The organism is Brevundimonas sp., assembly GCF_032055285.1.
Lineage (GTDB): Bacteria > Pseudomonadota > Alphaproteobacteria > Caulobacterales > Caulobacteraceae > Brevundimonas.
This window is the reverse complement of record NZ_DAMBRE010000013.1, coordinates 1-55762: the sequence shown is the minus strand read 5'-3', so window position 1 is coordinate 55762 and position 55762 is coordinate 1. Positions and strand designations below refer to the sequence as shown.

Annotated in this window: 42 protein-coding genes; 34 read left to right on the top strand and 8 right to left on the bottom strand. The window is 68.3% G+C overall.

Annotated features, from left to right (window positions below; genetic code table 11):
• From RTY13_RS17225 to leuB, 10 genes are all read left to right on the top strand, one after another.
• Positions 1-215: hypothetical protein (locus RTY13_RS17225; protein ID WP_312785357.1), on the top strand; the 215-nt coding region annotated here is incomplete at its 5' end.
• Positions 216-907: 692 nt separating this feature from the next.
• Positions 908-2662: a dihydroxy-acid dehydratase gene (locus RTY13_RS17220; RefSeq protein WP_312785355.1), complete on the top strand. Its 1755-nt coding sequence runs from the start codon at positions 908-910 to the stop codon at positions 2660-2662.
• Between the two features lie 3 nt (positions 2663-2665).
• Complete coding sequence (gene ilvC / locus RTY13_RS17215) at positions 2666-3679, top strand: ketol-acid reductoisomerase (protein ID WP_312785353.1); 1014 nt, start codon at positions 2666-2668, stop codon at positions 3677-3679.
• A 30-nt stretch (positions 3680-3709) separates the two neighbouring features.
• Positions 3710-5428 (top strand): acetolactate synthase 2 catalytic subunit, encoded by a 1719-nt coding sequence (gene ilvG, locus RTY13_RS17210; RefSeq protein WP_312785351.1) that lies wholly within the window; start codon positions 3710-3712, stop codon positions 5426-5428.
• Positions 5429-5430: 2 nt separating this feature from the next.
• Complete coding sequence (locus RTY13_RS17205) at positions 5431-5685, top strand: ACT domain-containing protein (RefSeq protein ID WP_312785350.1); 255 nt, start codon at positions 5431-5433, stop codon at positions 5683-5685.
• Positions 5685-6941, top strand: coding sequence for a 2-isopropylmalate synthase (locus RTY13_RS17200; protein WP_312785349.1), 1257 nt, complete (start codon positions 5685-5687; stop codon positions 6939-6941). Before RTY13_RS17205 ends, RTY13_RS17200 begins: the two co-directional genes overlap by 1 nt.
• On the top strand, positions 6925-7893 hold the full coding sequence (locus RTY13_RS17195) for a branched-chain amino acid transaminase (RefSeq protein WP_312785348.1): 969 nt from the start codon (positions 6925-6927) through the stop codon (positions 7891-7893). The genes RTY13_RS17200 and RTY13_RS17195 overlap by 17 nt, the downstream gene beginning before the upstream one ends.
• Complete coding sequence (gene leuC / locus RTY13_RS17190) at positions 7880-9289, top strand: 3-isopropylmalate dehydratase large subunit (RefSeq protein ID WP_312785347.1); 1410 nt, start codon at positions 7880-7882, stop codon at positions 9287-9289. Before RTY13_RS17195 ends, leuC begins: the two co-directional genes overlap by 14 nt.
• Positions 9282-9875, top strand: coding sequence for a 3-isopropylmalate dehydratase small subunit (gene leuD, locus RTY13_RS17185; RefSeq protein WP_312785346.1), 594 nt, complete (start codon positions 9282-9284; stop codon positions 9873-9875). Before leuC ends, leuD begins: the two co-directional genes overlap by 8 nt.
• The gene (gene leuB / locus RTY13_RS17180) at positions 9872-10972 is read left to right on the top strand and encodes a 3-isopropylmalate dehydrogenase (RefSeq protein WP_312785344.1); all 1101 of its coding nucleotides are present in this window, start codon (positions 9872-9874) and stop codon (positions 10970-10972) included. The genes leuD and leuB overlap by 4 nt, the downstream gene beginning before the upstream one ends.
• Positions 10973-11029: 57 nt before the next feature.
• Here leuB and RTY13_RS17175 read toward each other — a convergent pair whose 3' ends face one another.
• Positions 11030-11623 (bottom strand): TetR/AcrR family transcriptional regulator, encoded by a 594-nt coding sequence (locus RTY13_RS17175; protein ID WP_312785342.1) that lies wholly within the window; start codon positions 11621-11623, stop codon positions 11030-11032.
• A gap of 171 nt (positions 11624-11794) precedes the next feature.
• On the opposite strand from RTY13_RS17175, the gene RTY13_RS17170 reads away from it, so the two are divergent.
• The 5 genes from RTY13_RS17170 (at position 11795) to RTY13_RS17150 (ending at position 20286) form a co-directional block, all read left to right on the top strand.
• Positions 11795-12988 (top strand): efflux RND transporter periplasmic adaptor subunit, encoded by a 1194-nt coding sequence (locus tag RTY13_RS17170; protein WP_312785341.1) that lies wholly within the window; start codon positions 11795-11797, stop codon positions 12986-12988.
• A gap of 6 nt (positions 12989-12994) precedes the next feature.
• Positions 12995-16267: a multidrug efflux RND transporter permease subunit gene (locus RTY13_RS17165; RefSeq protein WP_312785340.1), complete on the top strand. Its 3273-nt coding sequence runs from the start codon at positions 12995-12997 to the stop codon at positions 16265-16267.
• Entirely contained in the window at positions 16267-17706 is a 1440-nt protein-coding gene (locus RTY13_RS17160; protein WP_312785338.1) for a TolC family protein, read from the top strand. Before RTY13_RS17165 ends, RTY13_RS17160 begins: the two co-directional genes overlap by 1 nt.
• A 133-nt stretch (positions 17707-17839) precedes the next feature.
• On the top strand, positions 17840-19015 hold the full coding sequence (proB, locus tag RTY13_RS17155; protein WP_312785336.1) for a glutamate 5-kinase: 1176 nt from the start codon (positions 17840-17842) through the stop codon (positions 19013-19015).
• Positions 19012-20286 (top strand): glutamate-5-semialdehyde dehydrogenase, encoded by a 1275-nt coding sequence (locus tag RTY13_RS17150; RefSeq protein ID WP_312785334.1) that lies wholly within the window; start codon positions 19012-19014, stop codon positions 20284-20286. The genes proB and RTY13_RS17150 overlap by 4 nt, the downstream gene beginning before the upstream one ends.
• A 103-nt stretch (positions 20287-20389) precedes the next feature.
• Here the strand turns inward: RTY13_RS17150 and RTY13_RS17145 are convergent, their stop codons facing one another.
• Together RTY13_RS17145 and RTY13_RS17140 are read right to left on the bottom strand one after the other, a co-directional pair.
• On the bottom strand, positions 20390-22840 hold the full coding sequence (locus tag RTY13_RS17145) for a membrane-bound PQQ-dependent dehydrogenase, glucose/quinate/shikimate family (protein ID WP_312785332.1): 2451 nt from the start codon (positions 22838-22840) through the stop codon (positions 20390-20392).
• A 142-nt stretch (positions 22841-22982) separates the two neighbouring features.
• Positions 22983-25793: a pitrilysin family protein gene (locus RTY13_RS17140; protein ID WP_312785330.1), complete on the bottom strand. Its 2811-nt coding sequence runs from the start codon at positions 25791-25793 to the stop codon at positions 22983-22985.
• Positions 25794-26055: 262 nt separating this feature from the next.
• Here RTY13_RS17140 and RTY13_RS17135 point away from each other — a divergent pair, with 262 nt between their 5' ends.
• Genes RTY13_RS17135 through RTY13_RS17110 form a run of 6 tightly spaced genes read left to right on the top strand, consistent with a single transcriptional unit; the run spans position 26056 to position 36705 of the window.
• A complete protein-coding gene (locus RTY13_RS17135; RefSeq protein ID WP_312785328.1) occupies positions 26056-27501 on the top strand; it encodes an NAD(P)-dependent oxidoreductase in 1446 nt (481 codons plus the stop codon).
• The gene (gltB, locus tag RTY13_RS17130; protein ID WP_312785326.1) at positions 27498-32024 is read left to right on the top strand and encodes a glutamate synthase large subunit; all 4527 of its coding nucleotides are present in this window, start codon (positions 27498-27500) and stop codon (positions 32022-32024) included. The genes RTY13_RS17135 and gltB overlap by 4 nt, the downstream gene beginning before the upstream one ends.
• A gap of 44 nt (positions 32025-32068) precedes the next feature.
• Entirely contained in the window at positions 32069-33397 is a 1329-nt protein-coding gene (locus tag RTY13_RS17125) for an ammonium transporter (RefSeq protein WP_312785324.1), read from the top strand.
• A gap of 58 nt (positions 33398-33455) precedes the next feature.
• On the top strand, positions 33456-36008 hold the full coding sequence (gene ligD / locus RTY13_RS17120) for a DNA ligase D (RefSeq protein ID WP_312785322.1): 2553 nt from the start codon (positions 33456-33458) through the stop codon (positions 36006-36008).
• 50 nt (positions 36009-36058) lie between these two features.
• Entirely contained in the window at positions 36059-36241 is a 183-nt protein-coding gene (locus RTY13_RS17115; RefSeq protein WP_087120133.1) for a DUF3606 domain-containing protein, read from the top strand.
• Positions 36242-36243: 2 nt separating this feature from the next.
• Positions 36244-36705: a cysteine hydrolase family protein gene (locus RTY13_RS17110; protein WP_312785318.1), complete on the top strand. Its 462-nt coding sequence runs from the start codon at positions 36244-36246 to the stop codon at positions 36703-36705.
• Here the strand turns inward: RTY13_RS17110 and RTY13_RS17105 are convergent.
• Positions 36702-37532, bottom strand: coding sequence for a Ku protein (locus RTY13_RS17105; protein WP_312785316.1), 831 nt, complete (start codon positions 37530-37532; stop codon positions 36702-36704). The genes RTY13_RS17110 and RTY13_RS17105 overlap by 4 nt on opposite strands.
• 90 nt (positions 37533-37622) lie before the next feature.
• Between RTY13_RS17105 and RTY13_RS17100 the strand changes: the two genes are divergently transcribed.
• Together RTY13_RS17100 and RTY13_RS17095 are read left to right on the top strand one after the other, a co-directional pair.
• Complete coding sequence (locus RTY13_RS17100; RefSeq protein WP_312785314.1) at positions 37623-38270, top strand: DUF1345 domain-containing protein; 648 nt, start codon at positions 37623-37625, stop codon at positions 38268-38270.
• Between the two features lie 338 nt (positions 38271-38608).
• The gene (locus RTY13_RS17095) at positions 38609-40078 is read left to right on the top strand and encodes a DEAD/DEAH box helicase (RefSeq protein ID WP_312785359.1); all 1470 of its coding nucleotides are present in this window, start codon (positions 38609-38611) and stop codon (positions 40076-40078) included.
• Between the two features lie 74 nt (positions 40079-40152).
• On the opposite strand, the gene RTY13_RS17090 is transcribed toward RTY13_RS17095, so the two are convergent.
• Positions 40153-41445, bottom strand: coding sequence for an outer membrane protein transport protein (locus RTY13_RS17090; protein ID WP_312785312.1), 1293 nt, complete (start codon positions 41443-41445; stop codon positions 40153-40155).
• A gap of 181 nt (positions 41446-41626) precedes the next feature.
• Positions 41627-42385, bottom strand: coding sequence for a molybdopterin-binding protein (locus RTY13_RS17085; RefSeq protein WP_312785311.1), 759 nt, complete (start codon positions 42383-42385; stop codon positions 41627-41629).
• A 141-nt stretch (positions 42386-42526) separates the two neighbouring features.
• Here RTY13_RS17085 and map point away from each other — a divergent pair, with 141 nt between their 5' ends.
• The 5 genes from map (at position 42527) to RTY13_RS17060 (ending at position 45856) form a co-directional block, all read left to right on the top strand.
• Complete coding sequence (gene map / locus RTY13_RS17080; protein ID WP_312785310.1) at positions 42527-43348, top strand: type I methionyl aminopeptidase; 822 nt, start codon at positions 42527-42529, stop codon at positions 43346-43348.
• Between the two features lie 26 nt (positions 43349-43374).
• Positions 43375-44106 carry a RadC family protein gene (gene radC, locus RTY13_RS17075; RefSeq protein WP_105564145.1) on the top strand — a complete coding sequence of 244 codons (732 nt, stop codon included), beginning with the start codon at positions 43375-43377 and terminating at the stop codon, positions 44104-44106.
• Entirely contained in the window at positions 44103-44627 is a 525-nt protein-coding gene (locus RTY13_RS17070; RefSeq protein WP_312785308.1) for a GNAT family N-acetyltransferase, read from the top strand. The genes radC and RTY13_RS17070 overlap by 4 nt, the downstream gene beginning before the upstream one ends.
• 66 nt (positions 44628-44693) lie before the next feature.
• On the top strand, positions 44694-44936 hold the full coding sequence (locus RTY13_RS17065) for a BolA family transcriptional regulator (RefSeq protein ID WP_312785305.1): 243 nt from the start codon (positions 44694-44696) through the stop codon (positions 44934-44936).
• A gap of 2 nt (positions 44937-44938) precedes the next feature.
• A complete protein-coding gene (locus tag RTY13_RS17060; RefSeq protein WP_312785303.1) occupies positions 44939-45856 on the top strand; it encodes an oxidoreductase in 918 nt (305 codons plus the stop codon).
• 6 nt (positions 45857-45862) lie between these two features.
• Here RTY13_RS17060 and cysQ read toward each other — a convergent pair whose 3' ends face one another.
• Positions 45863-46648, bottom strand: a complete 786-nt coding sequence (gene cysQ, locus RTY13_RS17055; protein ID WP_312785302.1) for a 3'(2'),5'-bisphosphate nucleotidase CysQ — start codon at positions 46646-46648, stop codon at positions 45863-45865.
• An 89-nt stretch (positions 46649-46737) separates the two neighbouring features.
• Here cysQ and chpT point away from each other — a divergent pair, with 89 nt between their 5' ends.
• The 3 genes from chpT (at position 46738) to RTY13_RS17040 (ending at position 48713) form a co-directional block, all read left to right on the top strand.
• On the top strand, positions 46738-47424 hold the full coding sequence (chpT, locus tag RTY13_RS17050) for a histidine phosphotransferase ChpT (protein ID WP_312785301.1): 687 nt from the start codon (positions 46738-46740) through the stop codon (positions 47422-47424).
• Positions 47425-47517: 93 nt separating this feature from the next.
• Entirely contained in the window at positions 47518-47901 is a 384-nt protein-coding gene (locus RTY13_RS17045) for a response regulator (protein WP_105564150.1), read from the top strand.
• A complete protein-coding gene (locus tag RTY13_RS17040) occupies positions 47898-48713 on the top strand; it encodes a protein-glutamate O-methyltransferase CheR (protein WP_312785299.1) in 816 nt (271 codons plus the stop codon). Before RTY13_RS17045 ends, RTY13_RS17040 begins: the two co-directional genes overlap by 4 nt.
• Here the strand turns inward: RTY13_RS17040 and RTY13_RS17035 are convergent.
• Positions 48696-50069 (bottom strand): metallophosphoesterase, encoded by a 1374-nt coding sequence (locus RTY13_RS17035; RefSeq protein WP_312785297.1) that lies wholly within the window; start codon positions 50067-50069, stop codon positions 48696-48698. The genes RTY13_RS17040 and RTY13_RS17035 overlap by 18 nt on opposite strands.
• A 251-nt stretch (positions 50070-50320) precedes the next feature.
• Between RTY13_RS17035 and RTY13_RS17030 the strand changes: the two genes are divergently transcribed.
• The 3 genes from RTY13_RS17030 to RTY13_RS17020 all read left to right on the top strand — a co-directional run bounded on the left by RTY13_RS17030 (position 50321) and on the right by RTY13_RS17020 (position 55659).
• Positions 50321-52567: a TonB-dependent receptor domain-containing protein gene (locus RTY13_RS17030; protein WP_312785296.1), complete on the top strand. Its 2247-nt coding sequence runs from the start codon at positions 50321-50323 to the stop codon at positions 52565-52567.
• A gap of 113 nt (positions 52568-52680) precedes the next feature.
• The gene (locus RTY13_RS17025; protein WP_312785294.1) at positions 52681-54579 is read left to right on the top strand and encodes a M20/M25/M40 family metallo-hydrolase; all 1899 of its coding nucleotides are present in this window, start codon (positions 52681-52683) and stop codon (positions 54577-54579) included.
• Between the two features lie 57 nt (positions 54580-54636).
• On the top strand, positions 54637-55659 hold the full coding sequence (locus RTY13_RS17020) for an NAD-dependent epimerase (protein WP_312785292.1): 1023 nt from the start codon (positions 54637-54639) through the stop codon (positions 55657-55659).
• The last annotated feature ends 103 nt before the right edge of the window (positions 55660-55762 follow it).

Here is a 55762-nt window from a genome sequence, read left to right as displayed (position 1 = left end):
CTTTCTCAACACTCCCGGAACCCGAAGACCCCAGCGGAGGCGGCCTTCTAAGGAAGGCACTCCTCCATGTCAACCAACCGTCTGAAGTTTCTGAAGTTCCGAAACCGAAGCTCAAGAACCGCAAAAAAAACCCAACCCAAGAAGCGAAAAGCTTCTCTGGCCAGCCAAATCAGCGATTTGATCGAAGCGCGGTAGATACTCGAACCAACCCATGAAGGCAAGAGGATTTTTCAACCCCCGCCTTCAAGAACTCCGAAAACAAGTCTCAGAAACCCTTAGGGCCAGCCCGTCTCCGAGCGAGCGGCGGATATAGGGATACGCCTTCGACTCTACAAGCCCCAATCGCCCGCACACGGAACTATCTGAACGAACCAGAATCGGGGAGCCAGCCCCGCACCGCGAGCCGAGGCGCCTGCCGCGCCTACACGACCACGCCCGACACCACACCAGCCGATCCATCCACGACCCGCCCGAAACCCCAACAAACCAAACCCGCCTGCAGTCAGGGTGAAATATTGCGCAGCAGCCGCAGCAAAGAAGAATGAACGCGCAAGAAGGCGCACACGCCTCACGATCATGCATTTTTATTCCACATTCAGACTTCGGCGGGTTGCATTGCAGCATGAAGGGCGGCATAAGAGCGCCCAGTTGAAAGGTTCTCCTGTGTCCCACCGCGCCGCCATTGCTGCGATCCTGAGCCCCGCGAAAGCGGCGGCCGATCTGCGCGTGCTGTCGCTGGGCGTACTCCTTCTTTCGGTAATTCTTATTCCGCTTAGCCGAGCGGTGTGGATGCCTGCGACCTGACCTAACCCAGTCAAAATCGCCCGCTTCACCCCGCTCCCTCCCGGCAGCGGGGTTTTTCATGTGCCCAGCACAGACCCGATAGGCAGAACCTTCCAAGAATCCGATGACCAACTCGTCCGACAGCAAAAAACAACCCAATGCACGCAGTTCGGCCGTCACCCAGGGGCCGAACCGGGCCGCCGCGCGCTCCTATCTGCGCGCAGCGGGCATGCAGGACGCCGACTTCGACAAGCCGATGATCGCCATCGTCAACACCTGGTCGACGGTCACGCCCTGCAACATGCACCTGGACCGTCTGGCCAAGGACGTGCGCGCCGGCATCATCGCGGCGGGCGGCTATCCGGTCGACTTCAACACCGTGGTCGTCACCGACGGCATCTCCATGGGTACGGCGGGCATGAAGGCCTCGCTGATCAGCCGTGAGGTTGTCGCCGATAGTATCGAGCTGGCGGTCGAGGGGCATCAGCTGGACGGCGTTGTCTGCATCGTCGGCTGCGACAAGACCATCCCGGCGGCGGCCATGGCCCTGGCCCGGATGGATATCCCCGGCCTGGTCTATTACGGCGGCACCATCATGCCTGGCCGGATCGGCGAGAAGGAGGTCTCGGTCCAGGAGGTGTTCGAGGCCATCGGCGCGCACGGCGCGGGCTCGATCGACGACGCCGAGCTGAAGCGGGTCGAAAGCGCCGTCTGCCCCGGCGCCGGCGCCTGCGGCGGCCAGTTCACCGCCAACACCATGGCCATGGCCCTGTCGATGATGGGCATCAGCCCCATGGGCGCCAACGACGTCCCCGCCGTCGATCCGGGCAAGGGCGCGGAAGGCGAGCGCTGCGGTCGCCTGATCGTCGAGCGCGTCTTCTCCGGCGACACCGCGCGCAAATACATCACCCGCGCCAGCCTGAAGAACGCGGCCATCGCCGTCTCGGCCTCGGGCGGCTCGACCAACGCCGTCATGCACCTGACGGCCATCGCCGCCGAGGCCGGCGTCGACTTCGGCATCGAGGACTGCCACCAGGCCTGCGTCGAGGCCCCGGTCATCTGCGACCTGAAGCCGGGCGGCCGCTTCCTGGCCTCGCACCTGTTCGCGGCGGGCGGCACGCGTCTGGTCGCCCAGCGCCTGGCCGAGGCCGGCAAGATCGCCAACACCCCGACCGTCAGCGGCCGCAGCCTGTTCACCGAGGCCGCCGAGGCCGAGGAGACCCCGGGGCAGCAAGTCGTCACCAGCATGGACGCCCCGGTCATGGCGCGCGGCTCCTACGCCGTCATCTATGGCGACATCGCCCCCGAGGGCGCCGTCATCAAGCTGACCGGCCACAAGGTCGACCGCTTCGAAGGTCCTGCCGCCGTCTTCGACTGCGAGGAAGACGCCTTCCACGCGGTTCAGGACGGCTCGGTCGGCGAAGGCGACGTCATCATCATCCGCTACGAAGGGCCCAAGGGCGGTCCCGGCATGCGCGAGATGCTCCAGGTCACCGCCGCCCTGAAGGGCCGCAAGGTCGAGAACGTCGCCCTGCTGACCGACGGTCGTTTCTCGGGCGCCAGCTACGGCTTCGTCGCCGGCCACGTCTCGCCCGAAGCGGCGGTCGGCGGCCCGATAGCCCTCATTCGCGATGGCGATCCGATCGTCATCGACGTCACCAACCGCCGGATCGATGTGCTCGTCGATCTGGAGGCGCGCCGGGCGGACTTCGCCCCCAACCGGGTCCGTCCGGCGCAAGGCGTTTTCGCGAAATACCGCGCCGCCGTCGCCTCCGCCTCGCAAGGGGCCGTGACCATCCCCAATCCGCCGCCGGCCCAGATCCCCGCAGATCTGGCCGCCTCCACCTATTCCAACGCCCCGATCTCTGAGGACGCCTGAACCATGGCCATCACCATCTACACCAACGACGACATCAAGCCGGGCGCCATCGCCGGCCAGCGCATCGCCGTCATCGGCTATGGCTCGCAGGGCCGCGCCCACGCCCAGAACCTGAAGGACTCGGGCCATGACGTGGTCGTCGGCGTTCGCCAGGGCGGCACGGGCTGGAAGCATGCGACGGCCGACGGCGTCCCCACCGCCGAGCCGGCCGAGGCCGTTCGCGGCGCCGACATCATCGCCATCCTGACCCCGGACATGATCCAGAACGAGGTCTATCGGGACATCATCGAGCCCAACGCCAAGCCGGGCGCCGCCCTGCTGTTCGCCCACGGCTTCTCGATCATCTACGACCGCATCACGCCGCGCGACGACATGGACGTCATCCTGGTCGCGCCCAAGGGTCCGGGCGATCTGGTCCGTCGCGAGTTCGCGCGCGGTCGCGGCGTCCCCAGCCTGTTCGCCATCGAGAAGGACGCGACCGGCAAGGCGCGCGACCGCGCCATGGGCTACGCCAAGGGCATCGGCGGCGCGACCGGGGGCCTGCTGGAGACCTCGTTCCGCGAAGAGACCGAAACCGACCTGTTCGGCGAACAGGCCGTCCTGTGCGGCGGCGCCAAGGAACTGGTCATCTCGGGCTTCAACACCCTGGTCGAGGCCGGCTACCAGCCCGAGATCGCCTACTTCGAATGCCTGCATGAGCTGAAGCTGATCGTGGACCTCTTCTACGAGGGCGGCATCTCCAAGATGCACCACTTCATCTCGGAAACGGCCAAGTGGGGCGCTGTCGCCTCGGGCCCGCGCGTCATCACCGACGAGACCCGCGCCCGCATGAAGGAGGTCCTGACCGAGATCCAGGACGGAACCTTCGCCAAGAACTGGATCGCCGAGAACGAGGCCGGCAAGCCGCAGTACCAGGCCTGGCTGGACGCCGATCGCCAATCCCACATCGAGCAGACGGGCGCCCGCCTGCGCGAGCGCATGGCCTGGCTGCAGACCCCCAAGTCTGAAGCCGCCTGACCCGCATATATATAAAGAGAGACTGACCCGATGAGCGCCGCCGCGCCCGCCCTGAAAACCGCCTCCGCCCCGGGGACCGTGAACGACACGGCCACCGGCGCGCGCCTGCTCGTCTCCAGCCTGGAGCGGATGGGCGTGGAGGTGGTCTTCGGCTACCCCGGCGGTGCCATCATGCCGATCTACGACGCCCTGACCGGCACGGGCCTGAAGCATATCCTGGTCCGTCACGAACAGGGCGCCGCCTTCGCCGCCGACGCCTATGCCCGCGCCTCGGGCAAGGTCGGCGTCTGCATGGCCACCTCCGGCCCCGGCGCCACCAATCTGATCACCGGCATCGCCAACGCCATGATGGATTCTGTGCCGATGGTCTGCATCACCGGCAACGTCCCCCAGGGCGTCATGGGCACCGACGCCTTCCAGGAGATCGACATCCTGGGCGTCACCCTGCCGATCGTGAAGCACTCTATATTAGTGCGCGACGCCTCGGAGATCCCGGCCGCTGTCGAACAGGCCTTCCACATCGCCGCCTCGGGTCGCCCCGGCCCGGTCCTGGTCGACCTGCCCAAGGACGTCCAGTTCGCCACGGCGGTCGCTCCGTTCGGGTTCAACATTCCCAATGAGACCAGCGACGTCGACCACGACGCCATCGCCGAGGCCGAACGCTTCATCCGCGCCGCCGAGCGCCCGCTGATCTACATCGGCGGCGGCGTAAAGATCGGCCGCGCCACCGAGGCCGTCCGCGCCTTCGCCGAGGCGACCGGCATCCCCACCGTCTCGACCTTGAACGCCTTGGGCACCGTCCCGACCGACGCCCCCGGCTATCTGGGGATGCTGGGCATGCACGGCACGCGCGCCGCCAATGAAGCGGTTCAGGCATCGGACCTGCTGATCGTCCTGGGCGCGCGTTTCGACGATCGCGCCACCGGCAAGCTGGCCGAGTTCGCCCCCCACGCCCGCGTCGTCCATTTCGACATCGACGCCTCCGAGATCGGCAAGCTGCGCGAGACCCATGTCGCGGTCGCCGGCGAGCTGAAGCCCGGCGTCGAGGCACTGACGACGCGCATGGCGTCCGCCCCTCTGGCCATCGACCCCTGGGTCATCCGCTGCGCCACGGCAGCGGTCCATCACGCCGCCCGCTATGACGCCCCGGGCGAAGGCGTCTATGCGCCCGCCCTGCTGAAGCAATTGTCCGAGGCCGCCGGCGACTGCTTCGTCGCCGCCTGCGACGTCGGCCAGCATCAGATGTGGGCCGCCCAGCACTGCCGCTTCTCCAAGCCGGAAGCCCACATCACCTCCGGCGGTCTGGGGGCCATGGGCTTCGGCCTGCCCGCCGGTCTGGGCGCCAAGCTGGCCGCCCCTTCGGCCACCGTCGTCACCATCGCCGGCGACGGCGGCTTCATGATGAACATCCAGGAGCTGGCGACGCTGAAGCGCTACGGCGTCGCCCTGAAGATCGTCCTGCTGGACAACGCCTCACTGGGCCTCGTGCGCCAGTGGCAGGAGTTGTTCTTCGAGGAGAACTATTCCGAGGTCGACCTGTCCGACAATCCGGACTTCGTGAAGGTGGCCGAGGCCTTCGGCGTCGAGGCCTTCCGCATCGACCGCCGCGATCAGGTCGAGGCCGGCATCGCCCGCCTGCTGGCGGCCGACGGCCCCTGCCTGGCCCACGTCATCATCAACCCCAAAGAGAACGTCTGGCCTCTGGTTCCGCCGGGCAAGAGCAACGCTGAAATGATGGAAGGCGCATGAGCATGAGCGACACCATTCACATCCAGATCGACCGGGCCGACGGCTCGCTTCAGCGTCTCATCGGCCTGGTGGAACGCCGCGGCTTCCACATCGACGGCATGAGCATGGCCGACATCGACGGCGCCTCGCGCCGCATCGCCCTGACCGTGCGCGGCCGCGACGCCGCGCGCTCCATCGACAATCTGGGCTGCCAGATCGACCGCCTGTTCGGCGTCGCTCGCATCAGCGCCCCTGCGTACCAGTCCGAGGCCGCCTAATGTCCCGAGTAGAACGAGTATCCAGAACCGCCGAGATTACGGCGTCAGATCCCAACCGCGTCATCATCTTCGACACCACCCTGCGCGACGGCGAGCAAGCCCCCGGCTTCTCCATGTCGGCCGAGGCCAAGCTGAAGATGGCCCATGTCCTGCGCGACCTGGGCGTGGACGTGATCGAGGCTGGCTTCGCCGCCGCCTCGCCGGGCGACGAGGAATGCATCCGCCGCGTCTGCGGCGAGATCGAGGGACCGATCTTCGCCTCGCTGAACCGCGCCAACGAGAAGGACATCGACGCCTCGTTCCGGGCTCTGGCCCCGGCGCCGAAATCGCACCGCCGCTGCCACGTCTTCCTGGCCACCAGCCCGATCCACCGCTCGGCCAAGCTGCGCATGAGCACCAACGAGGTCCTGGCCACCATCTCGCGCACGGTGGAATACGCCGCCTCGATGTTCGACGACGTCGAGTTCTCGGCCGAGGACGCCTTCCGCACCGAGCCCGAGTTCCTGGCCGAGGCCCTGATGGCCGCCGCCGACGCGGGCGCCCAGACGCTGAACGTGCCCGACACCGTCGGCTACGCCACGCCCGAAGAATCGCGCGAACGCTTCGCCTATCTGGACGGCATCATCCGCCCGCGCCACGCCGACATCATCTTCTCGTCGCACGCGCACAACGACCTGGGTCTGGCCGTGGCCAACTCCCTGGCCGCCGTCGAGGGCGGCGCGCGTCAGATCGAGGGCGCCATCAACGGCATCGGCGAACGGGCCGGCAACGCCTCGATCGAGGAGATCATCATGGCCCTGCGCACCCGCGCGGACCGCTATGGCGTCAGCGTATCCGCCGAGAGCCGCCACCTGGTGCGCGCCTCACAGACCCTGCGCGACGTGACCGAGACGGTCATCGCCCGCAACAAGGCCATCGTCGGCCTGAACGCCTTCGCCCACGAGGCCGGGATCCACCAGCACGGCATGATGGCCGACGCCCGCACCTACGAGATCATGCGTCCCGAGGACGTCGGTTTCGAGGGCAGCTACTTCGTGCTGGGCAAGCATTCCGGCCGCCACGCGGTCGGCAAGCGGGCCGAGGCTTTGGGCCATGTGCTGGAAGGCCAGCGCCTGGCCGACGTCTTCGCCGGCTTCAAACAACGCGCCGATCAGATCGGCGAAATCAATGACGCGGAGCTGACCGCCATCATCGCGGCTGTGACAGCCGGGGCGGCGCCCGCACAAATGGACAAGACCTATGCAACCGCTGGCTAAGCATATCTGGATCAATGGCGAACTGATCGCGTGGGAAAACGCCACGGTTCACGTCATGAGCCACGCCCTGCACTACGGCACCTCGGTGTTCGAGGGCATCCGCGTCTATGACACCCCGAACGGCCCGTGCGGCTTCCGCCTGACCGACCACATCCGCCGCCTGTTCGACAGCGCGCGCATCTATCACTTCCCCCTGCCCTTCACCGAGGACGAGCTGGTTCAGGCCTGCAAGGACGTGGTCCGCTCCGAGGGCCTGCGTTCGGCCTACCTGCGCCCTCTGGCCTTCCTGGGCGAGTGCGGCATGGGCGTGACCCCGTCGCCGCAGAACATCCGCACTGACGTCATGATCTCGGCCTTCCCCTGGGGTGCCTATCTGGGCGAGGAAGCCCTGGAGAAGGGCGTCGACGCCTGTATCTCCAGCTGGAACCGCGTCGCTCCCAACACCATCCCGGCGGGCGCCAAGGCCGGCGGCAACTATCTGTCCGGCTATCTGATCGGGCGTGAAGCCCGCGTCGGCGGCTTCGGCGAAGGCATCGCCTTGGGCGTCGACGGCCGCCTGTCGGAAGGCGCCGGCGAGAACCTGTTCGTGGTCAAGGACGGCGTCTTGATGACCCCGCCCGCCGCCGCCTCCATCCTGCAAGGCATCACCCGCGACAGCGTCATGAAGCTGGCGCGCGGTCTGGGCTACGAGGCCCGCGAACAGATCCTGCCGCGCGAAGCCTTGTACGTCGCCGACGAGGTCTTCATGACCGGCACCGCCGCCGAGATCACCCCGGTCCGCTCCATCGACGGCATCCCGACGCGCGCCAACGGCCCCGGCCCGATCACCAAGGCGGTTAACAAGGCCTTCCGCGGCCTGTTCGACGGCACGACGCCCGACCGTTTCGGCTGGCTGGAGCCCATCGGCGAGGCCGCCGCCTCTCCCAAGGAGCGCGTGCATGAGCCAGCCTAGAACCCTGTATGAAAAAGTCTGGGACCGGCACGTCGTCGTGCCGGAAACGGCCGAGACTCCGGGCGTCATGTATGTGGACCTGCATCTGGTCCACGAGGTCACCTCGCCCCAGGCCTTTTCCGAAATCGAGGCGCGCGGACTGAAGGTCCGCCGCCCCGACCGCACCTTCGCCACTCTGGATCACTCCACCCCGACCCTGCCCGCCGGCGCGGACGGCCAGCGCCCCTATTTCACCCAGGCCGCCAAGACCCAGGTCGAGACCCTGGAGGCCAACTGCGCCCGCCACGGCGTCGAACTGGCGGGCTGGGGCTCGGATCAGCGCGGCGTCGTCCACGTCATGGGGCCTGAGCTGGGCCTGACCCAACCGGGCATGACCGTGGTCTGCGGCGACAGCCATACCGCCACCCACGGAGCCTTCGGCGCCCTGGCCTTCGGCATCGGCACCTCGGAGGTCGGCCATGTTCTGGCCACCCAGTGCCTGCTGCAGCGCCGCGCCAGGTCCATGCGCGTGACCGTCGACGGGCGCTTGCGTCCCGGCGTCTCGGGCAAGGACGTGGCTCTGGCCGTCATCGCCGCCATCGGCTTCGGCGGCGGCACCGGCTACGTCATCGAATATGCGGGCGAGGCCGTGCGTTCGCTGGACATGGAAGGGCGCATGACCCTGTGCAACATGTCCATTGAGGCGGGCGCCCGGGCGGGCATGATCGCCCCGGACCAGACGACCATCGACTGGCTGCGCGGCCGCCAGCACGTCCCCGCCGACTATGAGGCCGCCGCCGCCGACTGGCTGAACCTGGCCTCCGACCCCGGCGCGACCTTTGACAAGGAAGTCGTGCTGGACGGCGCCGCCATCCGCCCCATGGCCACCTGGGGCACCACCCCCGACGCCGGTGCCCCCGTCGGCGCGCCCGTGCCGCAACCGCGCTCGGACTCGGACCGCAAGGCCATCGCCTACATGGGCTTCACCGCCGGCGAGGCGACCACCGGCCACAAGATCGATGTCGTCTTCATCGGCAGTTGCACCAACGGCCGCCTGCCCGACCTGCGCGCCGCCGCCGAGGTCCTGCGCGGCCGCAAGGTCCAGCCAGGCGTGCGCATGCTGGTCGTCCCCGGCTCCGAGGCCGTGCGTCGCGACGCCGAAGCTGAGGGCCTGGACAAGGTCTTCATCGAGGCCGGCGCCGAATGGCGCATCCCCGGCTGCTCCATGTGCATCGCCATGAACGGCGATTTCGTCGCCCCCGGCCAGTTGGCGGTCTCGACCTCCAACCGGAACTTCGAGGGCCGTCAGGGCAAGGACGCCCGCACCATCCTGGCCAGCCCCGCCACCGCTGCGGCCAGCGCCGTCGCCGGCGTCCTGACCGACCCGCGCGCCTATCTGGAAGCCGTCCATGTCTGAAGCGTTCCGAACCCTGACGTCGAAGACCCTGACCCTGAGCCAGGCCAATATCGACACCGACCAGATCATCCCGGCCCGCTTCCTGACCACCACATCGCGCGAGGGTCTGGGCGCTCACGCCTTCCACGACTGGCGCTATGAGGCCGACGGCTCGGCCAAGCCCGAGGCGGCGCTGAACCGCATCGATCCGAGCGAGCAGCGCATCCTGCTGGCCGGCCCCAACTTCGCCTGCGGCTCGTCGCGCGAACATGCCCCCTGGGCCTTGCTGGACTATGGCTTCCGGGCGGTGATCTCGACCGAGATCGCCGACATCTTCACCTCCAACGCCCTGAAGAACGGCCTGCTGCCCATCGTCGTCGACCAGGCCGTCTGGGACGATTTGGCCGCCCACCCCGAACAGCCCGTCACCATCGATCTGGAAGCCGGCGAGATCCGTCGCGGCAACGTCGCCCCCGTCCCCTTCAAGGTCGAGGCCTTCGCCCGTCAGTGCCTGCTCGATGGCGTCGACACCCTCGGCTGGCTGCAAGCCAGACTGCCCTACATCCAGACCTATGAACGCTTCCGCGAACCGGAGACCGCCGCATGACCGCCCCCCGCACCTTCAACATCGTGGTCCTGCCCGGCGACGGCGTCGGGCCTGAGGTCGCCCTGGCGGCCGAGCGCGTCCTGACCTGCATCGGCGACATCTACGGCCACAGGTTCGAGTTCACTGAACACCTGATCGGCGGCGCCGCCATCGACGCTACCGGCGAAGCCCTGCCCGAAGACACCAAGGCCGCCTGCCTGGCCGCCGACGCCGTGCTGCTGGGCGCGGTCGGCGGACCCAAGTGGGACGGCGCGCCGGTTCGCCCGGAGCAAGGCCTGCTGGCCATCCGCAAGGCCATGGGCCTGTACGCCAACCTGCGCCCCTTGCAGGTCTCGCCGGTCCTGGCCCACCGCTCGCCGCTGAAGAAGGAGATCGTCGAGGGCGTCGATCTGATCGTCTTCCGCGAGCTGACCAGCGGCGTCTACTTCGGCGAAAAGACCCGCACGGCCACAAGCGCCTCGGACCTGTGCGTCTATACGGTCGAGGAGATCGAGCGCGTCGCCCGCGCCGCCTTCCAGGCCGCCGGCCAGCGTCGCGGCAAGGTCACCTCGGTCGACAAGGCCAATGTCATGGAGACCAGCCGCCTGTGGCGCGAGGTCGTGACCCGCATCCACGCCGAAGAATATCCGCAGATTACCCTGGAGCACGCCCTGGTCGACTCCATGGCCATGCACCTGATCCGCAAGCCGCGCGAGTACGACGTCATCCTGACCGAGAACATGTTCGGCGATATCCTGTCGGACGAGATCTCGGTCCTGGGCGGCTCCATCGGCCTGTTGCCCTCGGCCTCGCTGGGCGCCGACGGCCCCGGCCTGTTCGAGCCGATCCACGGCTCGGCGCCCGACATCGCCGGCCAGGACCTGGCCAACCCGGTCGGCATGGTGCTGTCGGCGGCCATGATGCTGCGCCACAGCTTCGATCTGGAGGACGAGGCGGATTCCATCGAGGCCGCCGTCGCCGCCGTCCTGGCCTCGGGCGCCGTCACCGCCGATCTGGGCGGCGCCCTGGGCACGGTCGAGGCCACCCGCGCCATCGTCGACGCCATCCGCGCCATCCACTGGGCCGCCGCTCGCCACGTGCCCATGCACTGGGCCTGAGCCCGGCGCCGATACTCAAAGAGAAAGGGCGGGCCTCGCGGCCCGCCCTTTTTGCATTCAGTTGTCGATCAAGCCCTGCAAGGCCGCCGACATCCGCCGCGCCAGCTCGGCCTTCTGTTTATCGTCGAGCGCAGCATAGCCGTCCGACAGCTCGCGTCCGATGGCCATGCCCATGATCAGGCCCGCCGCCAGACGCGCGCGGACCGGGGCGTCCGGGCCGCCGATCCAGCCGGCCAGAGGGTCAAAGAAGCGATTGTTGGACGTGCGCTGCATGACGTCCATCGCCTTGGCCGAACCGACCGAGCGCAACAGGATCAGCAGGCCGCGCATCCTGGCCCCGCCGCCGTCCGCCTCGCAGGGCGTCAAGTCCCCATAAACGATCTCCCGCGCCAGGCGATCGCCGAAATCCTCACGCGGGCCTTCCATCAGGTCGCGACCGTTCTTGCAGCTGTCGAGAACGGCGACGAACAGGTCTTCCTTGGACCCGAAATAGCGGCTGATCAGGGCCGCATCCACGCCGACGTCGCGCGCAACATCGCGCATGCCGACATCGTCATAGCTGTCGGAACAAAAGCGTTCGCGCGCCGCTTCCAGAATAGCCTGGCGGGTCGCGTTCGCGTTGCGTGGTCGGGGGGCGTCGCACAGGACCAATTGGTCGCACTCCAATAAACCTTATCGCCAATATGGCTTTGTCATCAGGCGTTGACAAGCGCAACCATGATCATCATTAAGTCACCCGATGTTGACTGGCGCATCCTCCCCCGATGAGCGCTGTTCCACTATGTCTGTTACGTCAAATTCCCTCCCAAGGAGAATGCGCCGATGCGCACGGTGAAGATCGCGGCCGCGTCCGTACTGATGGCGACCGCCCTCTATGGCTGTTCCAAGGGCGGCGAAGCGCCCGCTCCCCAGGCCCCTCCGGTGACGGTGGCCCTGCCCCTGGCCCGCCAGATCGTCGATTGGGACGAGGTCACGGGCCGCTTTGAAGCCCCGCGCACCGTCAATGTGCGCGCCCGCGTCGGCGGCTATATCCAGTCGGTTCACTTCAAGGACGGCGACTATGTGCGCCAGGGCCAGCTGCTGTTCACGCTTGACCCGCGTCCGGCCCAGGCCGCGCTCGCCTCCGCCCAGGCCCAACTGGCCCAGGCCCAGGCCCAGCTGACTCTGGCCCGCACCGAGTTCGCCCGCTCCGAAGGCCTGCTGGCCTCCCAGGCCGTATCCCAGGCCGAGGTCGATTCCAAGCGCGGCGCCGTGGCCCAGGCCCAGGCCGCCGTCTCGGCCGCCAACGCCGCCATTCGCGCCCGCCAGCTGGACGTTGAATTCACACGCGTCACCGCCCCGATCGCAGGCCGAGTCTCCGACCGCCGCGTCGATCCGGGCAACCTGGTCGGCGGCGGCTCCTCGGCCGGCGACGTCCTGACGACCGTGGTGTCGGCCTCACCGATCTACTTCGTCTTCGACGGTTCCGAAGCCCTGGCGCTCAAGTATCAGCGCGACGCCCGCACCGGCGGCGCCGCCCCGATCCGCATCCGTCTGCAGGACGAAACCAGCTATGACCGCGTCGGCACGCTGGACTTCACCGACAACGCCATCGACCCGGCCTCGGGCACCATCCGCCTGCGCGCCGTAGTGCCGAACGCCGACGGCTTCCTGAAGCCGGGCATGTTCGGTCAGGCCCAACTTGCCGGCGCCGGCGCCTATCAGGCCTTGCTGGTGCCCGACTCCGCCATCTCGACCGATGCGGCCCGCCGCGTGGTCATCGTCGTCAAGCCCGACGGTTCGACCGAGCCGCGCGCCGTCCAGACCGGGCCTCTGGTCGATGGTCTGCGCGTCATTCGTTCGGGTCTGAAGCCGACCGACCGCGTCATCATCGCCGGCGGCCAGCGCATCCAGATGCCGGGCATGAAGGTCCAGCCGAAGAACGGAACCATCGCCCCGGTGGCCCAGCAACCAAACGCGGCCCCCGTCACCCAGGCGGCGCCGGCCTCCAGCGCCTCCTTCGCCAACGCCGGCTGAACCTAGATGAACATCTCCCGCTTCTTCATTGATCGGCCGATCTTCGCGGGCGTGATCTCGGTGTTCATCACCCTGATCGGCCTGTTCGCCTATCCGATGCTGCCCTTGTCGCAGTATCCGGAGATCGCGCCGCCCACCATCACCATCAACGCCGCCTACCCCGGCGCCTCGGCCGAGACCCTGGCCGAGACCGTGGCGGCCCCCATCGAGCAAGAGGTCAACGGCGTCGAGAAGATGCTGTACCTGACCTCCTCGTCCACCTCGGACGGGGCCGTGGCGATCACGGTGACCTTCCAGCCCGGCACGGATCTCGATTCCGCCCAGGTCCTGGTGCAGAACCGCGTCGCCCTGGCCGAGCCCAAGCTGCCCGAGCAGGTCCGCCAGATCGGCGTGACGGTCAACAAGGCCGAAAGCGGCTTCCTGATGATCGTCGGCCTGACCTCGCCGGACGGCAGCCTGGATAACGACTATGTCGGCAACTACGCCAACTCGACGCTGCGCGACCGCCTCCTGCGGATCGACGGCGTGGGTCAGGTTCAGGTCTTCGGCGGCGGCAACTATTCGATGCGCGTCTGGATCGACCCGGCCAAGGCGGCCGAGCGCGGTCTGACGGGACCCGACATCGTCGCTGCCCTGCGCGCCCAGAACGTCCAGGCCGCCGCCGGCTCCATCGGCCAGCCGCCCTTCGCCACCAACGCCGCCGCCTTCCAGCTGCCGGTCCAGGTCCAGGGCCGTCTGTCCGACCCCGATCAGTTCGCCGACGTGGTCATCAAGACCGACGCCGAAGGCCGCGTGACCCGCGTCCGCGACATCGCCCGCGTCGAACTGGGCGCTCAGGACTACGGCATCCGCGGCTTCTTCGACGGCGAGCGCGGTGTTGGCGTCGCCATCGTCCAGCAGCCCGGCGCCAATGCGCTTGGCACCGCCAACCGCGTCCTGGCCGAGGTCGAGGCCGTCAAGGCCGAGCTGCCGCAGGGCATGGCCATCTCCATCCCCTACAACCCGACGGAATTCGTCGCCGCCTCTGTCGAGGCGGTGCAGCACACCGTGTTCGAAGCCGTCGTCCTGGTGGCCATAGTCGTCCTGATCTTCCTGCAGACTTGGCGCGCGGCCATCATCCCGATCATCGCCATCCCGGTGGCTCTGGTCGGCACCTTCGCGGTGCAACTGGCCCTGGGCTATTCGATCAACTCCCTGTCGCTCTTCGCCCTGGTTCTGGCCGTCGGCATCGTCGTCGACGACGCCATCATCGTGGTCGAGAACGTCGAGCGATATCTACGAGAAGGACTGACTCCCAAGGAGGCCGCCTATCGTTCGATGCAGGAGGTCTCCGGCGCCCTGATCGCCATCGGCCTGGTGCTGACGGCGGTGTTCGTGCCCACCGCCTTCGTGCCCGGCATCCCCGGCATCTTCTATCGCCAGTTCGCCGTCACCATCGCCTCGGCGACGCTGATCTCGCTGGTGGTGTCCCTGACCCTGTCTCCGGCTCTGGCGGCTCTGCTGCTCAAGCCGCACGTCCATCACGACAACGTCCGCAAGCCGGGCCTGTGGAACGCGGTCACCTACTACGTCCGCTGGGCCGGCGATAAGTTCAACCAGGGCTTCGACTGGCTGTCGGACAAGTACGGCCGCCTGACCGCACGCCTGGTGCGTTCGCTGATGGTCGTCATGATCGTCTATGCGGGCCTGCTGGCCCTCACCGGCTGGCGCCTGGTGGACACGCCCTCGGGCTTCATCCCCGAACAGGACCAGGGCTTCCTGATCGGCGTCATCCAGCTGCCGGCCGGCGCCTCGCTGGAACGCACCGAAGCCGTGATGAAGCGCGCCAACGAGATCATCCAGAAGACCGAGGGTGTCGACGGCACCGTGGCCTTCGCCGGTCTGGACGGCTCCAGCTTCTCGTTCGGCTCCAACGCCGCGACCATCTTCGTGCGCCTCGACGCCTTCGAGGACCGCACCAAGGAACAGGCCGCCACCGCCCTGGCCGGCGCCATCACCGGCGCCACCGGCGGCATCGAGGAAGCCAACATTTTCGTCATCGCCCCCCCGGCCGTTCAGGGCCTGGGCAACGGCAACGGCTTCAAGATGATGATCCAGGACCGTTCCGGCGCGGGCTACCGTGCGCTGGAAGGCGCCACCTTCGCCATGATGGGCGGCGCGGCCCAGATGCCCGATCAGGTGCAGCAGGTCTTCTCGACCTACAACACCGGCTCGCCTCGCATCGCCGCCGACGTCGATCGCAACAAGGCCCTGATGATGGGCGTCCAGCCGTCGGCGGTGTTCGACACCCTCGGCGTCTACCTGGGCTCCTCCTACATCAACGACTTCAACCTGCTGGGGCGCACCTTCCGCGTCACGGCCCAGGCTGAACCCTCGGCCCGCGACGACATCGCCGACATCGCCAACCTGAAGACCCGCTCCGCCTCCGGCGCCATGGTGCCGATCGGCGCCGTCGCCAACCTGCGCGAGGACTCCGGCCCGGCCCGCGTCGTCCGCTACAACCTGTTCCCGGCTTCCGAGCTGCAGGGCCAGGCTGCACCGGGCATCTCGTCCGGCCAGGGCATCGCGGCGATGGAGCAACTGGCCTCTCAAGCCCTGCCGCAAGGCTTCAGCTACGAGTGGACCGAACTGGCCCTGCAGGAAAAGCAGGCCTCGGGCGGCGCCTCGATGATCTTCATCATGGCCGTGGTCTTCGTCTTCCTGGTGCTGGCAGCGCAATATGAGGCCTTCACCCTGCCGCTCGCGGTGGTGCTGATCGTCCCCATGTGTCTGCTGGCGGCCATGATCGGGGTGAACATCCGCGGTCTGGACAACAACATCCTGGTCCAGATCGGCCTGGTCGTCCTGATCGCCCTGGCGGCCAAGAACGCCATCCTGATCGTCGAGTTCGCCAAGCAGGCGGAAGAGGAAGAGGGCATGGATCGCTTCGAAGCGGCTGTTTACGCCGCCAAGGTGCGCCTGCGTCCGATCCTGATGACGTCCTTCGCCTTCATCTTCGGCGTCGTGCCGCTGATGCTGGCGACCGGCCCCGGCGCCGAAATGCGCCAGTCGCTGGGCACGTCGGTCTTCTCCGGCATGCTGGGCGTGACCTTCTTCGGCCTGATCTTCACTCCGGTCTTCTACGTGATGATGCGCTGGCTCTCGGGCAAACTGCCCAAGACGCCGGAAAAACCGCGCGACCTGCCGACCACCTACGGCGCGCCCGCCCATGATCCGTACGACCCCACCGACCCCGCGCCGGCGGCCCCCACGGCCAACCCGCGCCTGGGAGACGCCTGATGAACCGTAAAGTCCTCTCCCTCCTGACCGCTTCCAGCGCCGCGCTTCTGCTCGCCGCCTGCGCGGTCGGGCCCAAAGCGCCGGCGCCCACCCTGCCGACCCAGGGGCAAGGCGCCTTCATCGGCTCGCAATCCGCCTCGGTTTCGACCGAGGCGGCCCGCGCCGACTGGTGGCGGCTGTATGACGACGCCACGCTGGATGGTCTGATCCAGCAGGCGCTGACCGAGAACAACGAGCTTGAGGCGGCCGCAGCCAACCTGCGCGCCGTCCGGGCCTCGCTGTCCGAGGCCCGCGCCGGTCGTTTGCCCACGACCAACGCCAACGCCGCCTTCAACCGCAGCCAGGCCTCGACGATTACCAATCCGGCGGCCAACGGCGCCAAGCTGGACGACGTCGACACCTATAGCGTCGGCCTGGACGTCTCCTACGAGGTCGACCTGTTCGGGCGCGTCGAGTCCTCGGTTCGCGCCGCGCGCGGCGACGCCGACGCGGCGCGTGAAGCCCTGGAGGTGGTGCGGATCACCGTCGCCGCCGAAACCGCCCGGGCCTATGCCGACACCTGCTCGGCCAACGCCCAGATCGCGGTGGCCGAACGCACCATCGACCTGCAGTCCAAGACGGTCGATCTGACCCAGCGCCTGCTGGACGGCGGTTCGGGCAATGGTCTGGACGTGGCCGGGGCCCGCGCGACCCTGGAACAGACCCGCGCCAGCCTGCCGCCGCTGCGGGCCTCGCGCGACGCCGCCCTCTATCGTCTCGCCACCCTGACCGGGCGCACCCCGGCCGAGGTCAGCGAGGCGGCGCGGGGATGCCAGTCACCGCCGCAACTGTCGCAGCCGATCCCGATCGGCGACGGCGCGGCGCTTCTGGCCCGTCGTCCCGACGTGCGCCAGGCCGAGGCTCGTCTGGCCGCCGCCGCCGCCCGCGTGAACGTGGCCACCGCCAGCCTCTATCCGTCGATCAGCCTGGGGGGGTCGCTGGGCTCGACCGCGCTGGACGCCTCGGATCTGAGCGAGGACGCCAACTTCCGCTTCAGCGTCGGCCCGCTGATCAGTTGGAACTTCCCCAACATCGCCGTGGCCCGCGCCCGCATCAAACAGACGGGCGCGCAGGCCGATGCGGCCCTGGCGACCTTCGACCAGACGGTTCTTGTGGCCTTGCAGGAAACCGAAACCGCCCTCAGCGCCTACGCCAATGAACTGGATCGGCGCTCGGCCCTGCTCAATGCGCAGGAACAGGCGGCGACCGCGGTGCGTCTGTCCCGCCTGCGCTTCGAGGCCGGCGCGGATAACTTCCTCGCCCTCCTTGTTTCGGAGCGTGCGCTGGCCGCCGCCGACGCCGCACTTGCGGCCTCCGAAGCCCAGGTCGTCACCAACCAGATCGCCCTGTTCAAGGCCCTGGCCGGTGGTTGGGATCAGGCCCCCGATCCGGAAGCCTGATCTTCGGCTCATCGTTGAACATGAAGACGCCCGGCAGTTTCGACCCCGCCGGGCGTTTTCTTTTGGGCCGCGCCGCATGATTTTCGCCCCGGCAGGCGTGACCCCGGCCCGATTGATGCTCTAGGGAGGAGGCATGATCGATCCCGCCTCGTCCTCCCCCGTCGCCGAGATCACCGCCGAGGCCTCGCCCGCGACGGCGTTGGCCCACGCGCGGCGGGTGGTGGTCAAGATCGGCTCCTCCCTTCTGGTTGACGCCGCGACCCGCGCCGTGGCCCGCGACTGGCTCGCCTCCCTGGCCCAGGACATCGCCGACCTGCGCCGGCAGGGCCGCGAGGTCATCGTCGTCTCCTCCGGCGCCGTGGCCCTGGGACGCGGGCGCCTGAAGACCTCGCCGGGTCGGCTGCAGGACAAGCAGGCGGCCGCCGCCGTCGGCCAGACCCTTCTGATGCACGCCTGGGAAGAGGCCCTGGCCCCGCACGGCCTGATCACCGCCCAGGTGCTTTTGACCCGCGACGACACCGAGCGCCGCCGCCGCTGGCTGAACGGCCGCGCCACGCTTGAGGCCCTGCTGGCCCACGGCGTCGTCCCCGTGGTCAACGAGAACGACACCGTCGCCACCGAGGAAATCCGCTACGGCGATAACGACCGGCTGGCAGCCCGCGCGGCGCAACTGGCGCGCGCCGACCTGCTGATCCTGCTGTCCGACGTGGACGGCCTCTACACCGCCGACCCGCGCCGCGATCCCGGCGCCCGCCACCTGCCCCTGGTCGAGACACTCGGCCCCGACATCCTCGGCATGGCCAGCGGCGCCAACGCCGAGGCCGGGGTCGGCACCGGCGGCATGGCCACCAAGCTGGCCGCCGCCCAGATCGCCCGCTCGGCCGGCTGCGCCACCGTCATCGCCTCGGGTCTGACGCCGCATCCGCTGAAGGCCGTGGCCGAAGGCGCCCGCGCCACCCTGATCACCGCCCCGGCCACGCCCCTGGCCGCCTGGAAGCAGTGGATCGCCGGCAGCATGGCGCCGGGCGGTTCGCTGACGCTCGACGACGGCGCCGTGCGCGCCCTGAAATCGGGCAAGAGCCTGCTGCCCTCGGGCGTGGTCTCCGTCAGCGGCGTGTTTGAAAAGGGCGAAAGCCTACGTCTGCTGGATGCGACCGGCGCTGTGATCGGCGTCGGCCTGGCCGCCTATCCGGCCGACGAGATCGCCCTGATCCGGGGCCGCCATTCCGACGAGATCGAGACCCTGATCGGCTATCGCGGCCCCTCGGTCGTGATCCACCGCGACGACCTGGTGCTGGAAACCCGATGACCGATACGAACGCCCCCATCCAAGACCAGATGCTCGGCATGGGCCGCCGCGCCCGCGCCGCCGCCGACGCCCTGCGCGCCACCACGCCGGAGGCCCGCACCGAGGCCCTGACCCGTCTGGCGAACGGCCTGCGCGCCGCCGAAACCGAGATCCTGTCCGCCAACGCCCGCGACATCCAAAACGCTCGCGCCTCGGGTCTTTCGGAGGCCCTGATCGACCGTCTGGCCCTGACCCCCGCTCGCGTCGAGGGCATGGCCGTCGCCGTTGCGACCATCGCCGCCCAGCCCGATCCGGTCGGCACCGAGATGGCCCGCTGGACCCCCGCTAACGGGCTGGACATCGCCCGCGTTCGCACCCCCATCGGCGTGCTGGGCGTCATCTATGAGAGCCGGCCCAACGTCACCGCCGACGCCGCCGCCCTGTGCCTGCGCTCGGGCAACGCCGCCATCCTGCGCTGCGGCTCGGACTGCCTGGAATCCTCGCGCGCCATCGCCGCCCTGGTCAGCCGCACCGTCACCGAGGCCGGTCTGCCCGCCGACGCCGTCCAATTAGTCCCCGTCCCTGATCGCGAAGCCGTGGGCGCCATCCTGTCGGGCCTCGACGGCGCCATCGACCTGATCATTCCGCGCGGCGGCAAGAGCCTGGTCGCCCGCGTCCAGGCCGAGGCCAAGGCCCCCGTGCTGGGCCACCTCGAAGGCCTCTGCCACACCTATCTCGACACCGCCGCCGACCTCGACGTGGCCCGCCGCGTGACCCTGAACGCCAAGATGCGCCGCGTCTCGGTCTGCGGCGCCACCGAGACCCTGCTGGTGGACCGCGTCGCCGCGATGCGCCTGCTGCCCGCCGTCGCCGCCGACCTGATGGCCGCCGGTTGCGAACTGCGCGGCGACGCCGAGACGCGCGCCCTGATCCCCGAAGCGACTGAGGCCGTCGAGGCCGACTGGACCACCGAATACCTGGCCCCCATCCTGTCGGTGCGGGTCGTGGACGGGGTTCAAGGCGCGGTGGAGCACATCCGCCGTTACGGCTCGGGCCACACCGAGGCCATCATCACCACCGACGTCGAGGCCGCCGAGCGCTTCGCCAACGGCGTCGACAGCGCCATCGTCCTGATCAACGCCTCGACCCAGTTCGCCGACGGCGGCGAGTTCGGCTTCGGCGGCGAGATCGGCATCTCGACCTCTAAGCTGCACGCTCGCGGCCCCGTCGGCGCCGAGCAGCTGACCACCTACAAGTATGTGGTGCGCGGAGATGGCCAGACCCGACCCTGATCCGACCCTGGTGCGGAGAAGGCCGGAGCCAAAGCCCCGGCCTTCCCCAATTCCACCTATCGGCCTCAAGTAGCGCGAAGCGCGATAGGCCCAAGAAAGATGCCTATGCGTTCCCTACGGGGAGCGCATAGGCAATCACGTAATCCCCCTCCGGCGTCTCCATGAAGTGATGCCCGCCGGCCATGATCACCAGGTACTGACGGCCGTTCTGCTCATAGACCATCGGGTTGGCCTGACCGCCGGCGGGCAGGACGTCGGACCACACCGTCTTGCCTGTCTCGATGTCGATGGCGCGGATCAGGTCGTCGGTCGCCGCGGCGATGAAGATCAGCCCGCCCGCCGTCACCGCCGAGCCGCCGTTGTTCGGCGTGCCGATCTCGATAGGCAGCATGGAGGGGATGCCGAACGGCCCGTTCTTCCTCGCCGTGCCGAACGGCCGGTCCCACAGGGTGCGGCCGGTCTTCAGGTCGATGGTCCGGATGCCGCCATAGGGGGGTTGCTTGCATAGCAGGCCCGTGGCCTTGACCCGCCAGCCGGCGTTGACGTCGATGGCGTAGGGCACGCCCGCCTGCGGATCACCGGCGCCCTCGGCCTTGGACTTGGACAGGTTGCCGCCGCGGTTAGCCGCCTCCTTCTCGCGCTCGATGTAGCGGGGGTCGTCGCGCGCGAACCAGCCCAGACGATCAGCCTCGGCGCGAGGCACCAGCCGGTTATGATTGGGCATGTCGTTGTAGTTGGCCACGATCACGCCGCGCGTCGGATCAAGGGCGACGCCGCCCCAGTCCGAGCCGCCGTTGTAGCCCGGATACTGGATCCAGCGCCGGTCCGCCGTCGGCGGGGTGAAGTAGCCCTCATAGGCCGCCTGACGGAACTGGATGCGGCAGAACATCTGGTCGATCGGCGACATGCCCCACATGTCGCGCTCGGTCAGGTCCGACTTCCTCAGCGTATGGAACAGGGAGAAGGGCTGGGTCGGACTGCGTTGCGCGGGCTCGACGCCGCCCTGAGGCACGCGACGCTCCTCGACCTTGTGCAGCGGCTGGCCGGTGCGGCGGTCCAGAATATAGAGGTCGCCCTGCTTGGACGGCAGGATCACGGCCGGAACCATGGTCCCGTTGATCGGCATGTCGACCAGGGTCGCCTGCGAGCCCAGGTCATAGTCCCAGACGTCCTTCCTCACCGTCTGGAAATGCCAGCGCGGCTTGCCCGTGGTCACGTCCAGAGCCACCAGAGAGGTCGAATACTCATTCTCCGCCGGGCGGCGCAGGCCGGAATAATAGTCGGCCGAGGAGTTGCCCATGGGCAGGAAGACCAGGCCCAGGGCCTCGTCCGCCGTGGCCGTGGTCCACATGTTCGGCGTGCCGGGGGTATAGGTCTGACCGGCGGGCGGCAGGGCGGTGATGTCGGGGCGCATCATGTCCCAGGCGAAGCGCAACTGGCCCGTCACGGCGTCAAAGCCCTGGATGACGCCGGACGCGTTCCAGCGCTTCTGCCCGTCCAGAACCTGATGGCCCGTCACCACCACGCCGCGCACGATGACCGGGGCCGAGGTGATGGAGACCATGCCTGGATAGGGGTCGCCCATGCCGGTCTTGATGCTGACCGCGCCATTGGTCCCGAAGCCGGCGCAAGGGACGCCCGTGCGCGCGTCCACCGCCACCAGTCGCCCGTCCAGCGTGCCCTCGATGATCCGCGTGGCGCAAGGCTGGGCCGCATCGACATTGGGCTGGGCGTAATAGGTCACGCCCCGGCAAGCGGCGGTATAGGGAATCTGGTCGTCGGCGACCCGGGGATCATAGGTCCACTTCTGCTTGCCGGTCGTCGCATCCAGGGCGAACAGCCGATTGCGGGCCGAACACAGATAGAGGGTGTCGCCGATCTTCAGCGGCGTGGTTTCCGCCCCGAACCGCTCCTGCGGCAAATCACCGGTGCGGAAGGTCCAGGCGCGTTGCAAGCCCTTCACATTGTCCTTGTTGATCTGGTTCAGCGGGGAGTAGCGCTGGGCGCTGTCGGTTCCGCCCCAGGCCGGCCAGTCGGCGCCGCTCCTGATCAGGGCCGGATCACCGATCCCGCCCTGGCCCATGGCCGGGACCGGGCTGTCCACCCGCGCCTTGTTGGCCTGGGCCACCACGACGCCGGAGATCAGGCCCAGGACGAGGATCAGACCGATGCCTCCGAGCGCCAGCTTGCCGCCCCCGCCTTCACGTTTCAGCGCCGGGAAGGACAGGACGACGAAGATCAGCAGCACCAGGGGGGCGATCACGCGCGGGACCAGGGCCCAGCCGTTCAGCCCGACCTCCCACAGCGCCCAGAGAACCGTGCCGATGAAGATGAGGATATAGAGCCAGGCGCCCGTCGCCCTCAGCAGGGCCAGCATCCCCCCGGACAGGATCATCAGCAGGCCGACGATCAGATAATAGGGCGAACCGCCCAACATGATCAGTTGCCCGCCGCCGATGGTCAACGTCAGACCGATCAGGGCGATGACCGCCCCGAGCAATCGCACCAGAACGCTTCCGAATCCGCGCCCGCGTCCGCGTTCAATGGATGACATGGCTGTCGACTCCTGGGGGTTCAGCTTGGCCTTGCCTCAACACCCCCGAAGCCGCGCCGTTCCAAAATGCGGCAAGAAAGCGGCCAAAGAAAAAGGGCGACGCCGCAGCGCCGCCCCTTCCTTTCTGGCCTGAACCGATCCGTCAGTTGACGGGGCGGCCTTCGGTGTCGACCACCTGAACCTCGCCCAGGTTGAGGGCGCGGATCTTCGGCTCGATGGCCGCGCGATCCCCGACCACGACCCAGGTCGTTGGACCGTCGCCGACGATGGCGCGCGCCGCGATGGAAGCCGACTGCGGCGTCGTGGCGTTCACGCCGGCGGCATAGCCGTCGTAGTAGTTCTCCGGCAGGCCGAAGACGACCATCTGGGTCAGGTCGCCCATGACCGAGGCGTTGGTCTCCCAGTCGCCGGCCATACCCTGGATCAGGTTGGCCTTGACCGCCGTCAGTTCGGCCTCGGTGATGGGACGCGAGCCGACCACTTCGCTCAGCTCGCGACGAACCTCGGCCGCGCTCTCGGCGGTCTTGTCGGCCTGGACCGCCGCCGTCGCCGCGAACATGCGCGGCCCGTTGGCCGTGCGCACGCCCGCGCCGGCGCCATAGGACCAGTGCTTGTCTTCACGCAGATTCATGTTGATCCGGCTGGTGAAGGCGCCGCCCAGGGCCGTGTTGAAGGCCACTTGCGACGGCTGGGTCGCCGCGTCGAAAGCGGGAGCCAGACGCCCCGCCATGATGATCGATTGCGGACCGGCGCGGTCCACGATCAGCACGCGCGGCGTGGTCGGCGGGCTGGCCGTCACGACCGGCGCCTTGACCGGCAGCGGCGTCGAGGGCGCTCGCCAGCTGCTCAGGGCTCGCTCAAGCTCAGCCTTCAGTTCGGGCATGCTGATGTCGCCAACCACCACCAGGGTGGCGTTGTCGGGACGGAACCAGGTGTCGTGGAAAGCCTTGGCGTCGGCCGGCGTCAGCGCCGCAACCGACTGTTCCGTGCCCGACGTCGGTCGGCCATAGGGGCTTTGCGGTCCATAGACCTCGGCGGCCAGGATACGATTGGCGATCGCGCCCGGGCTGCGGTTCGACTGCTGAATGCCCGAGACCTGTTGTGCTTTCGCACGGGCGAAATCGTCCGGTCGGAAGGCCGGATTCTTGATGATGTCGGCGAACAGATCCAGCGACGGCGCCAGACGCGGGGTCAGCGCGGTCAACGACACCGAGCTGTAGTCGGTCGCCGAACCTGCGCCGAGCGCGGCGCCCAGCAACTGGACCCGATCGCTGATCTGCAGCGCGTCCAGTTGGGTAGTGCCGTTGGTCATCACCGACGGCGCCAGTTGGGCGATGCCTGCCTTGTCGGGGCCGTCCGCCGCCGAACCGGCGTTGACGATCAGGTTCATGCTGACGGTCGGCACGCCGTCGCGCGATGACAGCACGACCTTCAGACCGTTCGACAGGGTGGCGTGTTCGATGTCGGGGAAGTCGGCCGCCGGGACGGCGCCGGGCGTGGGCACCCCCTTGGAGCGATCGACGTCCGTGGCCGCCACCGAGTATTCAGGGAAGGGCAGGACTGACAAGGCATAGCTGCCATCGGTCAGCCAGGCGCGGCCCGCCGCAGTCAGGTCCGCCGGGCGCGCCGCCAGGATGCGCTCATAGCCGGCCTTCCAGGCGCCGGGGTCGCCCAGATAGACTTGGCTCTCGGCTAGGATGTCGGACTTGCCGCCGAAGCCGCCGATCCGCTCGGAGCCGCGAATGAAGGCCGCGCCGACATTGGTGCGGGCGCGCTCCAGCTCGTCAGCCGTAGGGCCGTCGCGCAGCAGCTTGGCCATTTCCTCGTCAACGATGGCTTCGATGCGCGCCAGGTCCTGGCCGGGCTTGGCGGTGACCATCACCAGGAACTGGCTGCCGATCTCGGCTTCGGAGTTGAAGGCGCCGACCGAGGTGGCGACCTGATCGTCGAACACCAGGCGCTTGTAGAGGCGCGAGTTGCGGCCGGCGCTCAGCACCTGGCCCAGCATGCCCAGATAGTCGGCGTCCGCAGTTCCCGTCTGCGGCGTGTTCCAGACCTTGTAGAGACGCGGCTGGCCGACTCGGTCGTACATGGTCTCGCTCTGAGCGCCGGTCATCTTGGCGATCATCTGGTTGGCATGGGTCACCGGCGGGCCCGAAGGAATGTCGCCGAAATAGCGCTCGACCTTGGCCTTGGCGTCTTCCGGCGTGATGTCGCCAGCCAGGACGATGACCGCGTTTGCTGCGCCGTAATAGTCGCGGAACCAGGCCTTGACCGTGTCCAGATCGGCCGCGTTCAGGTCGTCCATCGAACCGATCACCGTATGGCCATAGGGGTGGTCGGCCGGATAGGTGGCGTTGGTGATGGCGTCCCAGACGCGGCCATAGGGCTGGTTCTCACCCTGACGTTTTTCGTTCTGGACGACACCGCGCTGCTCATCGAGACGAGCCTGATCGATAGCGCCCAGCAAGTGGCCCATGCGGTCGCTTTCCAGCCACAGGATCGAGTCCAGCGCCGAGGTCGGCACGTTCTGGAAATAGTTGGTGCGGTCGGTGTTGGTGGTGCCGTTCTGGTCGGTGGCCCCCAGCAGCTCCGTGCCCTTGAAGAAGTCGTTGTTGTAGTTCTCCGAGCCGTTGAACATCAGGTGTTCGAACAGGTGGGCGAAACCGGAGCGGCCGACGGGCTCGTTCTTGGACCCCACATGATACCAGATGTTGACCGCCACGATCGGCGCCTTGTGGTCCTCGTGGACGATCAGGGTCAGGCCGTTGGACAGCACCATCTTGGTGAAGGGAATGTCCACGTCCGGCAGAGCCGGAAGCGCGGCGGCGGCGGCCCGGTTCTGAGCCGCTGCGGGCGGCGCAGCGGGCGCCGGCGAAGCGTGAGCGGCGGCGGCCAGAAGGCTGGCGGCGGCCCCGCCCAAAAGGGCCAGGCGGCGTGCGGCGATGGTCATGAAGTCCCCCCAATGCGATGTCGCGATGAAGGACCGTAACGGCGCTACGCCGCAAGAAACCAACCTTTCCGAAATTTAATCCATCTCCGCGAGCCGCTGAATGCGCCCCGAGGCGGAAATTCATGCTGCGACGCACACCAACATTCGGTCGCAACATGCTCAAACTAGGAGCATAGCTTCAACATCATGCCAGTTCGCATCATTTTTGGCTTTGCTGCGGAAAATATTTGCACAATCGCCGCATGTTTCGCTTAATGAGCAGATGCAAAAAGGTGGTCGTTCCAACCCTGGTGGTTTTCTGATTGAGCAGCGTCGGCTGGAGAAACAGCCCGCTGAGCTGCGCGTACGCGCCTTCACCGAGATCACGCTCAAACCGACCGCCGCTGGCGGGACGGTTCAGGCGTCGCGCTGCACCGACTGCGGCGTACCCTTCTGCCAGAACGCCTGCCCGCTGCAGAACAACATCCCCGACTGGCTCGCCCTGTCGGCGGACGGCGACCTGCGCGAGGCCTGGCGCGTCGCCTCAGCCACCTCGACCATGCCGGAAATCTGCGGCCGCATCTGTCCTCAGGACCGCCTGTGCGAGGGCGCCTGCACCCTTCAGCAATCCGGCTGGGACGGCGTCACCATCGGCTCGGTCGAGGCCTGGATCGCGGACACGGCCTTCGACAACGGCTGGGTCGAGCCCATCCGCCCCCTGGCCGAGCGCGGCCAGAGCGTCGCCATCGTCGGCTCCGGCCCCGCCGGTCTGGCCGCCGCCGATCGCCTGCGCAGCGAGGGCTATCGCGTCACCGTCTATGATCGCCACGACCGCGCCGGCGGCCTGCTGACCTATGGCATCCCTGGCTTCAAGCTGGAGAAGCGCATCGTCCAGCGGCGCATCGACCGCCTGATCGAGGGCGGGGTCCAGTTCGTGCTGAACACCAATGTCGGCGTCGACGTGACGATGGACGAGCTGCGGTCGCGCCATGACGCCGTCCTGCTGGCCATGGGCGTCTATCAGGCGCGCACCCTGAGCGTGCCGGGACGCGGTCCGAACGACACCGTCGCCGCGCTCGACTTCCTGATCGCCCAGAACCGCGTCGACTGCGGCGACGCCCCCGACGCCTCCGCGCCCCACGCGGCCGGTCGCGACGTGGTCGTCGTCGGCGGCGGCGACACGGCCATGGACTGCGTCCGCACCGCCGTGCGCCAGGGCGCGAACAGCGTCGTCTGCCTCTATCGCCGCGACCGCGACAACATGCCGGGTTCCGCCCGCGAGGTGCAGAACGCCGAGGAGGAGGGCGTCCGCTTCGAGTGGCTGGGCGCGCCCAAGGCCCTGATGTCCAAGGGCGAGGCCGTGACCGCGGTCCGCGCCCAGCGCATGGCCCTTGCCCAAGACTTGGCCTCGGCCGCCCCCGGCCAGCGTCGCGACATCGCCCCTGTGCCTGGCTCGGACTTCGACCTGCCCGCCGATCTGGTGATCGAGGCCCTGGGCTTCGAGCCCGAGGCCTTCGCCGAGCAGCTCGACGCCGGTCTCGGCCTGACCAGGTGGAACACCCTGCAGGTGGCGCGTGGCGGTTTCGCCACCACCCTGCCCGGCGTGTTCGCCGCCGGGGACGCCGTGCGCGGCGCCTCCCTCGTCGTCTGGGCCGTGCGCGACGGCCAGGACGCCGCGGCCGAAATCGACCGTTACCTGCGCGCGCGTACCGAGGAAGCCGCGGCATGACCGACGCACAGCAACAGAACTGGCTGGCCCAGTATGAAGAGAACCGCGCCCGCCTGATCGAAGGCGGCGCCTATGACCCGTCGTCGGAGCGCGACGCCTGCGGCGTGGGTCTGGTCTGCGCCATCGACGGCAAGCCGCGCCGCGAAATCGTCGAGATGGCCATCAAGTCGCTGAAGGCCGTGGCCCACCGCGGCGCGGTCGACGCCGACGGCCTGTCCGGCGACGGCGCGGGCGTCATGATCGAACTGCCCCAGGCCTTCTTCGCGGCCCAGGTGCGCGCCGTCGGCCAGACCCTGCGTCCCGGCCCCATCGCCGTCGGCCAGGTCTTCCTGCCGCGCACCGACCTGGGCGCCCAGGACCACGCCCGCGCCATCGTCGAGGCCGAGGCCATCCGCTCCGGCTTCTATATCTACGGCTGGCGTCAGACGCCGCTGGACCTGTCGGTCGTCGGCGTGCGCGCCGACGCCACCCGGCCCGAGATCGAGCAGATCATGCTGGCCGCGCCCGAAGGCATGGAGATCGAGGAACTGGAGCGCGAGCTCTTCCTGTGTCGCCGCCGCATCGAAAAGGCGGTGCAGGCGTCGGGCCTGAACGGCTTCTACCTGTGCTCCCTGTCGGCCCGCTCCATCGTCTACAAGGGCATGGTTCGCGCCGAGCTGCTGGGCCAGCTGTATCACGACCTGAACGACCCCACGGTCGAGGCCGGCTACGCCGTCTTCCACCAGCGCTATTCGACCAACACCTTCCCTGAGTGGAAGCTGGCCCAGCCCTTCCGCATGCTGGCCCACAACGGCGAGATCAACACGCTTCAGGGCAACCTGAACTGGATGCGCGCCCACGAGATCCGCATGGCGGCCTCGGCCTTCGGCGACCGCGACCAGGAGGTCAAGCCGGTGGTCCAGCCGGGCGGCTCGGACTCGGCGGCCCTGGACAACGTCTTCGAGGTTCTGGTCCGCGCCGGACGCCCCGCGCCCCTGGCCAAAGCCCTGCTGGTCCCCGAGGCCTGGTCTTCGGACGACGTGGTGATGAAGCCCGAGCACCGCGCCCTCTACGCCTATTGCAACGCCGTCATGGAGCCCTGGGACGGCCCCGCCGCCCTGTGCGCCGTCGACGGCCGCTGGGTCGTCGCGGGCAAGGACCGCAACGGCCTGCGCCCCCTGCGCGCCGTGGAAACTGTGGACGGCCTGCTGCTGGCGGGTTCGGAGGCCGGTCTGGTCCCCCTGCCGGAGGGCCGCATCAAGCGCCGCCTGCACATCGGCCCCGGCAAGCTGATCGCTGTCGATCTGAAGCACGGCCGCATCTACGACGAGCATGAGGCCGTCGACGCCCTGGCCGCCGCCCAACCCTACTCCGACTGGCTGGACAACATGGTCGATCTGGAGCCCATCATCGGCCCCGGACCGGAACCGCGCGCCGCCGTCGGCGAGGCCCTGATCCGTCGCCAGATCGCCGCCGGTTTCAGCCGCGAAGACCTGGACCTGCTGCTGGACGCCCTGGTCCGCGACGGCAAGGAGGCGGTCGGCTCCATGGGCGACGACGCCCCGCCCGCGGTCCTGTCCAGCCTGCCGCGCCCTCTGGCCCACTACTTCCGCCAGAACTTCTCGCAGGTCACCAACCCGCCCATCGACCCCCTGCGCGAAGCCGGGGCCATGAGCCTGAAGACCCGCTTCAAGAACCTCGGCAACATCCTGGCCCAGGACGAGGCCCAGACCGAGGTCTTCGTGCTGGACAGCCCGGTCCTGACCACCGGCATGTATCAGCGCCTGCTGGGCGTCGTCGCCGACGGCTCGACCACGGTGATCGACTGCACCTATCCGGTCCCGGCTGAAGGCGACCGGTCCGGCGCCGGCCTGCGTCAGGCGCTCGACCGCATCCGCGACGAGGCCGAGGCCGCCGCGCGCGAGGGCGCCACCCTGATCGTCCTGACCGACGAGCACGCCTCGGCCGAGCGTCTGGCCGCGCCCATGATCCTGGCCACGGCGGGCACCCATGGCCGCCTGATCTCGGCGGGCCTGCGCACCTATTGCTCGCTGGTCGTGCGTTCGGCCGAGACCCTGGACCCGCACGCCTTCGCCGTCCTGGTCGGGGTCGGGGCTACCGCCGTCAATCCGTGGCTGGCGCAGGAGCTGTTCCAGGACCGTCTGGATCGCGGCGCCTATCCGGGCCTGACGCTTCACGACGCCTGCCTGAACTACAAGCACGGCATCGAGGCCGGCCTGCTCAAGGTTCTGGCGCGCAAGGGTATCAGCATCATCTCCGCCTATCGCGGAGGCTGCGAGTTCGAGGTCCTGGGCCTGTCCCGCGCCCTGGCCGCCGAGTTCTTCCCCGGCGCCCCGTCGCGCATCTCCGGCATCGGTCTGGCCGGTCTGGAGCAGGCGGCGCTCAAGCGTCACACGGTCGCCTTCGGCGCAGCCGTGCCCTCCCCGTCGATGGGCGGCTTCTTCCGCATCCGCGCGGGCGGCGAGGCCCACGCCCATGACGCCAGGACCATCCACCTGTTGCAGGACGCGGTGAACCGCGGCGACTACAAGCGCTTCAAGCAATACTCCGCCGCCGTCCGCGAGCAGCCGGACCTGGCCCTGCGCGACCTGCTGGACTTCAAGGACGGCTTGACCCCGGTCCAGCTGCACGAGGTCGAAAGCGTCTCTGACATTCGCCGCCGCTTCCTGTCCCAGGCCATGTCCCTGGGCGCCCTGTCGCCCGAGGCGCATGAGACCCTGAACATCGCCATGAACCGGATGGGCGCGCGCGCCGTCTCCGGCGAGGGCGGCGAGGACCCGGCGCGCTATGTGCCCCGCCCCAACGGCGACAACGCCAACTCGGCGGTCAAGCAGGTGGCTTCGGGCCGCTTCGGCGTCACCGCCGAATACCTGAACCAGTGCCGCGAGATCGAGATCAAGGTGGCCCAGGGCGCCAAGCCCGGCGAGGGCGGCCAGCTGCCCGGCTTCAAGGTCACCGAATTCATCGGCCGGATGCGCCACGCCGTGCCCGGCACCACCCTGATCAGCCCGCCGCCGCACCACGACATCTATTCGATCGAGGACCTGGCCCAGCTGATCTACGACCTGAAGGCGATTAACCCCGACGCCAAGGTCACGGTGAAACTGGTGTCCGCCACCGGCATCGGCGCCATTGCGTCCGGGGTGGCCAAGGCCAAGGCCGACGCCATCCTGATCGCCGGCCACAACGGCGGCACGGGCGCCTCGCCCCAGACCTCGGTCAAGCACGCCGGCATGCCGTGGGAGATCGGTCTGGCCGAGGCGCATCAGGTTCTCAGCCTGAACCACCTGCGCTCGTCCGTCAGCCTGCGCGCCGACGGCGGCATCCGCACCGGCCGCGACGTGGTTCTGGCCGCCCTGCTGGGGGCCGAGGAATACGGCATCGGCACCTCGGGTTTGATCGCCATGGGCTGTCTGATGGTGCGTCAGTGCCATTCCAACACCTGTCCTGTCGGTGTCTGCTCGCAGGACGAGCGCCTGCGCGCCAAATTCACCGGCACGCCCGAGAAGGTGGTCAACCTCTTCACCTTCATCGCCGAGGAGGTCCGCGAAATCCTGGCCTCCATCGGCGCCCGCACGATCGATGAAATTGTGGGCCGCACCGACCTGCTGCGTCAGACGCGGCGCGGCGGCTCGCATCTGGACGACCTGGACCTCAACCCCCTGCTGATGAAGGTCGACGTCGACCGTCCCGGCCGCTGGGCCGACAAGGTGCGCCAGCCCGTCCCCGAAAGCCTGGACGCCCAGGTGCTGAAGGACGCCGCTCCCTTCCTGGAACGCGGCCAGACGCTGGAGCTGTCCTATCCGCTGAACAACACCCAGCGCACGGCGGGCGCGGGGGTCTCCTCGGCCATCGTCCGCAAGTTCGGCCCACAGGGCCCGCAAGGCCGTCTGAAGCTGAAGCTGGAAGGCATCGCCGGTCAGAGCTTCGGCGCCTTTGGCGCGCGCGGCCTGATCCTCGACGTCACCGGCGAGGTCAACGACTACGTCGGCAAGGGTCTGTCCGGCGCCGACATCCACGTCCGCCCCCATGAGTGGCGTGCCGACCAGCAGGTCTGCGGCAACACCACCCTCTATGGCGCCACCTCGGGCCGACTGTTCGTGGCGGGCGCGGCGGGCGAACGCTTCGCCGTCCGCAACTCGGGCGCCGAGGCCGTGGTCGAGGGTCTGGGCGCGCACGGCTGCGAATACATGACCGGCGGTCGCGTGGTGGTCCTGGGCTCGGTCGGCTGGAACCTGGCGGCGGGCATGAGCGGCGGCGAGCTGTTCGTGCTCGACGCCGAGGGCCGGGCCGCTCAGGCCCTGAACGGCGACATGGCCGGCGTCGGCGCCATCGACGCCGAAGCCGAGGCCCGGCTGAAGGCCCTGATCGAGGCCCACGCCCGCGCCACCGCCTCACCCCTGGCTGCCCGCATCCTGGCCGACTGGCCGACCTACGCGCCGCGATTTGTTCGCATCATCCCCAAGACCGTCCTCGCCGCCGAGGCCGCAAACCCCGACGTCAGGCTGGCCCAACCGGCCTGACGTCGCCCTCCCCTTTTCGCCCGCGTCTTCTCCCCGAGACCTTCATGACACCACCGACGATCACCAAGGCCGCAGCATTCTGTTGCGGCCTTTTCGCCATGGCCCTTGCGGCGCCCGCCTTCGCCGCCGCGCCCCCGAACCTCTTGGCGCATCAGGTCCCGCTGGCGCTGGACGGTTCCGGCACGGCCTGGATCCTGACCTCGACGGCCCTGGTGCTGATGATGACCCTGCCCGGTCTGGCGCTCTTCTACGGCGGCATGGTCAGGAAGAAGAACCTGATCGCCACCATCGCCCATTCCACGGCGGCCATGGCCATCGTCACCGTTCTCTGGTTCGTCGCCGGCTACACCCTGTCCTTCGGGACCGTCGAAGGCCCGGCTGACGGCTTCATCGGCAGTCTTCAGGCCCTGTTCCTGAACGGCGTCGGGGTGAAGACCGCCCACGCCCTGACCCCCGGCCTGCCCGAGTTCCTGTGGATCGGCTATCAGCTGACCTTCGCCATCATCACCCCGGCCCTGATCGCCGGGGCCTTCGCCGAGCGGATCAAGTTCTCGGCCAGCGTGCTCTTCTTCACCCTGTGGCACCTGATCGTCTATGCCCCGATCTGCCATCAGGTCTGGGGCGGCGGCTGGATGGGCGAGTTGGGCGTGCTCGACTTCGCCGGCGGCGCCGTGGTCCACGTCAACGCGGGCGTGGCCGGTCTGGTCTGCGCCATCGTGCTCGGCCCGCGTCATGGCTGGGGCCGGGACAACATGGCGCCGCACAACCTGGCCTTCACCGCCATCGGCACCGGACTGCTGTTCGTCGGCTGGATGGGCTTCAACGGCGGTTCGGCTGCGGGCGCCAATGAGATCGCCGCCGTCGCGGTGTTCAACACCCTGCTGGCCCCCGCCGCCGCCGCCGTCGGCTGGATCGGGGTCGAGTGGACGCTGAAGAAGAAGCCGACCCTGCTGGGTCTTCTGACCGGCGTGGTCGCGGGGCTCGTCGCCATCACCCCCGGCGCCGGTTTCGTCGATCCGAAGGGCGCCTTCCTGATCGGCCTGATCTCGGGGCCGATCGCCTATGTCGGCGCGGTCTGGCTCAAGCACAAACTCCAGTACGACGACAGCCTCGACGCCTTCGGCGTGCACGGCGTCGCGGGCATTGCGGGCGCCCTGTTGACCGGGGTCTTCGCCAACGCGGCCATCAACCCGCTCGCCGAAGGGGCCACCGTCTGGAAGCAAGCCATCGGTCTGGGCGGCGCCATGGCCTGGAGCGCCGTCGGCACCTTCTTCGTCCTGATGATCTGCAAATACACCGTCGGCCTGCGCGTCGAAAAAGAGGCCGAAATAGAGGGCCTCGACTACAGCCAGCACGGCGAGGCCATGCACTGACCCGCCGGAGGCGGCGCGGGCTGATGAAGCCTTCGCCGCCCGTCTGCGTTTCGCCCCCATGGCGGTGCGCGGCGAGCTCAACACCTATCAGGCCAAACGGAACTTCGGCGTCACGCCGGAGCCGAAGGGCCGCAAGACAAAAGCCCGCCAGACCGGCCTGTGCTATCTGATCCAGCGCCACGCCGCGTCGCACCTGCACTACGATTTCCGCATCGAGCACGACGGGGTCCTCAAGTCTTGGGCCGTGACCAAGGCCCCCTCGCGCGACCCCCACGTCAAGCGGCTGGCGGTCGAGGTCGAGGACCACCCCCTCGACTACGGCGGCTTCGAAGGGACCATCCCGGCAGGCAATTACGGCGCGGGCACGGTGCAGCTGTGGGACGTCGGCGAATGGTCGCCCCAGGACGCCGATCTGGACGCGGCCTTCGCCAAGGGCGTGGTCAAGCTGACCCTCGACGGCGAGCGGCTGAAGGGCGGCTGGGCCCTGATCCGGCTCAAGTCGGATCGGGGCAGGCCCTCCAAGCGCCCCAACTGGCTGCTGCTCAAGGAGAAGGACGCCTACGCCGTCGACGGCGAAGGCGACGCCCTGGCCGAGATCGACGCCTCGATCACCACCGGCCGCAGTTTGGCGGAAATCGCGGAGGGCGACACCGAATGGACGTCCTCAAAGGCCACTGGCCGCAAGGCCCCGCCCAAGCCGAAGCCGAAGCCGAAGCCGACCAAGGCGGCGCGACCCGTCGCCCGCCCCCACGCCTTCGTCCCGATCCAGCTATGCCAGGTCGCCGACCGCCCGCCCTCGGCGCCGGGCTGGGCGCATGAGATCAAGTTCGACGGCTATCGCATCCAGGTGGCCGTCGGCCATGGCCGCGCCACCTTGCGCACCCGCAAGGGTCTGGACTGGAGCGAGCGCTTTCCCGAACTAGCCGCCGACGCCGCCCGCTGGCCCGACGGCGTGCTGGACGGCGAGGTCTGCGCGCTGGACGCCCACGACATGCCCGACTTCTCGGCACTGCAGACGGCCATCTCGGAGGGGGCGACCGAGCGGCTGGTCTATTTCGCCTTCGACCTGCTGTTCGAGGGCCCGGAAGACCTGCGCAAGCTGCCGCTGTCGCACCGCAAGGCCCGGCTTCAGGCCCTGGTCGACCGCACGCCCACGGCCGCCGCTGCGCGGCTACGCTACGTCGAGCATTTCGGGGCCAGCGGTCAGGCCATTCTGGAAAGCGCCTGCCGCATGAATCTGGAAGGCGTCATCTCCAAGAAGCTGGACGCCCCTTATCGCGCCGGGCGCTCGGCCGCCTGGGTCAAGTCCAAGTGCCGAGGCCGCGACGAGGTGGTGATCGGCGGCTGGTCATCCGAAGGCGGAACCCGCTTCCGCTCCCTCCTGGTCGGGGTCAGGGTCAAGGGCGGGCTGCGCTACCTCGGTCGCGTCGGCACGGGCTATTCGGCGGCCCTGACCAGGACGCTTCTGCCCGCGCTGAAAGCCGCCGCCGCCGACCTCTCGCCCTTCGTTGGCGCCAACGCCCCCGAGGCCGAGGCGGAGCTCCACTGGACCACGCCGACCCTGGTCGCCGAGATCGAACACGGCGGCTACACCGAGGCGGGCTCGCTGCGTCAGGCCGCCTTCAAGGGCCTGCGCGAGGACAAGGCGCCGTCCGACGTGACCGACGTCCCGCGCGCGCCGACGGTCGTGAAAACCGCCGCGTCAAAACCCGGCAGGCTGATCGTCGCCGGGGTCGTCATCTCCCACCCCGACAAGGTGCTGTGGCCGGGCGTCGACGGCCGCCCGCCGATCACCAAGGCCGACCTGGTGCGCTATTACGAGGTCGCCGCCGAACGTCTCCTGCCGCACCTGATGGACCGGCCTGTCTCCATCATTCGCGCACCCGACGGCATCACCGGCGAAACCTTCTTCCAGCGTCACGCCATGGCTGGCCACAGCCCCCGGCTGAAGCTCATCGACGTGCAGGAACGCCAGCCCTATGTCGCCGTCGTCGATGTCGGCGGCCTGGTCGCCATCGGCCAGTCGGGCGGCCTCGAACTGCATCCCTGGGGCTGCAAACCGAGCGACCCCGAGACGCCCGATCAGATCACCTTCGACCTCGATCCCGACGAGGGTCTCGACTTCGAGGACGTGATCGCCGCCGCCCTCCTGCTGAAACCCCGCCTGGAAGCCCTCGGCCTGACGCCCTTCGTCAAGACCACAGGCGGCAAGGGCTTGCACGTCGTGGTCCCGATCAAGGCCGACGTCCGCAGCCGCATCGAATGGGACGCGGCCAAGGCCTTCGCCAAGGGAGTCTCAGAGGCGATGAAGACCGACCATCCCGATCGCTTCACCACCACGATGGCCAAGAAGGCGCGGGGCGGAAAGATCTTCCTCGACTATCTGCGCAACGGCCGCGCGGCCACCGCCGTCGCCCCCTGGTCGCCGCGCGCGCGGCCCGGCGCGGGCATCGCCTTCCCCCTGAGGTGGGACCAGGTGAAGCCGGGGCTGGATCCGAAAGCCTTCAACCTGTGGAGCGCCGCCGAACTGTTGCAGACGCCCGATCCATGGCTGGATTTCCGTTCGGCCGCCGCGTCTGTGAAACCGGCGGTGAAACAGTTGAGGCGCTAACGTCCGGTGGCGGATCGGCCTATGACGCTATGGAAACGGAGAGCGACATCATGGCGGGCCTCAAGGACAAGCGCGGCTTCATCGACAAGGACAGGCTGGACCTGTCCGAGCGTCAGGCCGTCGAATACTGGATGAAGCGCTGGGGCGTGACCAAGGACCAGATCACCGCCGCCCACCGCAAGGTCGGCCGCATGACCAAGGACATCGCCGCCGAACTGGGCAAGAAGCGCTGACCATGCGCCAGGCGCTGCTGGTCATCGACGTCCAGCCCAGCTTCAATCCGCCGGACTGGCTGGTCGCGGGGATCAACACCATGATCGGGACCATGCCCTCGATCGCTACGGTCGAGCGCCACGACGAGGCCGTCACCCCCTTCGCGCGCCAGCTCGGCTGGACCCCCGGCCCCGACGACGACAGCCTGATCGCCGCCGACGTGGTTCACGTGAAACACGGCTACGCCCCGACGCCCGAAACCATCGCCCATCTAAAGGCGCTGAACCCCGAGCGGGTTCTGGTCTGCGGCATCCAGGCCGACACATGCGTCCTGGCCGCCGGTTTCGCCCTGTTCGACGCGGGCCTGACCCCGACCCTGATTGAAGACCTGACCGTGGGTTCGTCGCTGGATCGCTCTGGCGAACTGGGCGCCCACCTGTGGCGGCATCACTTCAAGCACGTGATCCGCACGACGGACCTCTAGCCCGCCTTCTTCTTCGGAGCCGTCTTGGTCTTCGGCGCGGGCTTGGCGGCGCCCGCCCCCTTCAGACTGGCCTTCAGCGCCGCCATCAGGTCGATGACATTTGTGTCGTCGGGCTCGGCCACGGCCACCACGCCCTTGCCGCCCGCCTGCTTGGCCTTGATCATCTCGCGCAGGGCCTCGTCATAGCCGTCGTGGAAGCGGGTCGGGTCGAAGTCCGCCTCCTTCTGACCGATGATGCGAGCGGCGATCTCGACCATGTCGGCGTCGGCCTTCACCGTCGGAATGTCGTCGAAGAAGTCGTCAGCGTCCTTCACCTCATCGTGGGCCCGCAGGGTGTAGGCGACCAGCCCCTTGCCGTGAACTTCCAGCGCCAACTGCCGCTCCTTGCCGCGCAGCACCAGTTGGCCGAGCGCGATCTTGCCCGCGGTCTTCATCGCCTCGCGGATCACGGCGAAGGCTTCGACCCCAACGCCTTTTTCCGGCACGACGTAGAAGGGATCGTCCCAGTAGAGCCGGTCGATGTCCGCCTCGTCGACGAACTGATCGATGGAGATGGTCTTCGTGCTTTCCAGCCTCACCTTGTCGAAGTCGGCCTCGTCGAACAGGACGTACTCGTCCTTGGCCACCTCATAGCCCTTGACCAGATCGGACCGCTCGACCGGGCCGGTGTCCGGGTCCGTCGTCACCATGCGGATGCGGTTGTGGGTAGCCGGATTGATCAGGTGGAAGCGCACGTCGCCGGCGCTGCTGGTGGCGGTGTAGAGGGCGACCGGACAGGTCACCAGCGACAGCTTCAGATGTCCCTGCCAGGTCGGTCGCGTCGCCATGTTCCGCTCCTTCGCCCTGACCGAACGGGCACAGGGCGGATTTGTTCAGTCCCACTGGCTGCCGTCGCAGAACAGGGTCATCATCCGTCCATGGCCTGGATCCCCCGTTCGTTCCGACTGCACGCCGCCCTGTGGCTGGGTTTGGCGGTTCTGGCGGTCGCCGTGGCCGTCACCCCCTCCGCCTGGGACTGGCAGATGCGCCTCGCCGTGGCCTGGGACGCCAGCGCCAGCGTCTTTCTGTTGCTGACCCTGATGCGATTGCGACGCGCCCGGACCGACGCCATCCGCCGACGCGCGGCGGCCCTGGATCAGGCCGGCGCCGCCGTCCTGCCGCTCAGCCTGCTGGCGGCGGCGGCCAGCGTCTTCGTGATCGTCATGGAGACGGCGGACGGCGGCAAGCCGACCACGGCCGAGGCCCTCTTCTCCATCGGCACCATCGCCGTGTCCTGGCTCTTCACCCACGTCATCTTCGCCCTGCACTACGCCCACGAGTTCTACGCCCCGGCGGAAAAGGGCAAGGGCGACCGCCGCGGACTGATCTTCCCTGGCGAAAGCGAGGCCGACTACTGGGACTTCCTGCACTTCTCCCTGATCATCGGCGTGGCCAGCCAGACCGCCGACATCCAGATCAGCAGTCGCAAGCTGCGCCGTATCGCCACCGTGCACAGCCTGATCGCCTTCGTCTTCAACACGGTGATCCTGGCCCTGGCGGTCAATATGGCGGTCAGCCTGCTCTAGGCTTTTCGCGCCTTCGCCTTGACTTGGCCGCTATTGAGGCCCATCTGCGCTGCATCGCACAATCGCGGTATCCGGTTTCCTGCAACGCGTGTGGGTCTTCCTCCCCGAAGACCTGATTGCAGACGCAGCCGGCCAGACCTCAGAGTCATTACGTCGTCCGGACACGCGGGGCGGCGCCCGATCCACCCCGACGCTTCATTCCGAAGCTCTATCGGGACTGGCGGCGCGTCTTCCTTGTTGCGTGCGGTCAGAAGGCTTCGCCTTCTCGACCCGACGCTCGCGGGATACGCGCCTCCGCAAGCGAAAGACGCTCCGTGAGCAACATCACTTTTGAATCCATGGGCCTTAACAAGGCCCTCCTCCAGGCCCTGGCCTCGACCGGCTATGAAAAGCCGACGCCGATCCAGGCCAAGGCCATCCCCGACGTCATGGCGGGCAAGGACCTGCTGGGCATCGCCCAGACCGGCACCGGCAAGACCGCGGCCTTCGCCCTGCCGATCCTGCATCGCCTGGCCGAGAATCGCGTCCCGCCCCAGCCGCGCACCACGCGCGCCCTGATCCTGTCGCCGACCCGCGAACTGGCCACCCAGATCGCCGACAGCTTCAAGCAGTACGGCGCCCACCTGGGCTTCCGTGTCGCCGTCATCTTCGGCGGCGTGAAATACGGCCCGCAGGAGCGCGCCCTGCAACAGGGCCTGGATGTCCTGGTCGCCGCCCCCGGCCGCCTGCTGGACCACCTGCAGCAGAGGACCCTGGACCTGTCGTCGACGGAAATCTTCGTCCTGGACGAGGCAGACCAGATGCTGGACCTGGGTTTCATCAAGCCCATCCGTCAGATCGTCAGCCGTATCCCGGCCAAGCGTCAGAACCTCTTCTTCTCGGCCACCATGCCGTCTGAGATCGGCAAGCTGGCCGGCGAGCTGCTGAAGGATCCAGTCAAGGTCCAGGTCACGCCGCAGTCGACCACGGTCGAGCGCATCAAGCAGTCGGTCATCCACATCGAACAGGGCCGCAAGCGCGCCCTGCTGACCGAACTGTTCAGCGATCCCGCCTACACGCGCTGCCTGGTCTTCACCAAGACCAAGCACGGCGCCGACAAGGTCGCGGCCTATCTGGAAGCCGGCGGCGTCGAGGCCGGCGCCATCCACGGCAACAAGAGCCAGCCGCAGCGTGAGCGCGCGCTTGAGGCCTTCAAGAACGGCAAGCTGCGCGTCCTGGTCGCCACCGACATCGCCGCCCGCGGCATCGACGTGGACAAGGTCACCCACGTGGTGAACTTCGAGCTGCCCTATGTGCCGGAAGCCTATGTCCACCGCATCGGCCGCACGGCGCGCGCGGGCAAGGACGGCACCGCCATCAGCTTCGTCGCCGGCGACGAGATGAAGCTGCTGAAGGACATCGAGAAGGTCACGCGCCAGAAGATCCCGGCCGTGGACCGCCGCAACGACAAGGCCCTCGCCCAGTTGGACGCCTCCATCATGGCGGCGGGCGTGGCCAAGAAAGCGACCCTGCCCGAGCGTGAGGGTCGTGAAGGCCGCGGCGGCGGCGAAGGCCGCAACCGCGCCCGCAACCCCCGTCGCGAGGGCGTTCGCCCCGAGGGCGGCGGTCAGCCGCATCGTCAACGCAAGGGCGGCCGCGACCGCACCCACCACGCCGAGCGTCCGGCGGCGGCCTATGATCCGATGGCGAACGAACGCCCCAAGTCGTCGCCGCGCGCCCAGCCGGCGGCCGAGCCCAAGCCGGTCAGCGAGATGAAGCGCCGCCCCCGTCGTCGTCCGTCGAACGGCGGCAAGGGCTACAGCGCCTAGGATCGTCTGGGACCAAAGAAAAAGGGCGGCTCCTGCGAGGGAGCCGCCCTTTCCGTTTCAGCCTGTGGCCGGGATCAGAAGGCCCAGCGCGCGCCCAGCGAGGCGACCAGGGCCGAACCCTCGGCCGTGCCCCGCAGGTGCGAGGTCACAGCCGCCGGGGTGCCGGCGTAGAAGGTGCGGTCGTCGTAGATGTCCGAGTCGCTGAAGGCGATGTAGGTCAGACCCGCGTCGAAGGTCACGCCTTTGTTCACCTCGGTCGAGGCGCCCACCGAGACCAGCAGACGGTCGGCGTCGGGGATGCGGGCCGTGCGCAGGCTGTCGCGGGTCGGAGTCGGATCATAGCCGATGCCGGCGCGCAGGGTGGTCTTGTCGCTGTAGGCGTAATCCAGGCCGATCGCGCCGGTGGTCACGTCCTTGTAGTTCTGATGGATGGAGTCGCCGCCGTTCGGATATTCGACGTTGATGGCGTCGAACTCGGACCAGCCGATGCGGTTGACCTGGGCGTTCAGGGTCAGCTTGTCGTTGACGGCGTAACGCACCGAGGCCGAGGCGAACCACGGCGTGTTGAAGCCGGCCATGCCGCCGGTCGAGACGCTGTTGGGCGCCAGCGGGCCGGTCAGGACGATGTTCACGTCGCCGTCCAGCTCATGCTCGATGGCCGAACGATAGGACAGGCCGAAGTCCCACGGGCCCTTGTGAACCTGGGCGCCGACGTTCCAGCCGAAATCCCAGCCGTCGCCTTCCAGCGAGGACGAGCCGTCCGGCAGCAGGGGCGAGACCGACGGCATGGCCGAGGTCAGCTTGGCCTTGACGTACTGGGCGTTCAGACCGGCGCCGACATCCAGCCAGTCATTGACCTGATAGGCCACGGTCAGGCTGGCGTCGCCCGAGCGCAGTTCCGAGGTCAGGGCGTCGTAGCGCGCGAACGAACCCGGCTCGTACTTGGTGGTGAAGTTGTAGGGGGCGGCCACCGAGACGCCGACGGCGAAGCGATCGCCGATCGGGGTGGCGAAGGCGAAGTTGGGCACCAGGCCGCTCTCGATCGGGTCGACCTCGGTGTTGCGCGGGTCGCGCACCGGCACGTTCACGCCGCCGGGATAGGTGACATAGGAGCCGTCGTTCTTCACTTCCGAGTCGATGCGGATGGCATGCATGCCGAACGACAGTTCGCGGCCGCTGCGGGCGATGGCGGCGGGGTTCCACCACATCGAGCCCGTGCCGCGGTCGGCGGCTTCACCCGAGAAGGCGCGACCGGCGCCGCGCACCGATTGTTCCTGCAGATAGAAGGAGCCGGCGAAGGCCGGAGCGGCCACGGAGGCCATGAGGATCGCGAGGCCGCCGATGCGGGCCATGTTCCTGGGGATCATACTGTTTCACCTATGTGGGACCGCCCGGCCTTACTGATGGTCGGGTCGTTGTTCGGGGAGAGAGGCGACGCTAACAGCCACAGCGCCTGTGTCATGAAAGCGTTGCGCCCAAGGCCCCTGTCGGACCGCAAATCGGCCAAACCGTGGCGGTGAAGTCGCACAATTTCACACCTTGGTGAGGTTACGTTACGGCAACATCAATGCCCATAGAACGCAGTTCTTGAGAAAGATCGTGTTCCGCAAGGTCAACTTCAACCTCATCGCGACCACGAATCACCAGCTGGGTTCCGACCGGTCCGTCGCCGCCGAACCCAAAAGGATAGCTGCCGAACGACAGGTCGCGGCGAGCGTCGGCGGCCGCTTTCAGGACCTCGGCGATCTCCCCTTCGCCGACGCCCGTGACCTTGATCGTCCGGGCGTGAACCACCGCCCCTGTGCGCAGGCGCGGCGCCACGTCCTGCAGCATGGCCTCCATGATCTTCGGGACGCCCGCCATGACGAAGACATTGCCGATCTGGAAGCCCGGGGCGTCGGTCACCGGATTGGCGATCAGGGCTCCGCCCTCGGGAATGCGCGCCATGCGCCGTCGCGCAGCGTTGAACTCGCCCAGTCCGTAGCGTCGCTCCAGGATGGCCTCGGCCTCGGGATGCTCGCGCACCGGCACGCCGAAGGCGACGCCCACTGCATCGGCGGTGATGTCGTCATGGGTTGGACCGATGCCGCCGGTGGTGAAGACGTAGTCATAGGCCCCGCGCAGGGCGTTCAGCGCGTCGACGATCTGCGCCGACCGGTCGCCGACCGTGCGCGCCTCCATCAGGTCGATGCCCAAGGCCGCCAGAAAACGGGCGATGGCGTTCAGGTTCACATCCCGGGTGCGACCGGACAGGATTTCATCGCCGATGATCAGGACGGCGGCGGAGGGGGCGGCTTGATCGGTCATACCCCTCAGATAGGCGCCGCCTGCCCCCGCGTCATCGGCGCCGCCTGACGGGGTTGAGGTTTTGTGCTAGGTTCGCCATCTGACCCTCAAAGACACAGCCCAGCCGCCCCTCCCCTTCGGCGGCGCGCCCGAAAGCAGATCATGTACGAGACCCCCGACCTGGATAACGACGCCTTCGTCCGCAGCCACGAGATCCGCATCCACGACGCGGACGCCTTCGAAGGCATGCGCAAGGCCGGCCGTCTGGTCGCCGAAGCCCTGGACATGATCGGCGAGCATGTGAAGCCGGGCGTCACCACCGGCGAACTGGACGACCTGGTGCGCGAGTTCACCCTGGCGCGCGGCGGCGTCCCCGCCTGCCTGGGCTACAAGGGCTACACCCGGACCATCTGCACCTCGATCAACCACGTCGTCTGCCACGGCATTCCCGGCGACAAGGTTCTGAAGGAAGGCGATATCGTCAATATCGACCACACGGTCATCGTCGACGGCTGGCACGGCGACTCGAGCCGCATGTTCCCGGTCGGCGAGATCAACGCCCGGTCGAAAAAACTGATCGACGTCACCTATGACGCCCTGGAGCTGGGCCTGGCCCAGGTCAAGCCGGGCAATACCTTCGGCGACATCGGCTTCGCCATCCAGAAGTTCGTCGAGGCCCAGCGCATGAGCGTGGTGCGCGATTTCTGCGGCCACGGCATCGGCCGCGTCTTCCACGACAGCCCCAACGTCCTGCACTACGGCCGTCGCGGCGAAGGCGCGGTGCTCAAGCCCGGCATGTTCTTCACCGTCGAGCCGATGGTGAACCTGGGCAAGCCGGCGGTGAAGGTGCTGTCGGACGGCTGGACCGCCGTGACCCGCGACAAGTCCCTGTCGGCCCAGTGCGAGCACACCATCGGGGTCACCGAAGACGGCCTGGAAATCTTCTCGGCCTCGCCGAAGGGCCTGTTCCGCCCGAAATTCTGAGTTAGTCTCCCCTTCGGGGGAGGCTGATGCTCGATCAACCGCCGGAAAAGCCAAAGGCCAAGCCGCACCACGCCGGTCATCGCGAGCGGCTGCGCGAACGCGCGCGCGGCGCGGGCATCCACCACCTGCCCGATTATGAGCTGCTGGAGCTCTTCCTGTTCCGCAGTCAGCCGCAGGGCGACGTCAAGCCGATCGCCAAGGCCCTGCTGACCCGGTTCGGCTCGCTGGCGGCGGTCCTGGCGGCTTCGGTCGAGGACCTGATGACCGTCCGCGCCGAGGATTCACGCGGCCGCTCCAAGGGCGTCGGCGCCGAGACCGCCCTGGACCTGGCCGCCCTGCACGAGGTGTCGCGCCGCGTGGCCAAGGAGGAGGCCAACAAGCGCACCGTCATCTCGTCCTGGACGGCGCTGCTGGCCTATGTCCGCCTGTCGCTGCAGCATGAGCCGCGCGAGCAGTTCCGCGTCCTCTACCTCGACAAGAAGAACCAACTCATCCTCGACGAAATCCAGAACCGGGGCACGGTCGATCACGCCCCCGTCTATCCGCGCGAAGTGGTGCGCCGCGCGCTGGAGCTGTCGGCCAGCGCCATGATCATCGTCCACAACCACCCCTCGGGCGACCCGACCCCCAGCCGCGCCGACATCGACATGACCAAGCAGGTGATCGAGGCCGCGCGCTCGCTCAGCCTTCAGGTCCACGACCACCTCATCGTCGGCCGCGAAGGCGTGGCCAGCTTCAAGCAACTGGGTTTGATGTGACCATTCTCACCACCGACCGCCTGATCCTGACCCCCGTCGCCGTCAGCGACATGGACGACCTGATCGGCCTGTGGGCCGACGCCGACTTCACCCGCCACATCATGGGGCGCGGCCTGTCGGAAGAAGAGGTCTGGTTCCGACTGCTGCGCGACCTCGGCCACTGGCAAGCCAAGGGCTATGGCAACTGGTCGATCCGCGAGAGCGACAGCGGCGCCTATGTCGGCAGCGTTGGCGTGCTGGACTATCGCCGCGAGATGACGCCGGCTTTCGACGCCCCGGAACTCGGCTGGGGCGTCGCCCCCGCCTTCCAGGGCCAGGGCCTGGCGTTCGAAGCGCTGCAGGCCGCCCTGGCCTGGACCGACGCCTATCGGCTGGAGCCGCGCACCGTCTGCATGATCTCGCCCGACAACGGCCCGTCGGTGAAGCTGGCGGAGCGCGTCGGCTACCGCCCCTATGCCGAGGCCGACTACAAGGGCTCGAGCGTCACCCTGTTTGAACGGCCCCGCGCGGTTGCGGGCTGACAGAGGGCCCATACCTCTTTAGGTTTTACAGTTCAGATCCGATCTGTCTGTTTCGAGAGTTCCCCCATGCCCATGTCCGCCGACGTCCTGCGCGCCCATCTGGTCGAGGCCTTCCCCGATGCGGACATCGCCATCGAGGACCTGGCCGGCGACGGCGACCACTATCGCGCCAAGATTATCTCCACCGCCTTCAAGGGCCTTCCGCGCGTGCGTCAGCATCAGTTGGTCTACAGCGCGCTGAAGGGTCAGATGGGGGGTGAGCTGCACGCCCTGGCCCTGGAAACCTCGGCCCCCGCCGAGGCCGGCTGAGCATGCGGTATCGTCCCTTCGGCGGCACCGGCGCGGCGGTTTCCAACCTGACGCTCAGCCTCGGCGTCGAAGCCCTGGGGCGTGGCCGCGCCGCCCTCAGCGAGTTGATCTTCACCGCGCTGGAAGCCGGGGTGAACAGCTATCATCTCGAGAACGCCGATCCGGCTCTGGCCGAGATCGTCGGCGAGGCCCTGGGCCATGTGGAACGTCGGCTGGTCTGTGTCGGCGTCACCCTGGGCGTCGGCGACGGCCGCAAGAAGGGCTTTCGCGACTTCTCGGCCGACGGCCTGAGCGGCGCCATCGACCGCGCCCTGCACGCCTCGGGTCTGGGCTGGTTCGACGTCGCGGTGCTGGACGAGCCCGCCGACGATGAACTGCCCCAAGCCTCGCTGATCGCGCTGAAGGCCCTGCGCAAGGCCGGTCATGTGCGCCTTCTGGGCGTTTCCGGCGACGCGCCCGTGATGGACGTCTATGTCTCGACCGGGGCCTTCGACGTCCTCTACACCCCCTTCCACGCCAATGTGGAATGGCGCATCCGCTCGCGTACGCGGGCTGCGCGCGAGCGCGACATGGCCATCTTCACCTATGATTACTTCCCCGAGAGCCTGTCCACCGAGCGCAAGGCCGCCGGCGCAGGCAGCACTCCAAAGAAGAAGGGCCTGTTCGGTTTCGGCGCCAAGCCGGCGGAGCAGGGTCTCGCCAATGCCGGTTCCTTCGCCTTCCTGCATCAGACGCCCAACTGGAAGGCCGAGGAGATCTGCCTGGCCTTCACCCTGACCGACCCGGCCATCGCCAGCGTCATGGTCGACGCCCTCAATCCTGAACGGATGGAGGCCTTGGCCGCCGTGCCCGAGCGCGACCTGCCGCCAGGGCTCTCGGCCCAGATCGAAATGGCCCGCGTGGGATCGGCTGTCGCCTAGGACGGACTAGCCGCCCATGGCGGTGAACGGCCCATTGAGGAAGCCCGGCTTGCGATAGGCCAGGCGTTGGCCGTCCGCGCCCAGAACCCGCCCCCCGGCGGCCTCCAGTACGGCCTGGCCCGCCGCCGTGTCCCACTCGCTGGTCGGGCCGGTGCGCGGATAGGCGTCGAAACGACCTTCGGCGATCAGGCAGAACTTCAACGACGAATCCGTGCCCTGCCACTGGCTGCAGCCATGACGCGCGGCCAGGCGGGCAGCCTCCTCGTCAGTCATGCTGTGGCTCAACAGGGCGATGCCCTCGGCCGGACGGTCGCGCACCTTGATCGGCCGCCAGACCTCGCCGAAGGCGCGGCGCACGGCGCCCTTGCCCGGCGTGGTCGAGGCCCAGGTCACCCCCGTCGCGGGGGCCGTCACCACGCCCGCGACAGGGGCGTCGCCGCGCATCAGGGCGATGTTGACGGTGAAGCTCTCGCGGCCCTGGACAAAGCCCTTGGTGCCGTCCAGCGGATCGATCAGCCAGAACCATTCCCCGACGGAAACGGGGACGCCATCGGCGGCCGAGGCCTCTTCGGCCACGGCTTCGACCTCCGGCCAATGCTCGGCCAGTCGTTTCAGGATCAGGGCTTCGGCGGCGCGGTCGGCCTCGGTCACCGGACTGGCGTCGGACTTGGTCTCGACCGCCGTGCCGGCCCGCCAATAGGGCAGGATCAGGCGCGCGGCCTCCTCTGCGATGTCGGCGAGGGTCTCGGCGAGGGCGCCGGAGGCGAGGTCGGTCTCAAGAGCGTGCGTCATGTCTCCGCCTCGATAGCCCATGCACCCGGTTTCAAGAACCGGCAAATCAGGTCAGCCTTAACCATTCCCGCCAGCAGACCGCACGAACGATGACCTTCCCTGACCTTTCCGCCTCCTCGGTCGATTTCGCCGCTGCCGACCTGCCCGCGGGCGGCGCCGAACTGGCCGCCTTTATCGCCGGAAAGCTGTGTCATGACTTCATCAGCCCGGCCGGCGCCATCATGTCGGGCCTCGACCTGCTGGAAGACCCCACGGCCCAGGACATGCGCGACGACGCCATGAGCCTGATCCGCCAAAGCGCCAGGAAGATGGTGGCGCACGTCCACTTCGCCCGCGTGGCCTTCGGCGCCGCCACCACCAGCGAACAATTCGTCTCGGCAGAACTGCGCGGCCTGGTCGCAGGTCTGTCCGAAGGTGGACGGGCGAGCCTGGACTGGCGTATTTCCGAGAACGAAACCTTCACCAAGGCGCAGTCGCGCATCCTGATCAACCTGGCCTGGATGACCTTGGGCGCCCTGCCCACCGGGGGGATGGCCGCCATCACCATCCGGCGCGAGGACGACCGCATGTTGCTGATCGGTTCGGCCGAAGGCGCCCGCGCCCGCCTCAAGCCCGAAGCCTTGACCGGCCTCAAGGGGGAACGCCTGACCGAGGGCCTGGCGGGCCAGTGGATTCAGCCCTATTGGCTATGGCTTGCCGTCAACGAGAACGGCGGACGCCTCGACGTCGCCAGCGATGAAGGCCGCGTCGGTCTGATCGCCCGCGTCCCGGCCTGACCACCCGCACTGGACGCCCAATCGTCCGTTAACCCCCAGGAACGATCATGGCGCGAGCTGCGCTTTCGTTTCGCGCGCAACGGGATAGAGCCCTTGGACCCCAAGACCTGCCTGATCGTCGATGACAGCCGGATCATCCGCAAGGTCGCGCGCCGTATCCTTGAGGACCTCGGTTTCGAGGTCGATGAAGCCGCCGACGGCGCCGAGGCCCTGACCTACTGCATGGGCGCCATGCCCCATGTCGTGCTGCTGGACTGGCAGATGCCGGTCATGGACGGCCTCAGCTTCCTGCGACGCCTGCGCGACCTGCCGGGGGGCCGCGCCCCCAAGGTCCTGTTCTGCACGATCGAGACCCGCGCGGAGCGGATTGCAGAAGCCCTGTCCGCAGGGGCCGACGATTATGTTATGAAGCCCTTTGACGGCGAGATCCTTCATTCCAAACTCGCCGAAGTGGGAGCTGTTCAGTCGCCGTCATGACGCCGGAGGATTTCGATCGTCTTCAGACCTTGCTGGCGTCACGCGCCGGCTTTCGGCTGACTCGCGACCGGATGCACCTGGCCGAGCATAGACTGGGGCCGGTGGCGCGCCGCGAAGGCTATCACAATGTCGAGGCCATGCTGGCCACCCTGTGGAACCAGCCCGTCGCTTCCCTCGGCTGGGCGGTGATCGAGGCCCTGCTGAACGGCGAGACCTGGTTCCGTCGCGATCGTGCTGTCTTCGATGTCTTTTCGCGAGAACTCATGCCCGCCCTGACCGCCGCTCGCCCCGGCGGCAAGGTCCGGCTTTGGTCCGCGGGCGCCTCGACCGGCCAGGAGGCCTATTCCCTGGCCATCGCCGCCCTCGAGAACAGCGCCGATGTCGAGATCGTCGCCACCGACCTGTCGCGCCTGTCTATCGAGAAGGCGCGTTCTGGGCTCTACACCTCGTTCGAGATCCAGCGCGGCCTTTCGGCCCGCTCCATGCTGCGCTGGTTCGAACAGGCCGACGAACACTGGCGCGCCCGCCCGGAACTGCGCAGCACCGTCACCTTTGAGCGCTCCAACCTGCTGGACGAAGCCGCCGACGAGCGCCCATTCGACGTCATCTTCTGTCGCCATGTGCTCTGCGATCTGGAACCGGCGCGCCGCGCCCAGGTGCTGGACATGCTGGAGCGGCGGCTGGTCGATGACGGCTGCCTCTTCCTCGGCGTCGATGAACGTCCCGAGGGCGACAGCGTCGCCTTCCGTCCGGTCGCCGGACGCAAGGGCCTCTACGTCAAGGCCCCCTCCGCCCTACGCCGCGCCGCCTAGCAAACCGGCGGCGGCCGTCGCCTTGATCCGCACCTCCGGGACCTCGCTGAAAACCAGATCCGTCACGCCGAAATACTCGGCCTGGTTCATCGCGCACCAGTCGGTCGTGACCAGACGCACGGCCGTCTTGCCCGCGGCATCGCCGACCGCACCGTAGAGGAAATCGCCGCTGCGCTCGATCAGAGGCATGGGCCGGTCCTGATTGGTCCGCGCCATGAAACCCGCCAGCCGCTCGGGCGTCGTCTCGGCCACCATCAGCTTGCCGTCGAACCGCACCACGGCGTCGAAGGCATAGCGCGACACCGGCCCCGCCGGCAGGCCGGCCCCCAGCGTCGTATGGCCGATGAAGCCCGCCTCGGCGCCCGCCGCCTTCGCCAGGGCGGCGGCGACGGCCCGGCCCGTTTCGCCCAGGGTAAGCGCCCGCGGGCTGACGCCCAGCACCGCTTTTTCCTCGGCGGTCAGATGCATCGCCAGGGTTGTCGCGATCAGGTCGGCGATACGCGACGACGGCGCGCCGGTCAGGTCCACCGCTGTCGAACCCACGTCGATCCTTCCGTCGTCGAACAGGGTCGCCGTCGTATAGGCGTTGCTCCAAGACCCGGTGTGGGCATAGGCGCTGCGCCCCTGCTCGTGCTGGAACAAAAGATGGTTGTGCCCGCCGATCATCAGGGCGCCGTCGGGCAGCAGGGGCAGGATGTCGCGATCCCCGGCCACCCCGGCATGACTCATCACCAGCATCAGGTCGGCCCCGTCCAGCAGCCGCGCCAGGTTCGCCTGCGCCCAGTCGCCCGGTTCGGGGATCGACAGCCAGTCGCGGCTGGCCTTGGGATAGGTGTTCAGCGAATTCGTCCCCGCCCCGACGATGCGCAGCAAGCGATCGCCCAGCGGTACGGTCACGGCGGCCTCGGCATAGGGAAGACCAGTGCGCGCATCGAGGATGTTGCTGACGACCAGGATGCCCAGCGACCGCATCCGCGCCACCACCTCATGCAGGTCCGGCGTCAGGTCGTTGTCGTGGTTGCCCAGGTTGACCACCGTGGGCGCCAGCTTCGGCAGTTCGCCGAGGAAAGCCCAGTCAATGACCCCGCCCGAGCGCACCGAGACGACGTTGCCGTGCTCGAAGATGTCGCCGTCGATGGCGATCAGGTGCGGAACGTCTGATCCGGCGATCTCGGCCTCCAGCGCCGCCAGCAGTTGGCCCGTTCGCTCGTAAGCCGAGTGCAGGTCCGACATGGCCAGGACGCGACCAATCGCCCGCGCTTCCCTTGCGGGGGCCAGCGCCCCCAGACCCGGTGCAACAGCAGCGACGGCCATCAGCTGAAACAGACGGCGGCGGTGAAGGGGGGTGATCGTCATGCGCAGGTCCCTGTCAGGCCGCACCCGGCGCGTCGAGAGGGAGTCCTCGCCAAGGGCGGCGCAGCCCTGCCGTTTCGCATGGGACATTGCGCTGCACAATGCCGGGAAGCCCCCGGCATGGCCCGATGTGTCAGGTTTTCCAGCGGCGTGTCCGTGTCGCGAAAGCTTCATCGATCGACCGTCTTCCAGACTGGAAAAAGCGTCGCCGTGAACCTAGGCCCTCGGCCAGTTTCAACGAGAACCCTCCCCCCATGTCCCCTCGCCTCTCCGCCCTCGCCGCCTCCGCCAGCGGCCTCGCCCTGCTCTTCGCCGCCCCGGCCATGGCCCAGACCGCTGACGCCGCCGCCGAACAGGCCGTCGCCGTCGACGAGATCGTCGTCACCGCCCAGCGCCGCAGCGAAAACATCCGCGACGTGCCCTTCGCCGTCACGGCGATGAACACCGAGACCCTGACCGCCATCTCGGCCGGCGGCGCCGACATCCTCAGCCTGTCGGGCCGGGTGCCCAGCCTGCAGGTCGAAAGCTCGAACGGCCGCTACGCCCCGCGCTTCTACATCCGCGGCCTCGGCAATGTGGACTTCGACTTCACCGCCTCGCAGCCCGTCTCCATGGTCATGGACGACATCGTCCTGGAGAGCGTCTACCTGAAGGGCTTCCCCCTGTTCGACGTCAAGCAACTGGAAGTGCTGCGCGGTCCGCAAGGCACCCTGTTCGGCCGCAACACCCCGGCCGGCGTGATCAAGATCGACACCACCAAGCCGGGCGACGACTTCACCGGCTACGGCTCGCTGACCTACGGCAACTACGGTTCGACCCGCGCTGAAGCCGCCGTCACCCTGCCCGCCTCGGACACCCTGTCGGTCCGCGTCGCCGCCCTGTGGAACCACCGAGACGACTACATCAACAACGCCTATGACGCCCCCTTCGCCAAGAAGGACGGCAAGGATCTCGGCAATTTCGACGACATCGCCGGCCGCGTTCACGTCGCCTGGACCCCGACCGACCGTCTGTCGACCCTGCTGACCCTGCAGGCCCGCGACTACGAGGGCACGGGCACGATGAACCGCGCCAACGCCCTGACCAAGGGCTCCAACAAGCTGAACGACAACTTCGACCGCGAGACGGTCTGGTACGACGGCGGCCGCAACAACTTCCAGAAGCAGCAGACCACCTCGCAATCGCTGCAGGTGGCCTATGACTTCGGTCCCGCCACCCTGACCGGCGTGGTCGGCTCCTATCAGGGCTCCAGCCAGGGCGACGGCGACATCGACGGCGGCGTGGCCTCGGCCCCCGCAGGCTCCGGCTACAAAACCCCGTTCAACGTCGAGTCCGGCACCCTCTCGAGCGACCTGCTGCAGAACACCTATGAACTGCGCCTGGCCTCGAACGGCGACGGCCGTCTGGGCTGGCAGGTCGGCGCCTTCTACTGGGATGAGCGCATCAACCTGGTGTCCGGCACCTTCAACGGCACGGGCGGTCTGATCCCGACCAAGGCCACCGACATCGTGCAGAAGTCGGACTCCTGGTCGATCTTCGGTCAGGCCAACTATCAGGTCACCGACGCCTTCAAGATCACCGGCGGCGTGCGCTACACCGACGACAGCCGCGACTACCACGGCAAGATCGTGATCGGCACGCCGGCCAACGCCGAGGGCCAGGTCTCGGTCGGCGACGAACAGGTCAGCTGGGACGTCAGCGCCCTGTATGAAGTCAACGACAGCCTGAACCTGTTCGCCCGCGTGGCCAGCGGCTATCGCGGTCCGTCGATTCAGGGCCGCAACCTGCCGGTTCTGACCACGGCCGAGTCCGAGACCGTCATGTCCTACGAGGCCGGCCTCAAGTCCCGCCTGTGGGACGGCCGCGCCCGTCTGAACGCCACGGCCTACCTGTATGACGTCAAGGACATGCAGTTCACCGCCATCGGCGGCATCGACAACTCCAACCGCCTGATCAACGCCGACAAGGGTCAGGGCTACGGCCTGGAGATCGACGGCGACGTCTATCTGGGCGCCGGCTTCACCCTGGCCGGCGGCGTGGCCTGGAACCACACCGAGATCAAGGACAAGGACCTTCTGGTCGCCATCTGCGGCAACCACCTGTGCACTATCACCGATCCGATCGTGAAGGTGGGCGCCAGCGACCGCGCCGCCATTGACGGCAACCCCTTCCCCCAGGCGCCGGAGTACACCGCCAACCTGACCCTCTCCTACGTCCGCCCCATCGGCGACGCCCAGGAGCTGTTCGCCTCGACCGACTGGGTGATGCAGAAGGACTTCAACCTCTTCCTCTATGAGGCGGTCGAATTCCGTCAGGACACCAACTTCGAGGGCGGCCTGCGCGCAGGCTGGCGCGACCTGAACCGCGGCCTGGAAGCCGCCGCCTATGTCCGCAACATCACGGACGAGGCCAATGTCATCGGCGCCATCGACTTCAACAACCTGACGGCCTTCGTCAACGAGCCGCGCATGTACGGCGTGGAGCTGTCGAAGCGTTTCTAGGCCTTTACGGCTGATCGCATCGGAGGGCGGCGACGGGAAGACCTGTCGCCGCCCTCTTGCCATTCCGGTCCAGCTTGGCCCTACTGCCTCCCGGATCGGGGAGGATCTTTCACATGCGGCTGGCCCTGCTGTTCGGATCGCTGACGCTCGCCTTCTTGCTGGCCGTCTGGACCACCCAGGTCCCCGGGCCTCGCCCCGCCGACGCGCCCGCCGCCGCCTTCTCGGCCGCGCGCGCCATGACCGACATCACCCAGATCGCCCGCGCCCCGCACCCGGTCGGCTCGGCCGAGCACGCCCGCGTCCGTGCCTATCTGGTCGCCCGCATGACCCAGCTAGGCCTGTCGCCAGAGGAGCAGGCGGGGCCGCTGTCGCCCGGTTCGATCCGGCGGCTGAAGAAGGCCGGCGGCGATCCGCAGGCGGCGAACAATCAGGCGATCAATCTGATCGGCGTCCTGCCCGGCAAGGATCGCAGCCAGCCCGCCGTCATGCTGATGGCCCACTACGACACCGTGGTCGGATCACCCGGCGCCGCCGACGATTCCACCGGCGTCGGCGCGGTGCTGGAGGCCGTGCGCGCCATCCAGGCGCGCGGCCTGGTCGAACGCGATCTGGTCGTCCTGCTGACCGACGCCGAGGAGCTGGGTCTGGACGGCGCCCGCATCTTCTTCGGCGGCCATCCCTTGCGCGACCGCATCGGCGCCGTGGTCAACCTGGAGGCCCGCGGCGGCGGCGGCCGCGCCGCCATGTTCGAGACCGGACGCGAGGCCGGCCCCACCGTCGACCTGTTCCGCCGCGCCGCCGCCCGCGCCGACGGCGGGACCACCGCCACCTCGCTCGCCGTCTTCATGTACGAGCAGATGCCCAACGGCACCGACTTCACCATCCCCAAGGATCGCGGGATCGGCGGGCTGAACTTCGCCTTCATCGGCCGCCCGGCCCAGTATCATGCCGCCGACGCCACCCCCGCCAACCTCGACCAGGGCGCCTTGCAGCATCTCGGTTCGCAGGCGCTAGAGGCCGCCGACGCCTTGCTGCGCGCGCCCGCCCTGCCCGCCAAGGGACCAAACACCGTCTATGCCGACGTCTTCGGCCGCCTGATGCTCAGCCATTCGACGGCCATGGGCTGGGGCCTGCTGGGCCTGACCGCCCTGCTCGGTGGCTTCGCCGCCTGGCGCGCGCGCGCCGCCACCGGCCTGACCGCCGCACAGGTCGGACGCGGCCTGCTGGACGGGCTGTGGTTCGCGTCCGCCGGACTGGTCCTGGCCCAGGCCGTGCGCCTGCTGGCCGGGCCGATGTCGAGCCGCGCCGCCTCGTCCGAAACCTATTATGTCCTGCTGCGCCGCCTGCCCTGGATGGAGGCGGGCGCCGTCCTGACCATCCTCGCCCTGGCCCTGCTGTTCCTGACCGGGGCGCGCCGGTCACGTCCGCGCGTGATCGCCGGGACCGTGGCCGTCCTGACGCTTCTGACCCTGCTGATCGGCGGCTTCAGCCCGGTCATGCTCGGCGCGGGCCTGATCGCCGCCGCCCTGTCGTTGTGGCCGATCAAGGCCCCCGCCGCCTCAACAGGCTCGACCTGGGGCGGCTGGCTCGGCCTGATCGCCCTCGTCTTCCTGATGGCCTGCGCGGTTCAGGGCGCGGCCCCCGAAGCCGCCCTGCTGTTCGTCTGGCCCGCCCTGCTGGCCGCCACTGCGGCGGCGCTGGCGGCCCTGATCGGCGCCGACCTTACCCGGCCTGTCGCCCTGATCCCTCCCGCCGTCGCCGCTGTTCTCGGCGGCGCCTGGCTGATGGGACTGGGCCATTTCGTCTTCCTCGGCGTCGGCATGGACCTGCCCGGCGCCCTGGCCCTGATCGCCCTGCTGGCCCTGCTGTTCCTGCGACCGCTCGCCCCTCCCGTCGGCGCCGTCCGCCCCGTACTGATCGGCGCCGCCGCCTGCCTGCTCCTCGCCTGCGGCCTCACCGTCGCCGCCCGCTTCGCCGAGCCCACGCCCGCCGTGGCCCAGAGCCTTCCCTGACCCTGCCCTGACGCCCCCCCGCTGGCGAAAAACCCTCCGACCGTCTATCGCAGCCTGATGTCCACCGATCCTGTTCTCGTCACCGGCTCCGCCGGCTTCATCGGCTTCCACACCGCCCAGCGGCTGCTGGCGCGCGGCGAGACCGTCATCGGCCTGGACAACCTCAACGCCTATTACGACCCGGCGCTGAAGCAGGCCCGCCTGGCGCTGCTGCAAAAACATCCGAACTACCAGCACCACACGCTGGATCTTGCCGACCGCGCCGGCGTCGCCGCCCTGTTCGCCGAGCATAAGCCGCGCCGCGTCGTCCACCTCGCCGCCCAGGCCGGAGTCCGCTACAGCCTCGAAGCGCCCGAGACCTATGTGGATTCCAACGTCGTCGGCTTTCTCAGCATCCTAGAGGGCTGCCGCGCGACCAAGGCCGCCAACCTCGTCTTCGCCTCAACCAGTTCGGTCTTCGGCGCCAACGCCGCTCTGCCGTTCTCGGTGCGCGACCCGGCCGACCACCCGCTGACCGTCTATGCGGCGACAAAGCTGGCCAATGAGGCCATGGCCCATTCCTACGCCCACCTGTTCGGCTTCCCGACCACGGGCCTGCGCTTCTTCACCGTCTATGGACCGTGGGGCCGGCCGGACATGGCCCTGTTTAAATTCACCCGCGCCATCCTCAGGGACGAGCCGATCGACGTCTACGGTCAGGGCAAGATGTCGCGCGACTTCACCTATGTGGACGACATCGTCACCGGCGTGATCGCCGCCCTGGACCGCCCCGCCGCGATCGACCCGACCTGGGACGCCAAGGCTCCCAACCCCGCCACCAGCGGCGTCGCCCCCTGGCGCATCCTCAACCTGGGCGCCGGCCGCCCGGTCGCCCTGATGCGCTACATCGAGGTGCTGGAGGAAAAACTGGGTCGCAAGGCCAAGCTGAACCTCATGCCCATGCAGGATGGCGACGTGGCCAATACCGAGGCCGACGTCACCGATACCCTGGCCGCTCTCGACTACGCCCCCTCGACCCCGGTCGAGGACGGCGTCGGCCGCTTCGTCGACTGGTACTGCAACTTCTACCGCGAGAACTGAGGCGCGCAGACGCGCGCCGGCCTCAGAATTCGATTGTATGGAAAGCCCTGGTGGAGCCGAGGGGACGCCAGAAGGTTCGGATTCGTCGGTCATGGGAAGGCTC

What these genes read in the sequence shown, in the direction of transcription:
- ilvC (WP_312785353.1), top strand. Translation starts at nt 2,666, where the DNA reads ATGGCCATCACCATCTACACCAACGACGACATCAAGCCGGGCGCCATC.
- RTY13_RS17035 (WP_312785297.1), bottom strand. Translation starts at nt 50,069, where the DNA reads ATGACGATCACCCCCCTTCACCGCCGCCGTCTGTTTCAGCTGATGGCC.
- RTY13_RS17030 (WP_312785296.1), top strand. Translation starts at nt 50,321, where the DNA reads ATGTCCCCTCGCCTCTCCGCCCTCGCCGCCTCCGCCAGCGGCCTCGCC.
- RTY13_RS17060 (WP_312785303.1), top strand. Translation starts at nt 44,939, where the DNA reads ATGCGGTATCGTCCCTTCGGCGGCACCGGCGCGGCGGTTTCCAACCTG.
- gltB (WP_312785326.1), top strand. Translation starts at nt 27,498, where the DNA reads ATGACCGACGCACAGCAACAGAACTGGCTGGCCCAGTATGAAGAGAAC.
- RTY13_RS17065 (WP_312785305.1), top strand. Translation starts at nt 44,694, where the DNA reads ATGCCCATGTCCGCCGACGTCCTGCGCGCCCATCTGGTCGAGGCCTTC.
- RTY13_RS17100 (WP_312785314.1), top strand. Translation starts at nt 37,623, where the DNA reads ATGGCCTGGATCCCCCGTTCGTTCCGACTGCACGCCGCCCTGTGGCTG.
- RTY13_RS17145 (WP_312785332.1), bottom strand. Translation starts at nt 22,840, where the DNA reads ATGTCATCCATTGAACGCGGACGCGGGCGCGGATTCGGAAGCGTTCTG.
- cysQ (WP_312785302.1), bottom strand. Translation starts at nt 46,648, where the DNA reads ATGACGCACGCTCTTGAGACCGACCTCGCCTCCGGCGCCCTCGCCGAG.
- leuC (WP_312785347.1), top strand. Translation starts at nt 7,880, where the DNA reads ATGAGCCAGCCTAGAACCCTGTATGAAAAAGTCTGGGACCGGCACGTC.
- RTY13_RS17150 (WP_312785334.1), top strand. Translation starts at nt 19,012, where the DNA reads ATGACCGATACGAACGCCCCCATCCAAGACCAGATGCTCGGCATGGGC.
- proB (WP_312785336.1), top strand. Translation starts at nt 17,840, where the DNA reads ATGATCGATCCCGCCTCGTCCTCCCCCGTCGCCGAGATCACCGCCGAG.
- ilvG (WP_312785351.1), top strand. Translation starts at nt 3,710, where the DNA reads ATGAGCGCCGCCGCGCCCGCCCTGAAAACCGCCTCCGCCCCGGGGACC.
- RTY13_RS17135 (WP_312785328.1), top strand. Translation starts at nt 26,056, where the DNA reads ATGCAAAAAGGTGGTCGTTCCAACCCTGGTGGTTTTCTGATTGAGCAG.
- RTY13_RS17115 (WP_087120133.1), top strand. Translation starts at nt 36,059, where the DNA reads ATGGCGGGCCTCAAGGACAAGCGCGGCTTCATCGACAAGGACAGGCTG.
- RTY13_RS17025 (WP_312785294.1), top strand. Translation starts at nt 52,681, where the DNA reads ATGCGGCTGGCCCTGCTGTTCGGATCGCTGACGCTCGCCTTCTTGCTG.
- map (WP_312785310.1), top strand. Translation starts at nt 42,527, where the DNA reads ATGTACGAGACCCCCGACCTGGATAACGACGCCTTCGTCCGCAGCCAC.
- RTY13_RS17110 (WP_312785318.1), top strand. Translation starts at nt 36,244, where the DNA reads ATGCGCCAGGCGCTGCTGGTCATCGACGTCCAGCCCAGCTTCAATCCG.
- RTY13_RS17140 (WP_312785330.1), bottom strand. Translation starts at nt 25,793, where the DNA reads ATGACCATCGCCGCACGCCGCCTGGCCCTTTTGGGCGGGGCCGCCGCC.
- RTY13_RS17170 (WP_312785341.1), top strand. Translation starts at nt 11,795, where the DNA reads ATGCGCACGGTGAAGATCGCGGCCGCGTCCGTACTGATGGCGACCGCC.
- ligD (WP_312785322.1), top strand. Translation starts at nt 33,456, where the DNA reads ATGGCGGTGCGCGGCGAGCTCAACACCTATCAGGCCAAACGGAACTTC.
- chpT (WP_312785301.1), top strand. Translation starts at nt 46,738, where the DNA reads ATGACCTTCCCTGACCTTTCCGCCTCCTCGGTCGATTTCGCCGCTGCC.
- RTY13_RS17200 (WP_312785349.1), top strand. Translation starts at nt 5,685, where the DNA reads ATGTCCCGAGTAGAACGAGTATCCAGAACCGCCGAGATTACGGCGTCA.
- RTY13_RS17085 (WP_312785311.1), bottom strand. Translation starts at nt 42,385, where the DNA reads ATGACCGATCAAGCCGCCCCCTCCGCCGCCGTCCTGATCATCGGCGAT.
- RTY13_RS17125 (WP_312785324.1), top strand. Translation starts at nt 32,069, where the DNA reads ATGACACCACCGACGATCACCAAGGCCGCAGCATTCTGTTGCGGCCTT.
- RTY13_RS17220 (WP_312785355.1), top strand. Translation starts at nt 908, where the DNA reads ATGACCAACTCGTCCGACAGCAAAAAACAACCCAATGCACGCAGTTCG.
- RTY13_RS17020 (WP_312785292.1), top strand. Translation starts at nt 54,637, where the DNA reads ATGTCCACCGATCCTGTTCTCGTCACCGGCTCCGCCGGCTTCATCGGC.
- leuB (WP_312785344.1), top strand. Translation starts at nt 9,872, where the DNA reads ATGACCGCCCCCCGCACCTTCAACATCGTGGTCCTGCCCGGCGACGGC.
- radC (WP_105564145.1), top strand. Translation starts at nt 43,375, where the DNA reads ATGCTCGATCAACCGCCGGAAAAGCCAAAGGCCAAGCCGCACCACGCC.
- RTY13_RS17195 (WP_312785348.1), top strand. Translation starts at nt 6,925, where the DNA reads ATGCAACCGCTGGCTAAGCATATCTGGATCAATGGCGAACTGATCGCG.
- RTY13_RS17205 (WP_312785350.1), top strand. Translation starts at nt 5,431, where the DNA reads ATGAGCGACACCATTCACATCCAGATCGACCGGGCCGACGGCTCGCTT.
- RTY13_RS17165 (WP_312785340.1), top strand. Translation starts at nt 12,995, where the DNA reads ATGAACATCTCCCGCTTCTTCATTGATCGGCCGATCTTCGCGGGCGTG.
- RTY13_RS17105 (WP_312785316.1), bottom strand. Translation starts at nt 37,532, where the DNA reads ATGGCGACGCGACCGACCTGGCAGGGACATCTGAAGCTGTCGCTGGTG.
- RTY13_RS17095 (WP_312785359.1), top strand. Translation starts at nt 38,609, where the DNA reads ATGGGCCTTAACAAGGCCCTCCTCCAGGCCCTGGCCTCGACCGGCTAT.
- RTY13_RS17040 (WP_312785299.1), top strand. Translation starts at nt 47,898, where the DNA reads ATGACGCCGGAGGATTTCGATCGTCTTCAGACCTTGCTGGCGTCACGC.
- RTY13_RS17160 (WP_312785338.1), top strand. Translation starts at nt 16,267, where the DNA reads ATGAACCGTAAAGTCCTCTCCCTCCTGACCGCTTCCAGCGCCGCGCTT.
- RTY13_RS17090 (WP_312785312.1), bottom strand. Translation starts at nt 41,445, where the DNA reads ATGATCCCCAGGAACATGGCCCGCATCGGCGGCCTCGCGATCCTCATG.
- leuD (WP_312785346.1), top strand. Translation starts at nt 9,282, where the DNA reads ATGTCTGAAGCGTTCCGAACCCTGACGTCGAAGACCCTGACCCTGAGC.